Here is a 57,671-nt window from a genome sequence, read left to right as displayed (position 1 = left end):
CAACACCAAAGCCTGTTTTACTTACCCAGATATGGCGGGCCTTTAAATAGCTATCAAGGCTAAAATCTTCAATAATAGGATTATCGGCTTTTACTAAGCAACAAAAGCTATCTTTCCAAATCTGCTTATAATGAAATGATTGTGGTAAGTTTTCAAAGCGATTTATAGCCATATCAACTTTACCGTTTTCAACATCATGAAAGGTCACATCGCTTGGTGTTAAGATATCGAGTGTTGTATCCGGTGCTTCTTCGTGTAATTTACTCAGTAAGCGAGGTGCGAGGGTGCTTGCAGCGTAGTCACTGGCCATGATACGAAAGACTCGCTTACTTTGCGATGCTTCAAATTCGCGGTTAGGGGCAAGCGTTTCTTCTAACGTCATTAAAATGCCGCGGATCACAGGTTGCAGTTCTTTAGCGCGTTCAGTTGGAACCATACCTTCACTGGTGCGAACTAAGATAGGATCGTTAAATAAATTGCGAAGACGCTTGAGACCGTTACTCATTGCTGGCTGAGTTATACTCAGCTGATTGGCTGCTTTTGTTACATTACACTCCCTTAGCAGCGTATCGAGGTAAACAAGTAAGTTTAAATCTATTTTACTTATATTCATTGCATGTCCTTAGTGTTTACCAATAATGGATAAACCGTTGTCCGGCAGGGTACGGGTAAATATGACTCACCTTGCCTTGTTTTATATTCTTTTGCGCTTGTTGCCAATACTCAGGGTCTTCAAGCTCTGGATGAGTACTCAGCAAGTATTGCTTATATACAGGGTTTGCCGTGACAAAGGTGCATAATTGTTCAGGGAAAACATCTTGTGGCGCAACTGAGTAGCTTTGCTCATTTGTTAAATAATCATCATATGATTTTGCTTTTGGCAATGCTCTAAAGTTCATATCAGTTAAATACTGAACTTCATCGTAATCGTAAAAAATAACGCGATTGTGTTTACTCACCCCAAAGTTTTTTAAAAGCATGTCACCTGGAAAAATGTTGACGGCAATCATTTCTTTTAGAGCTTGGCCGTACTCTTCAATGGCTTCAAACGCTTGTTGCTCAGTGGCATTCTCAAGGTACATATTAAGGGGGGTCATTCGCCTTTCAATATATAAATGTTTAATAATCAGCCACTCGCCCTCAATAATCATCGAAGAGCCAATTGTTTTATGTAACTCTTCAAGTAATTTACTATCAAAGCGAGCAAGAGGAAATACGACGTTCGAATACTCTATTGTATCTGCCATTCGACCAACGCGGTCATGGCTTTTAACGAGTTGGTAGCGTTTCAATACGGTATCACGGCCAAATGGTTTGCTTTCGCCAAAGGTGTCTTTAATCACTTTGAATACATAACCAAACGAGGGAAGAGTGAATACCATCATCACCATCCCAGGTGTACCTGGGGCTATAACGAGGTTGTCTTTAGAATGGTTTAAGTGACTTAAAAATTCACGATAGAATTCTGTCTTGCCTTGTTTGTGAAAGCCAATAGCATTGTATAGCTCCGCTAAGGTCTTATTTGGCATAAGTTGGTTTAGAAAGCGAACGAGTGCCGATGGCGCATGGGTTTCAACCATGAAATAAGCACGTGCGAAGCCAAAAATAACTCGCATTTGTGATGACTTGGTCAGTAGCGCATCTAGATACAAGCCTTTGTCTTCATGGTGTAAAACAGCAATAATGAAAGGCTGCACACCACTTTGTGACACCACACGACCAACAATGTAGGCAGCTTTATTACGGTAAAAAGGTGCTTGCAGGATATCAAAACGCATTTGCCACGCTTGATGGTGTGTATCGGGTGCTTGTTTATAAAAAGCCTTTACCAATAGACGGATGTCGCGTTCTAAATCCACAAATGGCGCTTTAAAATCAAATTGGGTGATGATTTTGCGAATAGTCGGTCTTAAGCCATCAACAACAGGAAAATAGCTTCTATACTCAGCCTCAACAGGAAGCGCAGGTGCATCAGCGAGTGTTGCTTCGACGAATATAAAATCATTGTTAAAGTAGCGACGATGAAATAGTCGACAAAAAACGGAATTATAAAATGTTTCGGCAAGCTCTGCTTGTGGGTGGAAACTTAAAAAATGTTGATAGATTTGCTTAGTTTCTAACCAGCATGTTTGATCAAGCTCGATGATTTGCTGCTCGTTTAACGATTTTAGTTTTGTAATTGTTTCGTTTACCCGATCATCGTAATGGCTGATCCTGAGTTTGCTAATTTCATTAATCTTTTGCCAATTTTGCTGAGCAAAGGCATAGGGGGCTTTAGCTGTTATTGCTTGAAAAAGTTTATAGTGATTGCGAAAGCCAGATAAAATTAGCTCTGCAATATGTTGTGGTTGCATATAAACCCCTTCTTAAAAACTCAATACACTTATATTAGAGCTTTAACTCTAGTGTGTTAAGAATATGTTATTTAATCATGAAACCCAATAGTTAAACATAACTAATTATATCGCTTTAACTTTTTTTCTAATCCAGCGAGTTTTTTAGTTAGCACGTCAACATCTTGTTTGTATTGCTTATTAATTGATTTTAGCTGTTGCTTGATGTCTTTTTCGATTCGCTTTTTGTCTTGATCAGATAATATTCTGTTAAGACGTTGCTCTTGCTGAAATTGGGCGCGATCACGCTCACGGTCTAAAATGGCAAGCTTGTGTTTATTACTGCGTATTTCAGCCTCAAGGTTACGAACAATTTGCTGGCGCTCTAATTCGTTTAACTGCTTAACAAAGTCTTTCGGTGCTTCAATATTAGGGTCAGTTACATTGATGGTGTGTTTAGTTGCGCGGCTACCGCAAGGTTGTTGGCTAAAAATAGTGCCTTTATCTGTTGTACACTTATAGTATTGGGCTGCAAACTGTTTTGTAGGGCAGATAAAAAACAGAAAACTAAATAAAAAAAGGATTACGGCTTTCATGACATCCATGTCCTCTAAATTAATAGTGTTGAGTAACTATAATTAAGCCGTCATTTTTAGCAAATTAAGGGGTAAAGCGTTTTAGTTTTTTTATGCTCTGTACTAAAAATGGAATGTCGAGTCCTTGCTCAATAGCAAAACCCTGTGCGGCCGATATATTTTTAAAGTTGCCATCTGAATCTATTAGTGTGATCCGATCCTTTTTAAATGCAATAAAAACATTTTGAGAATAGTTTACACCTGTGTCGTCATGGCGTTTATACAAATTACTACCCAGCATTGTTTGTTTAGCTAAGCTTTGGCAGCCAAGATATTGCCCAATACTTGTTGCGATAATATCACTTGGCTGAATAAGTCCGTCAGTTTGGACAACTTTTTTATCTGAGCTATAAAGTCTTGAGGTTGTTACTATACCGTTGTTTTGCTGTGCTAGGCTAAATGCAAAAATGGTGGTTGCATCTTCACGAACGTTGGTTGTGTTCGACGCATTAATAAGTCTAACGGCGGCATCTGACTGAGTAATATTCACATAATCAAATTGATTAAAGCCTTCTACATGCAATGAACGTTTTTCATTAACCCATAGCGGCAATTGCTGATTAGTAATAATAGGGGCTTTATAAAAAGCAGGTAAGCCGTATAACAAACTAAATAGTGTGTCTTCTGTTTCAATAGGTTGAAGAAATAAGTCCGTTTTGCGTAAAGTCGGCTCACCGGCCACAAAGTGCTCTAATGCTTGATTGTCTGAAAAGACTAAAATATCTACTTTAGCGGCAGTTTCTACACTACATAGTTCAATAGGCGTGGGTGCTAAATAGCCAACGTTATGAGGGTCGAGCCTTACATCGTGCGCTTCTTTATAGCTTTCTATATCGAGTAAGTCGTTTTTAGCTAATAAGCTTTTGGCTGTTGTTGGGTATGACAGCGGGAGTACATTATCTTGTTTGGTAATATCAAACTTTAAGTTAGCATCAGCCCAGATATGAATACTATGGCTGAGTGCAAAACACACTAAAATAGTGCTAGTTGCATAACGTGCGAATTTGTATTGCTTTAAACGGGCAAGATGATGCCAAGTATAATTACTCACAAGTAACTGAAACGCGAGAATAAGCAGCACAATACCGCCTGCAAGTAAGGTTGTAAGTGCAGGAGAGCTGGTTAAACGATGCCATAACAATGAGACAATTTCAGGTAATGCAGACGAGTTTAAGTGATACCCTAAATTAAAATAGACATAGGCATCAAGCGTTAAAAGTGATGCCCCAACGGTGGCTATTAGAGCGGCCATACCGCGTATGTGTCGCGGGTATGGAAAGACTAAACTTAATGGAAATATCGTTAAAACAAAGGCAATAAAAGTAATAAAGCTTGTATGACTTAACCAGGTTACCAACATATACACAACCCCCATAAAGGTGGTCGGTGCGCTGTCTGCAAATAAATAACTCAGACTAATAAATAACACTAAGCCGATATTTGCGAAGGTAAACCAGTGCCCCCAGCTTAAAAGCTGACTTACTTTTGATGAGAATTGACTTTGTTGCGATAAATTCATAAATATTATTTAACCGACTGTGCTAATGCTTTTGCAAAGTTGTCGGCAACAGCTTGTCTTTTCTCTGACGGGACATGCTCTTTTAAAATATGCGTGATAGAATTTCCTAAACACATAAGACTTAAATCAACAGGCGCTTTATGCTCTGTCAGTACATCAATCAGCTGATCAACGATTTGTTCTACTTGGTCATTGGAATATTTTGATATGATAGGCATCAGTTGGTTCGATAAAAAGAGTTATATTCCCGTATTTTAACACCAGAGGCGTGAAAAACAAAGATGACAATAGATGTTAAAAAATTAGTCGTTCATTATGTAGACAAAAAGGACGACGATACAGAAATTCATTTACGCAATGATGAGATGGTTGTTAACGACAAAGTTGCTGTATTTATTGAACAGTTACACCATGCATACAATGGAAAACCGGGTAAAGGTTATTGCGCGTTTAGCGGCGATAAAAACAGTGTGGTTGCATCAGCGATGCAAAGCTACCGCAATGATGAGCTCGGCTTTTGGCATATGACCGAGCAAGCAACTAACGTATTAAAAGAAGAGCTCAATAAGTATGCCTTTAATGAAACAGGTTATTTAGTTTTTTGTCATTATCAGTATGTGGCAAGTGACTTTCTGTTGATTGCTATGATCAACATCAAAGAGCATTACTCAATTACGTCTGAGCTTGATTTAGCATCGTCGCGTCACTTAGATATTTCTCGTATGCAATTGGCTGCACGTGTTGACTTAACCGCATGGGATACGCAACCAGAGGATAATCGTTACATTTCTTTCATTAAAGGTCGTGCGGGTCGCAAAGTCGCAGATTTCTTTTTAGACTTTTTAGGCTGTGAAGAGGGAATTGATCCTAAGCAACAAAGTCAAGTGATGCTAAATGCCGTAGAAGATTATTTATCAGAACAGCAATACGATAAGTCAGAAAAAGACGAGCTACGCAAACAAGTTTTTGATTATTGTAATGACTGCGTAACGACAGGGGAAGATGCCAATGTTAAAGAGCTGTCGGCTACATTATCAAAAAGTGACGATAGTCCATTTGAGAGCTTTTGCCAGGAGCAGAGCTACGACTTAGAAGAGTCGTTCCCTGTAGATAAAAAGACCGTGACCAGCATGGTGAAATTTTCAGGTATGGGTGGTGGCGTCAGTGTCAGCTTTGAACGTAAACATTTAGGTGAACGTGTAACGTACAACGAAGAAACTGATACGCTTGTTATAAAAGGCATTCCGCCTAATCTGAAAGACCAGTTGCAGCGCTTTATGGAGCAAGAAAAGGGATGAGCGAGCTTTAAGTTATTAGCTTAAAAGCGAGCTAAGAATGGCGGGTTTGAGTGCTTTATCGATCTTGCACATTTAAGAAGCTGAAACTACAAGCTTTATTTAATGCACTAGCACAGCTATTCAGTGGTGTGAGCTTATGGTTGGCGTGGACGAATTTACTACCATGCCAACGAACCGTTTGAATAATTATTAAAGGGATACTATGACTTATAAGGCAATAAATTTTAAAGATAAATTTTCTAAATTTAGTGATCATTGGTCGCCACGTGTCATAGCTGAAATGAACGACTATCAGTTTAAACTCGCTAAAGTTGAAGGAGAGTTTGTTTGGCATGATCACCCTGATACTGACGAAGTATTTATTGTCATTGAAGGTGAGTTAGACATTGAGTTCAGAGATGGTTCGGTAAGCCTAACATCGGGAGAACTGTTTGTCATTCCAAAGGGTGTTGAGCATAAACCTAGAGCTATAACGGAATGCAAAATAATGCTTGTTGAGCCGAAAGGCGTTGTAAATACCGGTGATACAGGTGGTGAACTAACGGCTGTTAATGATATTTGGGTGTAGTTAACAAACTTGTTGATGTCAGATTCAAATGAGCAATAATTGGACCTCCCGATAGGTAGTATTGTATTTGATTATTAGACATTTTTTATTTACATACTTTATCAAAAACAGTCACTATGGATACTAAACTACAAGGAGCTAACATCACATTACGTTAGCATGAAGTAAGTACCGTGGCGATACTAACTCATTTTATTAAGAGAACCAGCTAATGGTAGTAACAGCATTTTTAGTTAACTCGTTTACTGCACAGGAGAGCGGTGGGAATCCTGCTGGTGTTGTTCTAAATGCCGATGCGCTTTCTGACAATAAGAAATTAGCAATAGCTCAGGAAATCGGCTTTTCAGAAACGGCGTTTGTTTCACGCGATCCTGAAGCTGATTTTGCGGTATCATTTTTTACCACCACTACTGAAGTCGATTTTTGTGGTCATGCAACACTCGCTGTGTTTTCAACTTTGTTTCGACATGGCCTTGTTAAAGCAGGCAGCTATACACAGAGAACCAAAGCAGGTTTACTTGGCGTTAGCATTGATGAAAGTGGCCTAGTTACCATGGAGCAAGCCTTACCGCAGTTTTTAGGCACGTTCAGATACGATGAAATAGCAAAACTAATCGGGCTTGATGTTAGTGTATTATCATCAACCAAGATGCCTATTGAGGTTATATCAACAGGCCTAGCAGATATAATTGTGCCTGTACCTTATGGAACACTCGATAAGATAAGTTGCGATGATTCTTTAATTGCTGATTTTAGTAAAGTACATAATGTGGTTGGCATTCACGCCTTTGAGCTTGAAAACACGCAAAGCACTATAACCGCAAGTTGCCGCAATTTTGCGCCTTTATTTGGTATTTCGGAGGAGTCTGCAACAGGTAGTGCGAGTGGGGCGCTTGCCTGTTATTTAACAAAGCATGTTTTTAGAAATTCGAATAATCACTTTGTATTTGAGCAAGGGCGAGCAATGGGCTGCTCTTCATTAATTACTGCGTCAGTTGAATCTAATAATAGGCAAATTAAGAAGGTTATTGTCGGTGGTACAGCTAATGAAATAGGCACAAGGCGTATATCTGTGAGCTAATTCTTTCACAAGGCCTTCAATTTAACACAGTATTTGTATTGCCTTTGTGTTTCTTCGTTAATTTACTATTGCTCTGTGGTCAGCGTTATCAACTAACTTAGTTTTTAAATCCCATCTAAAAAGACCATTGTAACTTTTCCCAACATACAGTAGGTTTATGTACCTTATTTAGGTTTTGTGTGTGTTCGACTCGAGGGTTAACTTTACAACTAAAGGTGAAAACAATGATAAAAGTAAGTGTTATGTATCCTAATAGTGACAAGGCATTCTTTGACATAAATTATTATGTAAATACTCATTTTCCACTCGTCTCAGGATTATTGGGGGATGCGCTGATTGGAGTCAGTGTTGATTCTGGTTTATCGGGCGGGACTATTAATGAAAAACCTGCCTTTATCGCGATTGGACATTTGATGTTTGATTCTTTAAAAGCATTTGAGGATTCGTTTAGCCCTCATGCAGAGGAGATCCTTGCAGATTTACCGAATTTTACAAACGTACAACCACAAGTTCAGATCAATAAGGTTGAAATTTAAGTTAGACCGTTACTACGCTTATTAAGTGCGTTGATATTTATGTAACTCAGTAAAAATAAAAAAGCCGCGTTATGTTGATAACGCGGCTTCATTTGTTTGCTGAGCTTAATTAGTCTACTAGCATTGTTTTCGCCATTTCAGCACTCGCTTTTCCTGCAGGCTTGATTGAACCAGCACGCAGGCCGCTGTCTGGAATAGTAACACGTTTATCATGTGCCATTGCCGCTGGAGTAGGCTCTGGCTCACTATCTGCAACTGGTGCAGGTTTAGCCATTACAGCGCTTGCTGAACCTTTCACTAAAATTGTTTTCTCATTTTTAGCAGGCTGTTCAGCTTGTGCTGATTCTTCCGTTTTTACTGGTTCTTCAGCTTTCACTGGTTCTTCAGCTTGTACTGGCTCTTCAGCTTGTACTGGTTCTTCAGCTTGTACTGGTTCTGCAGCTTGAACTGGCTCTTCAGCTTGTACTGGTTCTTCAGCTTGTACTGGTTCTTCAGCTTGTACTGGCTCTTCAGCTTGTACTGGCTCTTCAGCTTTTACTGGTTCTTCAGTTTTCACTGGCTCTTCAGCTTGTACTGGTTCTTCAGCTTTTACTGGCTCTTCAGCTTGTACTGGCTCTTCAGCTTTTACTGGTTCTTCAGCTTTTACTGGCTCTTCAGCTTTCACTGGTTCTTCAGTTTTCACTGGCTTTTCAGCTTTCACTGGTTCTTCAGCTTTCACTGGCTCTTCAGCTTTCACTGGCTTTTCAGCTTTCACTGGCTCTTCAGCTTTTACTGGTTCTTCAGTTTGAGCTTGCTTTGCCTTTAGTTCAGCTTCGTATTCAGCAGCAGCTTGATCTGCAACTGGGATGAATGCTGGTGCATCAGTTTTCTCATCACTCGATTTTTCATCGTGCTCTGGGCGACGACGACGTTGACCAGCGGCACGAAGGTGACGCGGCGAACGACGAGAGCGAGTACGTGGTTGGGCTTGCTCTTCTTCAGTTGATGTTTCAACCACTGATTCAGCTTGCTCAGCTTGTTTAGGCTCAGTGTCAGCTTTTACAGGTTCTGTAGGTGCTTGCTTTTCAGCAACAGGTTGTTCTGCCTGTTCAGTCTCAACAGCTACAGCTTCTTTTACAGGCTTAGCTGGTTTCTCAGCTTTAGCTGCTTGCTCAACTGTTTCAGTCGTAGTGTGTACTGTATTTGCTTCATCTGCGCTTTCGTCTGTTACGCGAACTTTTTTGCGTAAGTTACGACGTTGACGACGAACCTTAGGCTTTGTCTCTTTTGGTTGCTCAGATTGCTTTTCTTGTGCAGTGTCTTTTGTCGTTTGTTCAACATCATCATTGCGTTTTTCATTACGTTTTCTGTTGTTAGAATTACGACGACGCTTGTTGCGATTCTCGTTTCCTTCTTTTTGCTCAGGCTTATTCGAAGTGTTTGTGCTTTCTTCTTTAGCTTGCGCATCATCAGGACGTTTATTACGAGAATTGCGACGACGTTGATTGTTACTACGACGACGGTTGTCGTTGTTGCGACGATTATTGCTACGTCTTTGCGCGGCTTTTTTCTCTTCTTGCTCTTTTTCAGCTTCATCTTCGGCATTGCTGAATAATGACTTGAAGAACTTACCAATCGCAGCAAATAAACCACCTTCAGGTTTCTTAACTACAGGAGCCGGTTGCTCAGCTTTTGGTGCCGCTTGAGGAGCTGGTGTTGTAGGCATAACCACACCTTTCAACACAGGCTCTTCACGAACAGGTGCAGAAGGTGACTTAGCCATCTCGAATGATTCTGGTTCAGGCGCAACGACTTGTTCGTAGCTTACGGTTTCAATCGTTTCATCTTTACGTAAGCGAACCACTTCATAATGAGGTGTTTCTAAATGCTGATTTGGAATAATTACGACATCAACATTATGGCGCTTTTCAATACGGTGCACGCTACGGCGCTTTTCATTTAACAAATAAGCAGCAACAGCAACAGGTACTTGCGCATTCACTTGCGATGTGTTGTCTTTAATCGCTTCTTCTTCAAGTAAACGAAGAATTGAAAGGGCAATAGACTCATTTGAGCGAATAGTACCTTGGCCGCTACAACGAGGACAAGGACCTTGGCTTGCTTCACCTAATGATGGACGTAAGCGTTGACGTGACATTTCAAGTAGACCAAAGCGAGAGATCTTACCAATTTGTACGCGAGCACGGTCTGGACGCGCCGCATCTTTTAAACGGTTTTCAACTTCACGTTGGTGACGAGGTGGAGTCATATCGATGAAATCAATAACAATAAGACCACCTAAATCACGTAAACGTAATTGACGGGCAATCTCGTCAGCCGCTTCTAAGTTTGTATTAAGCGCAGTTTCTTCGATATCGCCGCCTTTTGTGGCTTTTGATGAGTTAATATCGATAGATGTTAATGCTTCTGTTGGGTCAATAACAATTGAGCCACCTGACGGTAAGCGAACTTCGCGTTGGAAGGCTGATTCAATTTGGCTTTCGATTTGGTAATGCGTGAATAAAGGCACATCACCTTGATACAGTTTCACACGGCTCATGAAGTCAGGGCGGAAGCGTTCAATGTGCGCTTTTGCTTCTTCAAATACGCGTGCTTTATCAATTAAAATCTCACCAATATCACGACGTAGATAGTCACGAATAGCGCGGAAAATAACGTTGCTTTCTTGGTGGATTAAAAATGGAGCAGGGCCGCTATCGGCAGCTTGCTGAATTGCTTCCCAATGAACTAACAGTGCTTTTAAATCGTACTCAAGTTCTTCAAATGATTTACCAACACCGGCTGTACGAACAATTAAGCCCATGCCTTTCGGTAATTCTAAACGGCTTAGTGCTTCTTTTAATTCAGTACGCTCATCACCCTCGATACGGCGTGAAATACCACCAGCACGCGGGTTGTTTGGCATCAGTACCAAGTAGCTACCAGCAACGCTGATAAAAGTTGTTAACGCAGCACCTTTTTGGCCACGTTCTTCTTTATCAACTTGGACGATAACTTCCTGACCTTCTTTAATTACGTCACGAATATTCGGACGACCTTGGAAAGTATAACCTTGCGGGAAGTAAGTACGTGCGATCTCTTTTAATGGTAGAAAACCATGTCTTTCAGCGCCATAATCAACGAAGGCTGCTTCAAGAGATGGTTCGATACGGGTGATTTTACCCTTGTAAATGTTGGCTTTTTTTTGTTCGTGACCTGGGCTTTCGATATCTAAATCATATAGGCGCTGGCCATCAACCAGTGCAACACGCATTTCTTCTTGCTGCGTCGCATTGATTAGCATACGTTTCATATTGTTACTCTACTAATTCTGTCGCTGACATGACGATTTATCTCGTCTGTTCAGTAGCTTTTGACGGTTATTTTTGTGCAATCTCACGACTGGTTAAGGTCAAAAACCTTTATTGTATGCATACATTGAGCGTGTCTATGGTGTGGCTGACAATAACATGCTGTCACGTTATTAAATTCTTTTCGGTGCCAAAACTGCCGTTCTTATCTACGGCTCTTTATTACGAGTTCTGTCCAGAAGTCGACCATGTTCAAATTGTAATTCAATGTCTTGCTACAACTGTAAATTCTGAACGACGTTTTTACGTCGTCACTATCAGACAATTTATCTGTTCAATTGCTTTTTTAATCATTAATCAACATTCGTGCTCAAATTATGCAGGCAATATATTACGCGCATCGCCGATAATTGAACGCTCGTGTTGGCTGGGTGGTTATAAAAGCTTTGGAAAACTTAGCGCGGATCTGTATGATCGGCAACCCAGAATATGCATCACGAATGTATTAATGTGATAAAAAGCACCGTTGTTAATTGCAAACTTACGTTGCGTTAGTGATTATCCCACTATTACAACCGCGTTAGCAACTAAATTATTTACTTAAATCAGTGATTAGGCAATGTCAGAAAAAACCGGCTTACAAGTATCATTCGTTACCATCAGTGAAGACCATTTTGGTCAACGCATTGATAACTTTCTTATAACTCACCTAAAAGGTGTGCCTAAAAGTGCAGTGTATAAAATTCTTCGTAAAGGCGAAGTGCGAGTAAATAAAAAACGTATAAAACCAGTTTATAAGTTACAACTTAATGATGTTGTCAGAATCCCGCCAATTAAAGTGGCTGAAAAAGAAGAGTTTGTACCTAAAAAGCTCGACAAAGTTAAACAGCTTGAAGACGCTATTTTATTTGAAGATAAGTATTTGATGGTGATTAATAAGCCTTCAGGTATGGCCGTGCATGGCGGTAGTGGCCTAAGTTATGGCTTAATTGAGGCACTGCGTGTACTTCGCCCTGAAGAGCGTAGCTTAGAACTTGTTCATCGCTTGGACCGTGACACTTCAGGCTGTTTGTTGATTTCTAAAAGGCGTTCAGTGTTGACTGATTTACATAAGCAGTTACGTGAAAAAACCATGGAAAAGAACTATTGGGCATTAGTGGATGGCCAATGGGATGCAAAAACTAAAAATGTCACAGAGGGTCTTCGTAAAAACACGTTGAAGTCTGGTGAGCGCGTTGTGCGTGTTGATAACACGGAAGGTAAACCATCGCATACTCGTTTTCGTGTGCTTGAGCGTTACGCAGAGTGTTCATTAGTGCAAGCGTCTCCAGTTACGGGTCGTACTCACCAAATTCGTGTGCATACACAATGTAAGGGGCATCCTATTGCCTGTGATGATAAATACGGTGTCGCAGAGTTTGATCAATACGTGAATAAGCTGACTGGTTTAAATCGTTTGTTTTTACATGCCCATGATTTACGCTTTATGCATCCTAAAAACGAAACAACCATGCATGTTGAAGCGCCATTAGACAAAGCGTTAAGTAACTGTATTAAAAAACTACGTGCTGATAATGAACAAATTTAAGCTGGTTATTTTTGATTGGGATGGCACAGTAATGGACTCTGTGCCGAAAATTGTTACGTGTTTGCAAAATACTGCCAAACAGCTGGGTATCGATATACCAACAGATCAGCAAGCAAAAGATGTGATTGGCTTATCGCTAGTCAAAGCGACTGAAGCACTTTTTCCTGCCCATTTACACTTAAATGATGAACTAGTCGCAGGCTATAAAGCGCAGTACCGTGAGCTAGATGTCACACCTACACCTTTATTCGCTGATGTAGAAATGGTATTAAATCAGCTAAGCGACGCAGGTATGCAATTGGCAGTGGCTACCGGTAAAGGGCGTGAAGGTATCGATAGGTTACTTAAAGAATCAGGCCTTGGTAAGTACTTTGTTAATGTAAAGTGCTCTGATGATGCTAAGTCGAAGCCATCACCAGATATGCTTGAGCAAATTTTACGGGAGCAAGACATAGCTAAGCACGACGCTGTGATGATTGGTGACAGTCAATTGGATATGGCAATGGCTAATGCTGCGGGTATTGCCTGTATTGGTGTCAGTTTCGGTGCACATAGTAAGGCGCAGTTAGAGCAACATACGCCGTTATGTGTTGTTGATTCATACCAACAATTGCTACACGTTTTAACTACGCCTCTTGAAGCATCAGCACATCAACATCAAATTCAGCCAGTAGTTTAGTTAGAGTGATCAGTGGCAGACCTATCAGTGTATTTGGGTCATCGCCACTGAGCTTTTCAAATAAGCAAATACCTAACCCTTCGCTTTTAAAGCTGCCTGCGCAGTTATAAGGCTGCTCAGCATCGCAATAAGCATTTATTTGCGCAAGTGTCAGTGTTTTGAATGTCACCTCAAAAGGCACCACAGTGGTAATCGCTTTATTGCTTTTGATATCAAAAACACTCAAACCTGTTAAGAATGTCACCGTATGACCACTGAATGAGGATAACTGTGCAACTGCATTGTCTTTAGTGTGGGGCTTTCCTAAAATCGCATTGTCAAATACTGCAACCTGATCAGAGCCTATTACTAAACCTTCATCAAAATGCTGTGTTGCTACACGGGCTTTTTGTTCGCTTAAACGCTTTACCAGTTGCTCAGGTGTTTCACCCGCGATAGGGGATTCATCAATTTCTGGAGAGAAACTTTGAAAAGGTAAGTTGAACTTAGTTAATAATTGCTGTCTAAATGGTGAGCTTGACGCTAATATAAGTGTTGGTTTCATAAAAAATTCTGGATGAAAATTGTATTTTGCCAAGGATAAGTCACAATGAACCCGAAAACAAAGCGGAAGATCGTTAAAAACCGACTAAAAATGGTTTTTTACTTTGACTAACTTACTAACTATCTATATGATGCAGCCCCTATGCAAAAGGTGAAAATTCCCATCACTCTTCATCCCAGCAAAGCAGCACAACATCGTTTATCTTATGACGGTATTGTTCCGCTTGAAAAACTTTCTCGTTTAGAGCAAGTTGTGCAGGAAGAAGCAGGTGAAATAGCGGTAAAGATTCATTGCAAAATTGATGATCAAGGTTTAGTAGTGATAAGTGGTAATTTATCAGTACACGTAACCGTAACTTGTCAACGATGCAATGGTGATTTAGGGTTGGATTTGGATCAAGACTTTGTGTATTCGCCAGTCGGTTTGGATGCAGAGTCAGATCATCTTCCTGCAGGTTACGATGAAGTAGAACTGGACGAAAACGGTGAAATCAACGTGTTTGAGTTAATCGAAGACGAATTGATTTTAGCTATTCCAATAGTGCCTACACACAACGAAGCCTCGTGCAGTTATTCATCAGAGCCTTCAAGCTTTGGTAAATTAGCAGCAGAAGATGACAAACCAAATCCATTTGATATTTTGAAACAACTTAAGAAAGATTCTTAGGAGAAGACTAATGGCTGTACAAAAAAGCAAAAAGTCTCGTGCAAGACGCGGCATGCGCCGTTCACACGATGCGATCAATGGTCCAACTTTAACTGTAGATCAAGTTTCTGGTGAGACTCATCGTCGTCACCACGTAACTGCTGACGGTTACTACAAAGGCGTTAAAGTAATTTCTAACTAAGAGATTGCTATATGCTGACCAATCTAACCATAGCGTTAGATATGATGGGGGGCGATTATGGCCCCCGTTCATCTATCCCCGCTGCCGTCAACGCGGTAAATGCTAATACCAACTTAAGACTCATCTTATGTGGTAATCAGCAAGTTATTCTAAAAGAACTCGAAGCACTCGATTCGTTATCTCATCCTCGTTTAATTATTCGCCATTGTAGCGAAGTTGTCACAAATGCGTGTGAGCCTGCTTCAGCGGTTCGTTCTAAAAAAGATTCATCAATGCGAGTTGCCCTCGATTTAGTTAAATCGGGTGAAGCGCAGGCCTGTGTAAGCTCCGGTAATACGGGCGCGTTGTTTTTTATGGCGCATTATGTATTGAAAATGCTACCTGGCGTAAAGCGTCCTGCCCTTATTTCTGCTGTTCCAACTGAACGGAAAACACCTGTTTACTTACTTGATTTAGGGGCGAATGTGCATTGCGATGCGCAAACGCTTTATCAATTTGGCATTATGGGTTCTGTGGTAGCAGGGCAAGCTCTTGGTTGCGAAAACCCAAGAGTCAGTTTATTGAATATTGGCTCTGAAGACATCAAAGGGCATGAAGGAATAAAACAAGCTGCACAGTTAATGCAGCAGTGTAAATATCTCAACTATACAGGGTATAGTGAAGGTAGTGATATTTTCAGTGGCAAAGCCGATGTAATTGTGTGCGAAGGATTTGTAGGTAATGTGGCACTTAAAACCTGTGAAGGTATTGCCAAGCTTATTATGCATAAACTCACCAAAGCCTTACACAAGCATTTCTTATACAAAAGTTTGGCTTTTTTACTGCGTCCAGTAATAAAAAAGCTCTACAAACGGGTGAACCCCGACCAGTATAACGGCGCAAGTCTGGTAGGATTGCGCGGTATTGTTGTTAAAAGCCATGGTAATGCCTCTGCGAAGGCGTTTCATGCTGCTATTGATGAAGCCGCGCGGGAAGTCGAACGCCAACTCCCTGAAAAAATCGCTGCGATTTTTGAGCAAACACATCCAACAACAAAGTAGTGCAGCATAGTTAAAACTTGTTATGCTGCCTGCTAGAGAATATTTTTTTGTTTAATTATAAGAGCTAAGTATGGCACATAAAATTGCACTCGTATTCCCAGGTCAAGGCTCACAAACTGTGGGTATGTTATCTGAACTATTAGCTGATTCACAAATTGCTAAAGCAACATTTGCTGAAGCATCTGAGGCTCTTGGCTATGATCTCGCTGCGCTTGTACTAAATGGTCCAGAAGAAGAATTAAATCAAACCCATCGTACACAACCGGCACTTTTAACTGCCAGTGTTGCTATTTACCGTCAATGGTTAGATGCAAACCCTGATGCTGAGGTTGTTATGGCTGGTCACAGCTTAGGCGAGTATTCAGCGCTAGTGTGTGCTGGCGTCGTAAGCTTAAGCGAAGCCGTTAAACTCGTTGAAAATCGTGGTTTATACATGCAAGAAGCAGTACCTGCGGGTGTTGGTTCTATGGCTGCAATCATCGGTTTAGGTGATGATGAAATTAAAGCAGCGTGTGAAGCATCAGCAAATGGTGAAGTTGTTTCACCAGTCAACTACAACTCACCCGGTCAGGTTGTTATTGCAGGTCATAAAGCCGCGGTTGAACGTGCATCAGAAGCATGTAAAGAAGCAGGTGCTAAACGCGCTTTACCACTGGCAGTAAGCGTGCCTTCTCACTGTGAACTAATGAAACCAGCCGCTGAAAAATTAGCTGCTGATTTAGCTGCTTTAACATTTAATACACCTAAGTGTGATGTAATCAACAACGTTGATGTGAAAGTAGAGCAGTCAAGTGAAGCAATTAAAGATGCATTAGTACGTCAACTTTACAGCCCAGTACGCTGGACTGAGACAGTACAAGCATTGGTTGCACAAGGTATTACACAAAGTTATGAGTTTGGCCCAGGTAAAGTATTAACGGGCCTTGCGAAACGAATTGATAAAGCAATGGTATGCGCTGCGGTTAATACGCAGGCTACGATTGATGAAGCGAAATAAGTAGGAATAGAATGACAAATTTATTTTCTCTTGAGGGCAAAGTTGTCCTAATCACTGGTGCAAGCCGTGGTATTGGTAAAGCGATTGCAGAGACGTTAGTTGCACAAGGTGCAAAAGTAGCGGGTACTGCAACAAGCGAATCAGGTGCTGCTAAAATCAGCGAATACCTAGGCGACAATGGTAAAGGTTATGCACTTAACGTAACAGATCCTGAGTCAATTGAGGCAACACTTGCTGCTATAAAGGCTGATTTAGGTGATATCGATGTATTAGTTAACAATGCCGGTATCACTCGTGATAACTTATTAATGCGTATGAAAGACGGTGAGTGGGATGACATCATCGATACTAATCTAAGCTCAATTTTCCGTTTATCTAAGGCTGTTTTACGTCCTATGATGAAAAAGAAAAATGGCCGTATCATTAATATCGGTTCTGTTGTGGGCACGATGGGTAATGCGGGTCAAGCTAACTATGCTGCAGCCAAAGCTGGCGTAATTGGTTTTACTAAGTCATTAGCGCGAGAAGTGGCATCACGTGGCATTACAGTAAACGTTGTTGCACCGGGTTTTATTCAAACCGATATGACCGACGAGCTGACTGAAGAGCAAAAAGCAGCTACGCTTGCAAATGTACCTGCAGGTCGCCTTGGTCAACCTGACGAAATCGCAGCAGCTGTGTGTTATTTAGCATCCGATGCAGCGGCATATGTATCAGGTGAAACATTGCATGTAAATGGTGCGATGTATATGGTTTAATGAATGTTAGCTTAAAAAAGCTAACGAAAGTTTATCGAAAAATATTGAATTTTTTGTGATCTTGCTTTAAACATACTTGAATTCGCTGTGAAAATAAGCGATAAATGAACAAATACCAATCAAGAGGTTTGACCAGATAAGTTATTATCAGCAAATCCTTGAATCACAGAATTATGCGGCGTAAACTACGCCGCAATCTGAAAATAACGCATTGGCGTTTTTAATAAAGGAAAGAAGAATGAGCGACATCCAAGAACGCGTAAAGAAAATTATCATTGAGCAACTAGGTGTTAAAGAAGAAGAAGTAAAACATGAAGCTTCTTTCGTAGATGACTTAGGTGCTGATTCACTTGATACTGTAGAACTAGTAATGGCTCTTGAAGAAGAGTTCGACACTGAGATCCCAGACGAAGAAGCTGAAAAGATCACTACAGTTCAAGCTGCAATCGATTACGTTACAGCTCACGCTGAGTAATTTTACGCATTTTGATTTTAAGGGCAGCATTACGCTGCCCTTAGTCTATCTGAAGAATGATACTAATAAATTTGGTATACACCCCACCTAAAATAATTTCCTTATTGGAGGCAACCCGTGGCTAAACGTCGAGTCGTCGTAACTGGCTTAGGAATGTTGACACCGCTAGGTAATGATGTTGAATCTACTTGGCAAGGTTTGTTAAACGGTAAAAGTGGTATTCAAACTATCACGCATTTCGATACCTCAAGTTTCGGCACCAAATTCGCAGGTTTGCTGAATGACTTTGATGCATCAGCTTACATGTCACCGAAAGATGCAAAGAAAATGGATTTGTTTATCCAATATGGCATTGCAGCGGGTGTACAAGCACTACAAGATTCAGGTCTAGAGATCACTGAAGAAAACGCCACGCGTGTTGGTGTAGCAGTGGGGTCTGGCATCGGTGGTTTAACTTTAATTGAAGAAAACCACATTAAACTATTAAACAGCGGTCCGCGTAAGCTTTCTCCGTTTTACGTGCCTTCGACCATTATCAATATGATCTCTGGTCATTTATCGATTATGCACGGTTTACGTGGTCCTAATATTTCAATCGTTACAGCCTGTACCACAGGCCTACATAACATTGGTCATGCTGCACGTATGATTGCATACGGCGATGCAGATGCAATGGTAGCCGGTGGTGCTGAAAAAGCGTCTACACCAATTGGTATGGGTGGCTTTAATGCTGCACGTGCATTATCAACTCGTAACGACGATCCACAAGCAGCATCACGCCCTTGGGACAAAGACCGTGACGGTTTTGTACTTGCTGATGGTGCAGGTGTAATCGTACTGGAAGAGTATGAGCATGCAAAAGCACGTGGCGCGAAAATCTACGCTGAACTGGTCGGTTTTGGTATGAGTGGTGATGCCTATCACATGACGTCTCCACCGGAAGACGGTGCAGGCGCAGCCCTTGCGATGGAAAATGCACTAAATGATGCACAAGTTAATGCAGACCAAGTGGGTTACATTAATGCTCATGGTACATCGACTAATGCAGGCGATAAAGCCGAAACTTCAGCCGTTAAAACTATTTTTGGTGATGCGGCGAAAGATGTGATGGTAAGTTCATCTAAATCAATGATGGGTCACTTGTTAGGTGCGGCAGGCTCGGTAGAGTCGATCATTACTATCTTGTCACTGGTTGATCAAAAAGTAAGCCCTACGATCAACCTTGATAACCCTGATGAAGGCTGTGATTTAGATTATGTACCGCACACTGCACGTGACGCTAAATTGGATTACGCACTATGTAATTCATTTGGTTTTGGCGGTACTAATGGCTCGTTGCTGTTTAAAAAGGTATAATTCTTTTTAACAACGGACTAAAAAGAAGAGCCCAGTTGTTTAACTGGGCTTTTTTGTATGAGCAAATTAAAACAAACAATAAAAATAACCAATTCAGACTCCACAATAAGCACCCAAGATCGTGGCTTAAATTATGGTGATGGCTTTTTTACAACAGCTTCTATTGTTGATGCTTGTATTGAGCATTGGGACTTACATAAAGCGCGTTTAGTTGAATGCGCTGAGCGATTATTTTTCCCTGAATTAGATTTAAACGAAATAGAGCGAGTAGTTAACAAAGCAATTTGCGATACACAAACTGGGATATTAAAAGTTGTCGTGACCCGTGGCGTAGGTGGTCGTGGCTATGGTTTACCAGACGAGCCAACTATCCAAGTGCTGATCAGCGTATTACCTCAGGTTTCACATTATAAAAATTGGCAAAAGCAGGGCGTAAGCCTAGCAATTAGTGACGTCAGGCTTTCACATCAACCTTTACTTGCTGGACTAAAAACCTTGAACCGCTTAGAGCAGGTGCTTGTCAAAAATCACATGCACTCCATCGAGTGTGATGACGTTATAGTGCTTGATTATGATGACAATGTGATAGAGTGCTCTGCAGCAAATCTATTTGCCATTAAAGACGGTCAAATTGTTTCACCCAAGTTAGACTGCTGTGGCATCACAGGGGTTTATCTACGCGATTTATGTGATAAGTTAGCCATTGAGTTTAAAGCAATCCAAGTTGATGAGTTTTTAGCGATGGATGCAGTGTTTATGTGTAACAGTTTAATGGGCGTGGTTCCTGTAGCAAACATTGCTGATACACAGTTTGATATTACGCGCAGTAAAGCATTATTAAAGGCGCAATTTGCCAAGGAGAGTCAGTGATTAAAGTCATTGTTAGCGTGCTATTATTAGCATTGCTATGTTGTGGTATTGGTTATCAACAACTTCAATCAGCATTGAAAATGCCGTTAAAAGTTGAAAACAGTACTTTATTCAAAGTAGAGCGTGGCACAGGCTTTAATCAGCTTTGCCAAGCATGGCAAACAAATCACTGGGTTGATAGCTGCTTTAAGTTTCAGGTACTCGCTAAATTAGATCCTACGCTTACTGATTTAAAAGCGGGTCTTTATGAGCTTAACTCTCGCTCAGTGGTCGATAATATTCGCCTTATAAATCGGGGAGCAGAAGTTAGCTTTTCTTTTACAATTATTGAAGGTCAGCCACTTCGTGACGTCGTTGCCAATATTCAAAAGCAAGCGTATTTAACCCAAGATTTAGATACAGAAAATTTAGCGACGCAGATAAGTAACACGCAAGAAAATTTAGAAGGCTGGTTATTCCCAGATACTTATCACTATCATAGTGAAGATAACGCAAGCAGTATTCTTAAACGTGCATACAGTAAAATGCAGCAAGAATTAGATGCTGCGTGGCAAAATCGAGCGCAAGATTTAGTATTAAATTCGCCCTATGAAGCGTTGATCCTAGCTTCTATTATTGAAAAAGAAACAGGCCTTGCAAGCGAGCGACCCATGATTTCAGCGGTGTTTACTAATCGCTTGAAAAGCAATATGCGACTACAAACTGATCCAACTGTAATTTATGGTATTGGTGCTGATTTCGACGGGGATATTAAACGTAAAGATTTAACCACTTACACGCCGTATAATACATACAAAATTAAAGGACTACCGCCAACACCGATTGCAATGCCATCTCGAGCGGCTTTGCTTGCAGCGGTTAACCCGCCTGAGTCTGAGTATGTATATTTTGTATCGAAAGGGGATGGTAGCCATCAATTTTCGAAGACATTACAAGAGCATAACCTTGCTGTGCAGCAGTACCAGTTGAACAAATAACCAGAATAGAGTCATATGACAGCGAAATTTATAGTGATTGAAGGCCTAGGCCTAGAAGGTGCTGGAAAATCAACGGCAATAGCCGTATGCCAAGCTTATTTAGAGAAAAAACAAGTCGATTTTATGAATGTGCGTGAGCCTGGTGGCACACCAATGGCTGAAGAACTTCGCAATATTGTTAAGCAAGACCACACAGAACAAGTAACGGGTGAAACTGAGTTATTGATTATGTACGCTGCACGTTCTCAGTTAGTTGCAAATGTGATTAATCCAGCCCTTGAGAAAGGCACTTGGGTTTTAGGTGATCGCCATGATCTTTCATCACAAGCCTATCAAGGTGGTGGTCGCGGCATTGAGCAGACTAAGTTATCATTTCTAGCTGATATGGTATTAAAAGGGTTAAAACCAGATTTAACCCTTTATTTAGATATTGACCCTGCTATTGGTCTTGCTCGTGCCAAAGGCCGTGGTGAGCTTGATCGTATCGAGCAAGAGGCGCTAGGCTTTTTTGAGCGTACTCGTGAACGTTACCTTGAAATTGCTAAAACTGACACTAGTATCAAAACAGTGGATGCCAACCAAACAATGCCCGAGGTGCATGCGGCAATAATCACGGTGTTAGACAACTTTTTTGCAGGTTTAAATTGATATGCCTTTGCCATGGCTTGAAGGTCTGTACCAGCAATTAGCTCAAAGCTTTTCGCAGCAGCGTTTTCATCATGCACAGCTGTTTAATGGTGATAAAGGGGTTGGCAAACACCATTTAGTCGATTCACTCGCTAATGGTTTATTATGTGCTTCACCTGTGCAATTAAGAGCGTGTGGTCATTGTAAAAGTTGTCAGCTTAATCAAGCAGGAACGCATCCAGATAAGCGAATTGTGAGAGTTGATGGACAAACAATTGGTGTTGATGAAATTCGCGATATTACTCATTTTATCAATCATTCCGCGGCACAAAATGGCAACAAAGTAGTTGTTCTTGAACAATGTCATAAAATGACCACCGCGGCAGCAAATGCCTTATTAAAAACACTTGAAGAGCCAAGCTTGAACCGTTATTTACTTTTAACCTGTGAGCAAACAGCTTTATTGCCCGCGACTATTCTAAGTCGCTGTGCAGTGCAGGAAGTCAAAGTAGATAGTTCAATTACGACACAATGGTTAGCCTCTTTGAATATTCCTAATTACTCTTGGTTAGTATTATTTGCTAGTCAACCGCTTTTAGTGGAACAGTGGTATAAAGAGCATCAGTTAGAGTCTGTTGACTTACTTTATAAATTTGCAACTGAGATAAAAGACAGCCATAATTTCAGCACGTTAGTCGATATATTAAATAAAGAGCATAGTCTTGTTAATGTATTTGCTCTGTTTTTAACTGAACACCTTAAAACGCAATTAGTATTAGGTATGGACTTTTTTAGCTATCAAAAAGCACAAACTGCACTTTCTGAGTTTCTTTATAATAGTTCTCATGTGCTTGGCTTAAATATGTCACTTGCCATTTCACAATTAGCGTTGACCTTACGTGAGAGCCAAAAATAGGACATAGTGTGCAAGAATTACTAGTAGATATTGAAGACTTAGACGAGCTATATCGCTGTTACATGCCTTACTTAAAAAACGGTGGTTTATTTGTTCGCACGAATATGCGTTTTGAAATGGGGCATTCGTTAGCATTGAAAGTCACATTGCCTGATGCCCTTGAAGATGATGTAATTACAGGTAAGGTTACATGGATTACACCTCAAGGGGCTCAGAGCTCTAATCCTCCCGGAATTGGTGTAAGTTTCATTGATGATAAAACCAATTTGAATGCTAAAATCGAAAAACTACTGGGGACTATGTTAAACTCAGGCAATCCGACCTATACCATGTAATAAAAGTTGTACCATGATTGTAGATTCACATTGTCATTTAGACCGCCTTGATTTCGATAAACTCGACCTAAACTTAGACCAAGTATTAGATAGTGCTCGCGCTAAGAAAGTTGAACACTTTTTATGTGTAAGTGTAACTTTAGACCAGTTTCCAAGTATGCTGGATAAAATTAAGAACTATCCTGATGTTTCTGCATCATGTGGTGTTCATCCCCTTGATCAAAAAGATGCGCTTGATAAGCAAAAACTGATCAATCTTGCCAGTCATGAAAAAGTTGTTGCGATTGGGGAAACAGGGCTTGATTATTATTACTCAAAAGATACTCATCTTGTTCAACAAGAAAGTTTTGTTGGCCACATTGAGGTTGCAAATGAGCTTAATAAACCACTTATTATTCATACCCGAGATGCTCGTGAAGACACCATCAATCTAATGCGAGCACACAACGCAGAAAAATGCAGTGGCGTATTACACTGCTTTACAGAAAATTGGGATATGGCCAAAAAAGCCATTGATATGGGCTTTTATATTTCAATTTCGGGTATTGTAACCTTTAAAAATGTTGTTGAGTTAAAAGACGTTGTTAAGCAAATTCCGCTTGACCGTTTATTAATAGAAACAGATTCTCCTTATTTGGCGCCAGTCCCATATCGTGGTAAAACAAATCAACCTGCTTACGTTGAAGATGTTGCTTATTATATTGCACAGCTGAAAGGTCTTAGTTTTAACGAGTTAGCCGAAGCAACAACCAACAACTTTTATTCGTTGTTTAAGCAAGCTAAGAGGGCTTGATAGTGAGCGGTGTATCGAATTTACCTCAGTTAATAATGGGGCCAATGGTACGCCGAGCAGATGCAGGGCGAGTGTGCTTTCAGTTTGTTACCACCACGCCTTGCCAATACCGAATTGAGTTTACAGCTGTTGAAACTTTTTCTAACTTTGAGTCTATCCAACTTGGGCAAAATATCTATTTAAACTTCATCAATGTAATGCCTGCCAGTGGCGAATTTGCGGTAGACTCACTGATTTATTACTCGTTACATGATAAAGAAAAAAGCCTTGATTTGTCAGCATATTGCTATGAACGTGCGGAATCTCCTGCATTTGTGATCCCTAATAGGCTCGATAGAATTCTTCATGGTTCGTGCCGTAACCCTCATCACCCCGCAAAAGACAGTCTCGTTGCCGCAGATAATTGGCAAAGTGAACAGCGTGATTCACTTAATGCGGGTGCTGACCTATTACTTTTATCTGGCGATCAAATATACGCGGATGATGTTGCAGGGCCCATGCTACTCGCGATTGAGAAAGTGATTAGCTTATTTGGTGTATTTGAAGAGTCAAAGCTTGATTTAGCGCTACCTGAAGGTTTTGAGCAGCAACTTTACAAACGTCATTTATACTTGCCTAAAGTGCCTTGGCAGAAACGCAGTAAATTTGGTGTTGGTTATTGGCTTAAAAAGGATGAACCACATTTTTCAAGTTTAAAAGCCGAAAACCACTTAATTCATTTTCAAGAATTTATAGCACTTTATTTACTGAACTTCAGCGCGGTTACTTGGCAATTAATTAACTTTGAATCAATCGAATGTCCTGCATTGCCCCCTAAATGCGCTAATTTATTTAAACTTGAGAAGCAAGCACTTGTTGGGTTCGCAGAGGGGCTTAGCCAAGTGGAAAGGCTGTTGGCTAATGTGTCTACATTAATGATGTTCGATGATCATGATGTTACGGATGATTGGAACTTAACAGCAGGGTGGGAGCAAGCCATTTATCAGCACCCAGCCAGTAGGCGTATTGTAAATAATGGCTTAATTAGTTACTGGTTAATGCAAGGGATTGGTAATGATGCCGGTGACAAAACATTTGATCTTTTATCTGCATTTAAGCGCAGCTTTTCAACTAATCAATGGAATTTTAAGGGGTTCGATAAGCACATTTTAGATTTTAATCATTGGCACTATGAACTAAATACCATACCCAAAGTGGTGGTACTGGATACCCGAACTCACCGTTGGCGCAATGAGCAAAACTTTAATGAACCTTCAGGATTACTTGATTGGGAGAGGCTTACTGAATTAGAAGAAAGCTTATTATCTCATGATAAAGTGATTATTGTTTCCCCAGCCCCTGTGTTTGGTGTTAAATCAATTGAAGCAATCCAAGCGATTTTTAATTTTTGTGGTCAGCCTTTACTTGTCGATGTAGAAAATTGGATGGCCCATGAGGGCTCTGCCAAAAAGTTGTTGGATACATTCCGTCGTGAAGATACGCCAAAAGAAACCTTGATTCTTTCTGGTGACGTACATTACTCCTTTTGTTTTTCCGTGCAAAAGCGCTTTGGTAAACATAAAAACCGTATTTGGCAGCTAACTGCAAGTGGCATTAAAAATGAATTTCCTCGAAAGCTTATCAATGTGTTAGATAAACTAGATTCAATTCTCTATGCGCCGAAAAGCCCACTTAACTTCTTTACTAAACGCTGGCAAATGGAAGTTGATAAGCACAAAACGAAAGGAGAAGGGCAGAAGTACTTGGTTAGTGATGCGGCGATCAGTTTAATTGAGCTCGACAGTGGTTTATTAAAACGCTACGAGCTCATTCATGCTGATAATCGCATCACAGAGTTTGATTTAGAAGAGCAGTAATTTGAGTGAGCGAGTTCTATCGACTCAGCAAATTTATCGAATTGATATCTATTATAACCTTTCTACTTTTTTCTTTCTCGCTTCGGTGCAGGCAATTGATTAGTTAATATAGCTAAACATAAAATAACTATAAACATGATTGAGTTTGCACCAGCTTGCAGTGAGTAGTCGACTGATGAATGTAGCATCATTGCGACAATAGCTGTAGCACAGCCAAAAGCAACACCTTGATACAATGCTGTTTTGCGAGTTCGCATTGTATTGATGCATAACCACAAGCAATACAAAACAAGACCTCCTAACAATAACGTTGTAGGTATGCCTAGCTCAACTGCAAACTGTACGTAATCGTTATGGGCGTTGTCGTAGTATCCAGAGTAAGGCTGAGATTGGTATGCAGGGAATGCCGTATAGAATGTACCACCACCAGAGCCAAGCAATGGTTTATCTAAAATAAGTGGCACTGAATCGCGAACTACTTCATCACGTGTTTCAGATTGTAAGCTGGTTTCACTTATGCGTTGCTTGACTTTTTCGACATCAAAGATTGCCCCAACTACAATTAAATCAATTATAAAAAAACTGATGATAAGTGGCTTAAATGCTTTGGGCTTTTGCTTATAAGTAAATAATGCTAATAAGCTAACTATGATAAGCGCAATAAAAAATGCCGAATTACCCATACGGCTTCGAGTCAAAATCAGCGCGACAATAATGATAATTAAAGATATACGCAAGATTATTTTAGAGCTTAGTAGTATTTCAGCCAGCGCACGTAATCTTTGCTTAAAAGAGAGCTTATAGCTGTTTTTTGTACGGTTTAATTCACTAATCAATAGACCAATTCCTAGGCATAAACACAGAGCTAAATAATTAGCTAAAAAATTAGAATAAGTAAACGTGCCGATGGCGCGATCTGTGTGTTTATAACCAAAGAAGGGGCTTGCTATGTTTGGTGATAAATTTAAGTAGGTAGCATACAAAGCCTGAAAAACACCTGCGAAAATGACAATGTAAATTAACTTTTTAATTCTTTCTGCGCTATTGCAATAAATAAATATTAACCAGCCTAACATAAGCAAAAATGTGCTTTTTAATAACATTTGTTTAGTTTGAAATGGATCAATACTAATGCTTAACAGCTGAAGCAAGCATACTAAAATGACCACACTTAAGCTTAAAAGTATAGGCCAACCATAACGGGGAGGTAATAGCATTTGGTCACTATTTAAAGCACTGTTAGCAAGGTGTGTAACAAAATTAAAGCAGATTAAAATGCCAATAGCTAAAACTGCCCATGGCCGGTAACTACCTAAGGGTAGAGGAAGTAAAAATAGGATTAGACAAATAAAGAAGAAAATAAAACGATTCAAAATATACTCGAACAAAGTAAAAACGCAGCCGATTGGCTGCGTTTGCATATACTAATAGTACAGATTAATTAGCGACTTCAGAAATACCGGCGTCCCCACCTGTACCACCTGCACCAGGAGGTGTAGGCAGAGTCGGTAAGCTAACTACCGGTGCAGCAGTCGTGCCAGCACCAGGGCCTGCTGCTGTTGCTTCTGAAGCCACAGTTGGATCAATACCTGCTGTGATTGCAGAGAGTGTGATTGCATCACTATCAAAACCTGCATCTGAAAGTGCCGCTAAGAAGTCAGGAACCAACGGGCTGTCAGCCCCAAAGTTTGCAACAACGGCCGCAACCATTGCATCCATATCTGCAGAACCACACGCACCATTGAGTAGCTCTTCGTCTAATTTAACTTCTTCTTTGTTCTTACAAATCTGTCTAACCGCTTCAACTAAATCTTCACGTAATTGCTCTGCAGACGTATCTGTTGTTGCGTTATTAAGAATGTCAATAATGTTATTTACGCTCACTTCTTGAACTACAGCATCATTGTCCGTTTGTGCGTAGGTTGGAAGAGCTGTAATAGCAGTTGCGCTAGCGACTAAGCCAGCTAGAATTAATTTTTTCATTTCTCGTCCCTTGGTTGAGTACTAATTGCAAAATTTTAGCGCATCGGCGCAAAAAGTAAACTCTTTATTCACGCCATTAGTATTAGATTTAATAATTTTTGATGGAGGCAGTATCAAATTACCTTGTACACCATCGCATCCTAAGTTCTCAAGTATTTCTAAAGTATCAGCTTTTTCAACTAAACAGGCTAAAACTTTAATACCAAAACCGTGGCAAATATTATTAACGGTTTGGATATAAAACTGGCTTTGTGGGTTAGTAATTAAATCTTGAATATAGCTACCATCGATTTTAACATACTCTATATCAAGACCTTGTAAATACTTGAATGAGGTCAAACTTGTGCCAAAGTGCTCAATACATACCCCAATACCCAGCTCTTTAATAGCATCTATATGTAAAGATGCTACATGTACATTATAAAGTAAGCTTATTTCGTGAAGCTCAAATAGCAAGTTAGTTTTAATAACCGGCTTAGTTTCGGAGAATAAAGTTAACCACTCTATAAAGCTTGTTGAATACAACGAAGCCTTACTGATATTTAATGCAAAGACTTCATCTGGGTATCGTTCTTTAATATTGACAAAGTTCAGTATAATTTTTTTATCGAGTTCTTCAGTTAGATTTAACTTTTCAGCCATAGCAAATAAGTGCGCATTATTTACCTTGTCGCCTTCGTGAATGAAATGTGCAAAAACTTCAAAATAACATAGTGAATTAGTCTTGTTGGCTTGTTTTACTGGTTGAATAGAAAAGCTAACGTCACCTGTAGTTATGATAGTCTTGATCAGTGTTCGCCACTGATTAACGCTAAATAATGACTTTTTATCACTGCAAGTTAAATTATTATCTTCGCCTGTTGTACAACCAGTATCAAGTAAAGAAAGTACTTCACGAATGCTTGCGCCTTTATTAATTGCAACGAGAGACAAGTTAGCATAACCGTTGATATGCAGGCTGTTTTCTTTTTGGCTTAAGTTATCATTAAGGTCTAAACGCACCTTATTAAGAAATACAGAATCGTATGGCGCTAATAGTATGAAAGTACTGCCGTTCAGTCTAAATATTGATGAATTTGGTAGTTCGCTGGCAGACTGCTTGAGCAATTCAGCAGCGTCAATGACGTGTTGGTCGCCGTCATGATAGCTTACTACTTGGTTTATGTTATTCAATGAAGGAAGGGTGAGCATCATTGCCGTTATGGGCGAATCATCCGAGATATTATTTACTACAGAATGAAAGTAATTCTCAAATGACTTGCGGTTACCGAGTCCTGTTATTGAGTCGATGTATACTTCTTCTGTGAGTGTTTGAGTTTGTTTCGTCAATGAATCAAAGGTACTCTGTAAATTTTTAACCATATTGTTAATGGCTTGAGTGACGGTGCGTAACTCACGTGCGACGGGTATCTCTTCATTAAGAGTAAAACGTTTTCGAGTGACTAACTTAGCTTGATTTTCAACTGCTTTTAAAGGCTTGAATACAGCCCGTAAAATTAAAAATGCAACAGCTAAGGATGCAGCAAGTAGTAGGAATGAGCTATATAGGCTACGCAGCATGTGTTGCCATAACGTCAAGTATGATTGGCCAGTATGGCTAGAAACCTCGAGTGTACCTGCAATTACCCAACCACTATTTATTTCAGATTGCATTGTTGGCACATTTAATTCAAAGAGATTAATGAACCAGTTAGGTACCGACTCAACGCGTTTCGGGTTTTGTAACTGAAATACAACATTATTCTGCACATCAGTAAATTTTATTTCGCTGTAATAGCCAGAATCAAAAATAGCAGTCGCCATAGTTTCTGCAATCATTAGGTTATCATCTTCTAAATAAGGTGATATGGAAAGCCCCAAACTGGTCGCTGTATCTTGCGCATGGCTGGCCATTTGTGTTTGCAGATAATGACGGGTCGTATCTACGTCAGTAAAAACACGTACAAAAAAAGAAATAACTGAAATTAAAATGATCAAGCTATATACTTGGGTTTTTAAGCTCAATCCATCTTTAAAGATTCGAGACATAACTACTAGTTCCTTTATTGTTACTATTGGAAGGTGCAAGCTCACCTTGTTCAATTCTTTCTAGCATGGTATTCCAAGCTGAAACGCCAGTACTATTCTTAACCTTGTTTCCTAAGCCCTTGGATTTGGCCAACCATAGGCCTTGACCGTTAAAACTGTATATCGGTTTTAAGTCGTTACGTTTGTTTGCCGGTACTAATTTTGTATCAAAGTTGTCGAGTACGAGTGGAATTTGGTTAAGTTCTTCGAAGTATATAAGCACCATGTGTGGTTGATTAACTGTACGCTGGCGCACGTACATCAGTCTTATTTTTTCTTCTGGGACGCCGAGTGCTATTAATGTGAAGTATTTAGCAATAACATAGTCTTCGCAATCGCCCATGCCTACACCTAGGCTTTCGAGAGGTGTCGCCCAATAATCTTTTTTCTGCCAAAGCTCTTCATCTGTTTTGTAATTTATATGTTTGTTAAAAAAGTCATTTACTAAATGAATTTTTTGCCATTCGCTTTTATTCGTAGAGTCATCGATAAAATTTAGCCATGTTTTTATTCTGTGATGGCCAGTATCTCCATATAACTGTTTGGCACGGGCAACTATATCGCTGTTACGCAAATGCAATAGCATGTCTTGTGCACAAATAAAAAAAGACACGAATATAATTATGCAAAATCCTATACGCACAATGCCATCTCGAATAAATAAACAGAGGGATTATATTCTTATTAAAAATAAAATGATAGGTTATAAAAAAAGCAAAAGTACGAGCGTTAACCTTTTGGTAACAAAAAACAATCTAAAAGGCTTCTTTTTTATATTGAGCCGTTGCACCTGTTGTGTATAATAACGGTCCATATGGATAGTAGCGCTTCAAAGCTCAGCTGAGCCTCATAAGTTCATCAGCGGCTGGCTATGTGGTAAGAAGTAATTAAAAGGATTTCAAGTGAAAGTTTTAAAAGCCGTCTTGCCTCTCGCTGGATTGCGAGCACTAGTTGACAGACCTCTCATCCAACATATTGTAAACGAAGCTGTTCAAGCCGATATTAAAGAAATTGTACTCCTCTCACACGCTTCAAAAAATAGCATAGAAAATATTTCTGGTATTGAATTTGAAGCCAAGCTAGAGGCGCGCTTAAAGCGTACTGTGCTTGAGAAGGTCCGTTTAATTACCTCTAAAGGGGTGAGTATTATTTCCATACGTCAACCGGCACGATTAGGACTTTGGCATGCAATACTTGAAACTCATGCGATTATTGGCCATAACCCATTCGCAATTTTATTACCTGATGTGATTGTTGGTGAGTATAAGCTAAACCTTGAGGTCAATAATTATGGTGAAGTGGACTTTGACGATAAAATAATCAAAGCAGCTGAAAATGCAACTATCACTCACGTGCTGGAAAAGCCAATCTACGGCGATATCCCTAGTGAAAAAGGTCGATACGCTGTATCACCCGCCAATTGGAATCTATTAGAAACTACTCCTATAGATCTGGGAGATGAAATTCAATCAACAGAAGTGTTGTTGCAATTACGTCATATTGAAAGAATTGAAGCATATTATTTAACAGGTAAGTCACATCACTGTGATTCACAATTTTGGTTACATGCTTGCTAACGTAAAGTAAGCAATGCGGCCTTATTAGGCGAAGAGTTTATAGAATGTGTATAAGAGCTCATCACATCACAAGAGGGATAAAATGAAAGTAACTTTTTACGGAGTTGGGTATGTGGGCTTGGTTCAAGCCGCTGTTTTTGCTGACGCTGGTCATGATGTGTGTTGTGTGGATATTGATGAAACACGCATAGAAAATCTCAAGAACGGCATAATTCCAATATACGAACCTGGGTTGACGCCTTTAGTCCAAAAGAACTTCGAAGAAGGCCGTTTAACTTTCACTACCGATCCTAAATTTGGGGTTGAGTTTGGTGACTTACAGTTTATTGCTGTTGGAACTCCTCCTGACGAAGATGGTTCTGCAGATTTAAAGTACGTACTAAAAGTAGCGGAGACAATCGCTACTTATATGGAACAGCCCAAAATCATTATTGATAAATCGACGGTCCCTGTCGGCACAGCTGATAAAGTAAAAGAGACTGTACAGTCGATACTTGATCATCGTGAAAGCAATTTAACTTTTTCAGTAGTATCAAATCCTGAATTCTTAAAAGAAGGTGCTGCTGTCAATGACTGTAAGCGCCCAGACCGTATTATTATTGGTACAGACTGCACTGATACAGAAGAACAGATGCGTGAACTTTATGCACCATTTAATCGAAATCACGAAAAAATTATCGTCATGGATATTAAAAGTGCTGAGCTTACTAAATATGCAGCTAACTGTATGCTTGCTACCAAAATTAGCTTTATGAATGAAATGGCAAATATCGCTGAGCGTGTAGGTGCTGATATTGAACACGTGCGCCATGGTATCGGCTCAGACCCTCGTATTGGTTATCAGTTTATTTATCCTGGCTGTGGTTATGGAGGTTCTTGCTTCCCTAAAGATGTTCAGGCATTGGTGCGAACAACTGACAGCTTAGGCTATGACTCACAAATTTTGAAAGCTGTTGAAGCCGTTAATTACGCGCAAAAGCATAAATTATTCGAATACATTACGAAGCATTTCGGTTTATTAAATAATCCTGATGCTATAAAAGGTAAGGTGTTTGCTTTGTGGGGCTTGAGCTTTAAACCAAACACGGATGACATGCGAGAAGCACCAAGTCGAGTACTTATGGAGCAATTATGGGCTGCCGGTGCAAAAGTGCAAGCATATGACCCTGAAGCGATGGAAGAAACGCAGCGCATATATGGCGCACGAAATGATTTAAGCTTTATGGGAACAAAAGAATCAGCATTAAATAATGCAGATGCTCTCGTTATTTGTACTGAGTGGCAAAATTTTAAAGCACCTGATTTTTCGTTGATAAAGTCATTACTAACAACTCCGGTTATCTTCGACGGACGTAATTTGTTCGAACCTAAGAGGCTAAAAAATAAAGGCTTTAGTTATTATTCTATTGGTCGAAATATTTTATAGTATAAGGGTCTTAAAATGCTGACAGTTATAATACCTGCATATAATGAAGAAAAATGTATTGAAAGGACGTTATCCGAATTAACGAATTTTTCGAGTTTGGAGGTTGAGGTAATTGTCTTGCCAAATGGCTGTATTGATAATACAGCCGAATTCGTTAGAGCAAAATTTCCTTCATTTAAAGTGGTCGAGCTTGATACTGGCTCAAAAATCTTAGCTATAAATAAGGGGCTTGAAATTGCTCAGTTTGAACATGTGCTTGTTCAAGATGCTGACGTGATTATAAGCACAGAAAGTATCAGAAGTATTTTAAAATTTATTGAGAGTGAACAGTATTTGTTTGCCTCACCGACCACTAAAATAGTTCAAGATGGCAGTTTCTTAACTAATATGTACTACAGTTTTTTGAAACTTACTCCTGCTTACCGAGTTGGAATGGTTAATTCCGGTGCATACCTTATTTCTCCACAGGCACGCGACATTTTAGGAAAGTTTCCACAAGTTATTGCTGATGATGGCTATGTTAAAGGAACCTTAGGTTCAGCTAATTTAACTACGATTCCTTCTTGTTATTCAGTCGTAATGAGTCCAAGAACAATTTGGTCTCTTATTAAAATAAAAACGAGAAGTAAGTTAGGCAATATGGAACTAAAGAAGAAGTTTACTTCGCCTACTACAGGCGGTAATAGCTTTTCTTCTTTGTTTAAAATAGCTATCAAAGAGAAAGCGTTATTTCAGTTTTTGATTTATGCTACGGTCATTTCAATAGCGACATTTCGTGCTAAGTTGCAAATTAAAAAATTAAAGACAATTAAATGGGAAAGGGACGAGAGCACAAGAATATGAAAAGATTCATACACGTCTATGTACGACATTTTATACTATCTATTATTACGCTCTGGTATATCCATTTTTATAAAATGAATATACATAAAAGCGTTAGAATTTCATTGAAAGCAAAGCTAGATAAGACAAACCCGAAAGGTGTTCATATAGGAGCGGGAACTTATATTGCATTTGGGTCGGTAATTCTAACTCATGATATGTGCCGAGACATACATAAAGACGTGAGAATAGGTGAAAATTGTTTCATTGGTGGTAACTCAATCATCATGCCAGGCGTTACTTTGGGCGATTCATGTATTGTTGCGGCAGGTGCTGTTGTGACAAAGGATGTAAGTTCAGGGACAATTGTCGCAGGAAATCCTGCTGTTGCCATTCGTACAAATATTAAAACAAAAGCTTTAGGGATATTAATTAATGAGTAAGAAGCTCATAGCAATTGCATCAACGGGTGGTCATTATGTGCAATTGAGTAGAATAATGAAACAAGCTAACTTTAACTCTAATGACATTTTATTTGTGCGCACGAAAGTTAACGCGCACGATACACCTTCTTTTGAGAATGAAAGCTTAATTGAGGATGTATCAAGAGACACATTAATCCGATCTCCCATAATTGCGTTTCAAATGTTAAAACTCGTCTTAAAGCATAAACCTAAGTGGATAATAACCACAGGCGCGATGCCTGGGTTAATTTCTATTGTAATTGGCCGACTATTACTAAGAAAAACCATGTGGGTTGATAGTATTGCTAATACAAAACAATTATCCGCCTCGGGAAGAATAGCAAAGAAATTTGCTCATAAAACATTAACCCAATGGCCAGATTTAGCTGGTGATAATGTTGAATATAAAGGTCGAGTTATATAATGAAAGTGCTTGTAACTGTGGGTGCGCAATTACCATTTAAACGATTGGTAGAGGCCATTAACGATATAAATAAATCACTAAACTTGGATGTTTTTGCTCAAGTTGGTGAAGACTCAAATGCTTATGATGGTATTCAAGTGGTTGATTTTTTGAGCTCTAATGAGTACAAAGCGAAACTTGACTGGTGTGATATTGTTATTGCTCACGCTGGTATGGGAACCATCATTCAATGTTTAGAATTGAATAAAAAGCTTATAGTTGTACCGAGGTTGGCTAAATTTGGTGAGCACAGAAATGATCATCAGCTCGATACTATCGCAAGATTTGAACCGTTAACCTCATCAATAAGCTTAATGAGGGTGTGCCGTGATGTAAAAGACTTGCAACAGACCCTAGAGGAAATCGAGAAGCTAAGCGAGAAAAATGATTTCTTCACGACTGAAAAAGAGAAAGATACTGAGAACCTAGGTGTATATATTAAAAAAATGATAGATGATGAAGTATAAATTATCTTTGTTAATTGACTCGCTGTTATCGTCGGGTGCTAATTTTTTAATCACGTTTCTTTTACTTAAGTATGAGGGAAATGAGTCAGTAGTCATGTTTGGTGTTGCTATGACTTTGTCATTAATTTTCTTATCTTTTCAAAGAACAATCGTGCTCATTCCTTTTAATTTAAAAGAAGATAAGTGCAGTAAAGTAAGGATAATAGAGTTTCTAAGTTGTTCATTTTTCCTCTTAGTGCTATTTTTAGTGTTAATTTTCATTAGTACCTATTTTGTTTTTCCATATCAAGAGCAGTGGTTGTTAGCACCTGTTTTATTCGCCTTTTTGTTTATACATGAATCATTTAGATATCTACTTATGGTGAGTAAGCTGTACTTTTTGCCTGCGTTGGTATCTGTTGTTTTAGTATCTACTTTTGCAGCTTCTTTATTATTTGATGGTTTATCTATAAAGCTCTTGATAAACACTTATTTATGTTTATTTGCGCTAGAGTTAATAGTAATCGCTCTTTTTATTACTTTTAAAAAAGCTAATACCGATGAGCATGAGTTAGACATTTTTTTTTGGTTTCGTGATACAAGAAATTTACTAAATCGAAATGTTCAATCCATTTCTCAATTACTACTCGTACATTCTCCATTTCTATTAGTATCGGCTTTGTATCCAGCAACAGTTTCTTCTGTTCTATTTATAGCTCGATCAGTATTTCAGCCAGTACAAATATTGATCAAATCAGTTGAGGCAATTGATCAAAGAAAACTCGCTAGTATAAAAGATAATGCACACACATTTGTAAAGAGTTTGTTCAAAAAGTATATGCTTATTTCTTTAGCCGCCTCTTTAATTTGTTTATTAATAGCTGTTTATCTATTTCCTGTGGTGTATGGTGAGCAAGCTGTTCCTAAGCTAGGTGATTTATTGTTCTGGGCAGGTATTTTAGTTTGTTTATCATGCTCAAGAAGTGTTGAAATGCTGCTCGTGAAGAAAAATATGTACAAAAAAATGAACTCACTATACCTGTTATCAGGTTTGGGTGTCTTATCTCTTTTACTATTGAATTTGTTTCTTCATTTACAAGTTTCACCATCACTTCATATTTTTATGGGGTGGTTGTTTTTGGCGATTACTTATTATTTGATTGTTATGAAAGGAGTCGATAATGAATAGGGTAAGACTCTTTAACTTATTTCTTTTTTCAATGTTTATTATCTTTTCTTTATTTGTTTTTAGAATACGCGAATACGGAAGTGATAGTGTCGATTTTCAAATCGTTTTAAGACTAATGGCATGGGGAGGAGGTATTTTAATCGCATTTATATATTTTTATAAATTCGGTTTTAGGGTGTCTAACAATCATGAGTTGTTATTTGTTGCTTTTATTCTCTTAGCTATTTTGATGCTCCCTTTTTCAATGCTTCCTTTTCGTAGCTTTGTTGTAGTACTTTCATATGCAGCTTTTTATTTTTATTTTAAGTATGTAAAAAGTAGGTTTGGAGATGACTTTTTACTTTATTCAATTTCCCTGTCATTTTTTATAGTTGTTTGTTTTTCTTACTTTTATTATTTGGCTTTGCCCGATTTGGGGAGACACATCTATTGGTTGAATGATGTTTTATTTGTAAGCCCTCGAATGAGTGGCGTTTTCTCTACCTCGAATGCAATGGGGGGATTCTGTGCCGTATATTGCCTGTTCTTGTTACATGCGTTTAATAAGAAAATTATCTCAAAATCTTTCTTTATTATTGCATTTGGGTTGTCTTTGATAGCGTTACTATTGAGTGATAGTAAGACTGCTTTTATATCATTTGTTTTTTCTTCTTTATTTTTATACAGAAGAAATAAGTTTATTCTGTTTGCAATTCTATCAGGTGTAATTTTAACCTCATTATTAATAATATACGCTACATTTGACTTTTATGGCTTCCTTGAACATGTATCTCGCCACGGTGATCCTGAAGAAGTTCTCACTTTCACGGGCAGAACATATATCTGGCCTGCTGTCTTTGATATGGCGCTTGAGCGGCCTTTTACCGGCTATGGTATAGGTGTGACGTCTTTGGCTTTGCCAACGTTAGAAGATATTATAGGTTATACACCCGCTCACGCTCATAACTTAATCTTACAAGCTTTTTTCAGTCTTGGGCTTGGTGGCATGTTATGTATAACTGCAATTCTTGGCTATAATTTGGTTGTAAAATGCAAAAATAGATTGGGTAACTCGATGGCGGTTTATATTGTTATTACCTCTTTATTTGAGGCCTCGTTTTTATCCGGTGTAGCTGGCTATTCTATTATTCCTGTAATCTATATGGTTTTAAGTAAAGAAAAATGAGACGTTATTTAATTTTATTTTTACTTCTTTTTAGCTCATCTAATAGCCTGAGCGCTATTGATGATTATAATTTAGTCTTAGCATCAGGTCAGTCATTAAGTATAGGGCACACTGATCAAGACTTGAATCCGATAATTTTTCCTAATGAAGTTAATCCTAACAACGTCTTTCTGTTTAATGGTGTCAGGACCACTGCACCTCGATATTATCAAAGGTTAGTAGAAAATGACGTAAGATTTTTGGAACCTTTGAAAGATGTGACTAGACAAACACATGCATACTCAATGTTCAAAATGTTGGAATATTTATATGCTCTTGAGAACAAACCTTTCCCTAAGTTTGTTTATGCTCCACATGGTCGTGGAGGGCAAAAGATAAGTAAACTTGAATATGGCACAGAACCATTTGAAAATGGACTTACGATGCTAAGGGCTGCAGAGCGGTTGGCTGCGCAAAGTGGCGAAAGTTTTAATGTCCCTTTTATTACTTGGATACATGGTGAATCTAACGCAAATTCTAATTTACAGGACTATAAGCAAAAGCTTAGTAAGCTCTATAACGCTTATAAAAATAAAATACAAACTACCACTTCTAAAACCCGTAATCCAATATTATTCATGGACCAAACCGGCGTTAGTTATGGGCATGATATTGCTATCTCATTATGGGAGTTTGCGAATGACCATGAAGCTGCCTCTTTAGTCATGCCAAAGTACTTTCTAAATAGAAATTACTTTAATAGGCCTGATGAAAGAACTCACTTAAATACGAAGGGGTATATTTTACAAGGCGAGTATTTTGCGAAAGCTATCTTTTCTACATTTGAATCTAATAAGAAATGGAAACCACTGCAACCAGAGTCTTTAGAAATAGCAAATAATAAAGCTTTTGTGAAATTACATGTTCCAGAAGGAAGTTTGACTATTGATACTCAAACTTTACCTGAAGCACCTGGTTACGGTCTAAAGTATATATCGCCAAATAACATAGAATACATTCCGCAAGTTTCCATACAAGGTGATACGTTAATACTCGAGTTTAATACTACACTCGAGGTGGGGGGGGAAATAGACAGTGGCTTTACCCTAGATGACAGGTATAACACTGCAAATCAGAAAACCCCTGTGACTAATATCAGAGATACGTCGACGTTAATTTCTTCTGTTGATCAGCAACCACTGCATAATTGGCTAGTGCAATTTTCGATAGAGATTACCCCTCAAACTCCCGGCATGTCTTCTTCTGTAAATCCAAGTGGCAACAGTATATGGCATGATGGCGATATCGTCGCTGATATGTCAGAACCCTACTCTATTATCGGCGGAAGCTATAATAACAGGGATTTGAACTATGCTTTATATCGTGTCAGTTTTGATGCTGAAATTGAATCGGGTACGCCAATTTTTTATATCGGAGATTCAAGCATTCCAATTACAAAAGAGGGGGAAAACTCTTTTGTAGCAATCGTTTGTGAACCTACAGAAGATATGGTTTCTGTGGTAAGCACACAAACTATGTTTACCGGAGCGATGCAATCCATTTCTTTAAAACCGATATTATCCGAAACTAACTTTGACCAATATGACGTTGAAGAGCTCGGTGATAATATTTGGCCTAATAATGTGACCGTTGAGAATTATGAAGCAGATGATTTTGTAGTCACTGGAGACTATTTTATCAAAACGAAGTTACAGTACCCGATATATTTACTTGAATATGAAGTCCAAGTGAATGAGGGGTCAGCATATATCAATATTGGCGATTTTCATAAGAGCATCAATGATACGGGAGTATTTTATAGTAGGGTACCTATTTGTAAGCCTGAGTTTGGCCGTTTAAGATTTTCTTCAGGTAAATCAGGCTTTTCAGGGAAAATTAGTAATATTGAAATTGAACCAATTTAAAAGGTCATAGTTTGTTTTATAACTCAATTAATAATTTCCGTGCGATAGCCATTATGTTTATCGTTTTCGGTCATTCTTTCGATGTTTCTGGTGTCGCTTTAGATAGTCTTTGGGAAGTTTTTTTAAGAAACCTGCTATCTGGTGGTACCATTCTTTTTGTTTTCATTTCAGGCTTTCTTTTTGAAGTTGTATTTTTGAGAAAGTTTACTTTTTCTAAGTTTTATTTCTCCAGAGCTTCAAAGCTGATATGGCCATATTTATTATTGTCAATCATACCAATCTGTTTATATATCTATGTAGCTAACCCAATTTCAGATGGCTATTTTCTGCCTAAATCTGAAGGTGCAATATCACAGTTTATGGTACCTTTTCTAAAATATGAAGTAACAGGTCGCTTTATGACCGCTTATTGGTATATTCCTTTTGCGTTACTGTTATTTTTACTCTCGCCATTAGTCGTTCATATACTAAAAAAAGGTTTTAAGTTTAAGCTGTCACTGATTCTGATTCTTTCATGCGTGTCAATTTTGATTCATAGACCTGTCGATAATATGAATCACTTGCATTCTGTTGTGTTTTTTTTCCCTGTTTACCTCACCGGTGCTGTGGTATCTCAATGTAGAGAATCCTTGTTAAAGGCATTTCAGGGTAATCGGTTTTGGCTATTATTTTTATTATCGATCAGTTTCACGCTGATCCAGACCTATTTAGGTGATGTGGGAAGCTACCATAAGCCATTTTTTGAGTTCAGAGGCATCGACTTGATGTTTCTACAAAAGCTACTCCTTGCTTTCTTTTTCTTCTTGCTATTAGAAAAGTATTCAAAAAGTAATTTGTTTTTTGACACTCTCGCGAGTACAAGTTTTGCAGTGTTTTTTATACATCCCTATCTAATCTTTATATTTAGAAACTTAAAATTACCGACCCCAGATACGGCGTTATTCCAGTGGCTCTACTTCATTGCTTTATCTATTATGTTTGTGTTACTTAGTATGCTTCTTGCCTTGTGCGCGAAAAAATTACTCAATGATAAGAGTAAATACCTCATTGGTTATTGAAAATACAGTTTCATTAGCTTGAAACTGATTCTAAAAAACTACCTGGTAAGTATTATCTGAAATAACAATAAAAGCTTGAAAACCTGTTGGTGATTGAATTGCTAACAGGTTTTTTAGATGAAAATATATCTTGTGATTGTTACCTAACAGATAGTTTTACTAAGTTCTGCTAAAAATTTGGACTATCTCCTCCTTTACATCGTTAACATTAAATTAACTTTTATATAGTGTTTTAGGGTTGGTTTTAAAGGTCTTTTATCCTGCTTTATTACTTAAGTTACTGATTTTTGCGTTTTGTACTTTTTTATGGAACATTAAAATGATACTTTTGTAGTGTCTTTTGTTTATTTGCATTTAATTTGTATATATAATGTGCTGCAATTAATTCAAGGACATGACTATAAGCTGAACACACAGTTTTTGCTGCTATTGACGCACTTTCATTACGAGGGAAATAATGACTAACTCATTACTAAAATTAACAAAGCTAAGCGCAGTGATTGCTATTAGTTTAGCTAGCTCAACAACTTTGGCCGCAGACTTAGGCGTTGCCAATAATTTTTCTGCGTTTGTTTTTGAAGATTTTAAATCTAATTCAGGTCGTGCTGAGGGCGCAATTGCAGCCGGTGAGATAAGTCTGAAAGGATACAGTGTTGGTTATACAAGACCCTACAATGCTGGCGAATATTATTTAATTAGTGAATCTAGTATCGCTTTCAAGTCAGGTCGTCAATATGTGGGCAGTATGATTGCCAGCGGTGCTACTGATGTCAACTGGAGTGTTCGGTGGGGCATGCAATGGGGCTCTAAAATCCTATCGAATCAAAGTGAATCTGCTATGCCTTTCAACTTTGATGAGCAAGAACAGTACTATAAAGATTTAAGTGCTGGATTAAGTGAGCTTTCAACAACGGGTACTGTAAAGAGTATGTGGGGCGGCCTTTACTTAGAAGGTGATGGGGGCTCTGATAGACAAGTATTCAACTTAGACGCACGGGAGTTTGCTAAGGCACATACCTTCGCTGTGTCAGGGATCCCGCATGGCGCAACAGTCGTTTTTAATATAACCGGCGATGATAATATTGTTGTAAAAGGTAAAAGCTTTGCGAGTTTACATAACCATGCAACTAAAACAGTATTCAACTTTGCGAATGCCAAAAAACTTGATATCAAAGGGAATCGTTGGCAAGGCGTTGTTTTAGCTCCGTTTGCTGATATTAGAGGTGTTCATGGTGTTGCTAAGATGCCAATTATTGGCCAGAGTTTTTATGGTTCAATGACATTGTTAGGCGGTGAATTCAGCGGTAACTTACCTGAAATCGGTGAGCCAGTTTGTAATGATATTGATGTTACTGATAAATGGAGTTGGACTGGCAGTGAGTTTATGCCGGAGTTTAACCAAGTTATTTCAACTCCGATAGCTGTAAATCTAAATGATGATAATGGCGATGGTATAATTGACGAAAAAGATGTGACAGATATCTTGGCTGTAACTTTTAATATTGCTAATTATCGTGCGCAGGGTATTGTTCGAGCGTTTAGCGGTATCGATGGTCAAGAGTTGTGGAAAACTGAAAACTTTGATGGATCTTTTAATTATAAAACAATTAAAGCAACATCTACTTACTCTATCGCTGCCGCAGATGTTAATAACGATGGTTTGGTTGAAGTTATAGTAAGAGATTCTACTGATCATAGCTATAAGATTTATAGTAATACTGGCGACTTGATTAAGGCTATTCCAAAAGGGTTTGCATATGGGAACTCGACTATATCTGATCTTAATGGTGATGGTTCCGCTGAATTCATTATTGGCAATAACATTGTGAATCTTGATGATGATTCAATCGTTAAGCTTAAAAAGCCTGTGGATTATAATAAGGGCGACTTCGTAATGATTGATTCAATTGCTTTTGATGCAGATCTTGATGGCCAGCAGGAAGTCTTAGTAAATGGTGTTTTATATACTATGGACGGACAAATTCTTTGGAACAAAAATACACAACAAGGCTTTGCTGCAATTGGTAATTTTGATAATGATGCATACCCTGAGATTGTGCTAACTGACTTAGATGGAAGTATTAAGCTTCTAGAACAGGATGGCTCAGTAATTTGGGAGTATCAATCAGATGATTCAGGCGGTGGGGTTCCTTCAATTGGTGATGTTGATGGCGATGGTGAACCAGATATTGTTGTCTCAGGCGGTAAATTAATTAAAGTACTGAATAAAGAGGGCGTTTTAATTAACTCCTTTGCAATTAATGATCCCTCTAGTAAACGCGCTGGTGTCATAACATATGACTTTAATGGCGATGGAAAAGATGAAATCATTAATATAGATGAAACGGGGTTAAATATATTTAGCGCATCAGAAAATAGATTAGTTTATACGTCTAAGCAGTCCTCAGGGACAATTTGGGAGTACCCAATTGTTGTTGATTTAGATGGTGATGGCTCTGGAGAAATTATCTCTGTTTCCAATACATTGCTTTTGCCAAGCGGTGCCACGGGTACTAATGGTATTTCTGTCAAAACGTCAAAAAGCTGTAAATGGTCGCCAGCTACACGTATTTGGAATCAGCATTCCTTTTCTGGTTCGAATATAAACCAAAATGGCTCGTTGCCTTTACAACAAGAAAACAGCTGGGAACAAACAAATACCTTCCGTTCTGGTAATTTGAATTAATTCATTCTAAATGAGCCAATTAACTTTTTTAATTGGCTCATTTTGTTAGAATTGCGCTCGTTTTAAAACGGATTTAAAAAGGTTTATTTTGGCTGATTTACACGATGACCCTGCAATTAGAAGTTTGTTGGAAAGAATGCCAGAGGGTATTCAAAATACATTTACCGATGAACAGTTAGTACATTTGAAAATTGCAATCGGTGCAAGACAATGGGGGAATCACGCAGTTGACCTTAGAGGGGTTGTTAAATTATTTAAATACCGTTATTACTACGTGCTTTTGGCTGGACGAAATAGGCGACAATTAACTCCTCAAGAACAAAAAGTTGCTAAGTTTGGGCAAGCGGTAATTTTAAGCATGGCAGTCTCATTTGTCCTATTAACTATATTGCTAATTTTATATTTGGCGAAATCTGCATTGGGAATTGATATATTTTCTAGCTTTTCCTTTGGCCTGTGGGACTGGTTTAACTCCCTGTTAAATTAGAATAGCTAAAGTGGCTGAGAGGGTTAGGTTTTACCGGTCCTTTTTAATTGGTAATTTGATATGGTTTCGCTCATATTAAGTAATGCAATCTCACTACTGTCACATTAACTTAATATGAGTAATATTCATGTTTACTGCTTAAATATGTTTATTTTTTGTAAATGGTCTAGCTTCTTGCAATTTATTTTTTTTAAATTAACCCCAATTTTTCAATTTTATTTTGATTATAATTTACACAGTCTTGTGTTTTTTTACCTTTTTGGGAAATCGATTGTCAATAAACTGCTCCTATCCCTTTGTTTATTCAAATAATAAATAAATATGAATCTGCCCTGAATAGTTTAATTTAATAATGTTGTGTTTATTTTTGTTTATCTTGCGTTCATTTTTATAAATGTTTCTTTTTTATACTTCAATTTAATGCAATTTTTGTTTGGCACTTTATACTTATTTTTTGGTTGATCTGTTCCTGTTGTCACTATATTATTGCAGCTGATTTTTTAGTTACTTGCCGTTCAAGGAAGATATAGTGAACAGAAGCAGAACATTTAAACCATCTAGTTCTTCAGATGCAAATTTTTATCGCTTATTTGACTTGTTAACACTTTTTATTGCATTTCAAATAGCAAATAGTATTTATACTATTCACTTTACCTCAGCTTATCTTGCAGCTGCATTATCTATCACAATTACCTATATGTATTGTGCAGAAATATTATCTACATACCGATCGTGGCGTGCAGGTAAATTCAGAAGCATGGTTTTATGCTCTTGGGTTTCTTTAGTCGTTGCGTTTTCAACGATGTTTTGTATTTCATTTGTTTTTAAATTCACAGAAGTATTGTCTCGTTTAGGGTTAACCATTTGGTTTTTTGTGAGCTTGCTGCTTTTATTTAGCTGGCGTTTGGCTGTTCATTTATACAAACGTAATCGACGTCGATTAGGCTTGAATCTTCGTAATGTTGCAATTGTTGGTGCAACTGAAGGGGCAGCGTATTTACATAAAGAAATTGAAAATAATAGTGAGTTAGGCTTCAAGTTTATGGGTTTCTTTGATGACCGTAAACCTGAACGTTTGTTTGAAAAAGCCGCCAATTATGACGTGGAAGGCAACATTCAAACCGCAATTGATCGGGCTCGAGATGGTGAAATAGACATATTATACATTGCATTACCACTAAAAGCTGAAAAGCGTATTGCTGATATTTTATTACAGCTTGGCAATACGACGGTTGATGTGCATGTTATTCCTGATTTTCTACTTTCTAACTTGATTCACGCTAGGATAGAACATGTTGGTAATTTAGATACATTAAGCGTGTTTGAATCACCTTTAATAGGTGCGCAGGAGTTTATTAAGCGTACTGAAGATATTATTGTTTCTTCATTAATTCTGTTATTAATTTCCCCTTTACTGTTAGTGATCGCTGCTGCAGTTAAGCTTACTTCCCCTGGAAATATAATCTTCAAACAAGATCGATATGGTTTAGATGGTCGAAAAATTAAAGTGTGGAAGTTTAGGTCTATGACAGTCACCGAAAATAGTGACGTAGTTACACAAGCGACAAAAAATGATGCGCGTATTACTAAGCTTGGTGGCTTCTTGAGAAGAACTAGCCTTGATGAGTTACCTCAATTCATCAATGTATTAAGAGGTGAAATGTCAATAGTCGGCCCAAGACCTCATGCTGTAGCTCATAACGAAGAATACAGATCTAAGGTCGATTTCTACATGATTAGACACAAAGCAAAACCTGGTATCACCGGTTGGGCTCAAATTAATGGCTGGCGCGGTGAAACAGATACACTTGATAAGATGGCTAAACGAGTTGAATACGACTTACATTACATTAAGCACTGGTCCTTGTGGCTTGATGTGAAAATAATTTTTATGACAATTTTTAAGGGATTTAAAAGTGAAAATGCGTACTAATACAATTTTATTTTTACCTATTGCACTGGGTTTATCTGCACCTGCGATCGCAGTTGAATTAAAGCCAGGCAGTTTTATGACTGAGGATGGAGCAGAGCTCACGCCTACGCTCCAATTAGGTGTTAGTAGCAACGACAACTTTTTTATGACACCATCAGATACCCAGTCTCGTCTAATATGGGAAATAGCACCTAGTTTAAATGCATTGATTGAAGACGGTCCAGACAATTATGAATTTGATATTGCTACACGTTCTGCACTTCATAATAAAGATTCTACTGATAACTTTACGCAAATAAATCTAGGCGCTGGTTTGCATAAAGAATTTACCAGTAAACACCGTGTAGATATTAAAGGTGATGCTGATTGGCTGTCAGAAGCACGTGGTGCAGGTTTGACAGAAGGTCAGGGTAATACTATTGATGACTTAATTACATACCAACAACAGAATTTCTCTGCTAGGTATGAATATGGTGCCCTAAGCTCTAAGGCGCAGGTCGCTTTTATGGCTGGCTACTATAATAAAAATTATCAAAATTTTTCTGAGATATCTCGTTTCCGTGATTACGACAAACCTATGCTAGGTATTACTGGTTATTATAATACACATGCCGGTAGCCGTGCCTTTGTAGAGATAAAGCAGGAAAACTATCGCTACGATGTTATTGATTCTAATGGTATTTCTCGTGATTCAGATGATGTTAAAGTATTGTTGGGTATGGAATGGGAAGCGACAGCCATTACAACGGGATCGTTTAAAGTCGGTTATCAGAATAAAGATTTCGAGTCGAATCTTCGGGATAATTTCAGCGGTTTAAGCTGGGAAGCTGCGGTTGTTTGGAAACCACTTTCTTATACGTCATTACAATTGGTAACTAGCCGTGCAGCAAAGGATCCTTTGGTTCAAGGCGATTATATTCGTGAGAGTGTATATGGTGCTACATGGCAACATGATTGGAGTGAATCTTTAAGCTCAGTAGTCAGCGCAAATTATGTGGATCAAGAGTACGTGGGCAATTTTAATCGCAAAGATAAAGTTAAAAACGCACGTCTTGGGTTGAACTATCTAGCAAACAACTTTGGTATGGTATCGGGTTATGTTGATTTCATAGACCGTAACTCAAACCAAGCTAACATCGAATTTGATCGTGTAATCGTGGGCCTTAATTTTACTTTTGCGTTAAAGGGTAATGAATGAAGGTCAAAATTTTAATAGCTTTAACCTTGCTCCTAAGTGTTTATAGTTTTGCTGATGATTCAAAAAACTATATCTTAGGGGCTGGTGATAAAATAGAAATTAAAGTATTTGGCCAGCCAGATTTAGATGTAACCTCACTGCTAGGTAATAGCGGTGAGATTAATTACCCTTTTTTAGGTAAGGTCAAGCTTGTCGGATTAAATATTTCGCAAGTTGAGCAAACGATTAGCGAGGGTTTACAGCCTGATTATTTGGTTAACCCTAACGTATATGCTCAAGTCGTGGAATACCGTCCTTTTTATATCCACGGTGAAGTTAAGGAGCCTGGTGCGTATCCGTATCAACCTGCAATGACAGTAAACCAAGCAATTGCATTAGCTGGCGGATTAACTGAGCGAGCCTCTGTTGACAAAATTTTTATTTTTAAAGAGAAAACCAAAGCGCAGCAACAAAAAGGTAACTTAAATAGCCAAATTGCTGCTGGTGACACTATAAAAATAGAACAGCGCTTGTTTTAGGCAGTTAAAGGCAGTAATTAAAAATGAATTCACTATCAGAAAAGCCTAATAGCAATGAAGAACTCATTGATTTAGGCGCTTACCTTAATGTTATCAAACAGAATAAATGGAAAATCTTAGGTTTTTCGGTTGTTGTAACTTTATTTACCATGATGGTTACTCTAACCTTGGTACCTAAGTATATAGCTTCTGCAACCTTACTGATTGAGTCAGAACAAACAAAAGCTGTTAGCTTTGATGAAGTTTATGGCTTAGATTCAACGAAAAAAGAATATTATCAAACTCAGTTTGAAGTAATAAAGTCGGATAGTATAGCCCGAGAGGTCATCACAAAGCTAAATTTGGCAGAGCATCCGGACTTTATTAATAAACCTTCATTCAGTGATGAGTTAAAAAGTATGGCGAAGCAACTTTTGCCATTTCTTAACAAGTCTGAACGTTCAGTGCTCACCGAGCAGGAGATTGCTGAGTTAAAAATGCTGGATTTACTTGCTACGTTTAGAGCTAACCTGAGCGTATCACCTATTCGCAAGACCCAACTTGTAAAAGTTAGTTTTGAATCGAGCGATCCTAAACTTGCTGCCTTAGTCGCTAATACCGTAGGTGAGGTTTATATTGAAAGCCAAATGCGCGCTAAAATGGGCATCACCCAACAGGCTTCAAGTTGGTTGAATACCCGCTTATCAGAGCTACGAGTTCAACTTGACAGCTCTGAAGTTCGCTTACAAAACTACCGAGAAGAGCAAAAACTTGTCGACATTGAAGGTATTGCGGGGCTTATAACTCAAGAGTTAGAGCAAACGTCTAAGCAGCTTGTTGACGCTCGCGCTACAAAAAACAATTTGGAAAGTATAAACCGTGTTATCAATGAATATGGCAATGATAACATTGAGTTACTGGGAAGTATGCCTGAAATTACTTCGCACCGTGTAGTACAAGATGTTAAACGTGAAGTGGTGTTAGCTGAGCGAAAGGTGAGCGAATTAGCTGAGGTATATGGCCCTAAACATCCTAAAATGATTTCAGCTAAAGCTGAGTTAGCGACAGTAAAAACGAACCTTAATAAGCAAATTAAAGGTTTGATTACTGGTATTGAGAAAGAGTTGAATAGGATTGCGCGTACTGTCAGTGCTCTTGAAGGAGATTTAGCAAAAATCCGTGCTGAGTATCAAGATGTAACGCGTAAAGAGACGCAATATAACCAGTTAAAGCGTGAAGTTGAAACAAACCGTAATATTTTTAATACCTTTTTATCTCGCTCTAAAGAGACTGAAGTAACCAGCGACTTTAGTTCAGCAGCAGCTCGTTTTACAGACCGTGCATATGCACCAAGAAATCCAAGTAAACCAAATAAAAAGTTAATTATTATTTTAGCCTTTGTTGCAAGCTTAGGTTTTGCAATGGTGATGACATTCGTTTTTGACGCGCTAAACGATACTGTTAAAAATAAAAATGATGTTGAAAATAAACTAGCGCAGCGAATGTTAGGTTTGCTACCTCATGTTGCAATTCCTAAAAAGAGTTTCTTTCCGATCCATGCTTACTTAGATGATACGTATCGTCGCTTTGCTGAATCGGTACGAACTTTCCGTACTAGTCTATTATTAACTCATCTAGACCGCGCACATCAGGTTATTGCTGTTACATCGACTTCGCCAGGAGAAGGTAAAACCACTACTTCTGCTAATTTAGCCATGTCGTTAGCGCAAATGGGGAAGGTGTTGTTAATTGATGCTGATTTACGTAAGCCAACTCTAGCAAAACGATTTGATATACCAGTGTTTCACCCTGGTTTGAGTAATTTAATTATTGGCACAGATCAATTAACTGATTGTGTACATGAGGATTCGCAATCTGGTGTAACTATAATGCCCAGTGGTCAGATACCCTCTAACCCACTTGAGCTCCTCTCGAGCAGCCGCTTTTCTGATTTGCTTAGTGAATTAAAAGGTAAGTATGATCATATTATTGTTGATACGCCACCGACTCAAGCGGTTAGTGATGCACTAGTAATAGCACAAAGTGTTGACTCGGTTGTATATGTTGTTAAATCAGATATAACACGTATTAAACCTATCACCGCAGGGCTTGAGCGTCTATTTGAAGTAAAAGCTCATGTTGCGGGTGTTTTACTAAACCAAGTGGATATGAGTAAGTCTAAAGATGAACACAGTCAAGGGTATTATGATTATTACGATTACTCACAGCAACCTGAAAAACCTCAAGCGTAACTAAGTTAGTTTATGTTTGATATTCATAGTCATATTTTGCCAAGTATTGATGACGGCGCTAAAGATCTAGATGAATCTTTAGCGCTTCTTAAAATGGCTGAAGATGATGGTATAACCCATATGGTTGCTACACCACATATACATATAGGTAGATTTAATAACCGAAGCTCTCATATTTACGAGAGCTTGGTTAACTTGCGTCTACATGCAAAAAATGCCGGTATTGGTGTAAAGTTAGCTGCCGCAGCAGAAGTGCGTCTCGATGTAGAACTTATGGCATTGGTTATGTCTAATCAGTTACCTTTTATTGGGGAAATAGCTAATAAAAATGTACTGTTATTAGAGTTACCACATTCGCATATGCCACAAGGTTACGATAAATTTATCCAATGGCTTGATAAACAAAATATTCGGGTAATTATTCCGCATCCGGAGCGTAACCGAGATATTCAGTCTAATCTATATTATATTCAGCACTTAAAACAATTAGGCTGTGATTTTCAGTTAACAGCATCAAGTATCCAAGGTGAGTGGGGGGAAAACGCAAAAGCTATATCATTGCAAATGCTTAACGATGGCCTAGTTAGTTATATTGCCTCTGATACTCATTCCGTTAAACGTCGTCCTCCCGTTCTTAGCCAGGCTAAAAAAACTGTCTCGCAATTAATCGGTGTAGAACAAGCTAACTCAATCTTCATTACTAATCCGCAACGATTAACAGAATGCTTATTTAATGACTAAATTTAACATAGGTAAAACTGTAACTAGCTCTATTTTAGCCGTCTTAGTGCTTTTTATTACTTATTCAAGCCTACAAAGTATGCGTGCGAATGCGTGGTATTTTAATGCGCTAAATATTGTGCAGGCCACTGCTCTTGATTCTTCCAACACATCGTTGCTCGGCGCAGAAAATGCAATGACGCTGGCAACTGATTTGGACCCTGAACATCCGCATTACTGGCATTTTTTGGCTCATATTAAAATGTTAGGTTTATCAAAAATGAATATATCATCGAATGAGCAAATTAAGCAGGTTGAAGATACATACCAACAAGTTGAACAAGCACTATTAAAATCGGTTGAGCTAAGGAGCACTTGGGCGCAAACTTGGGTTGCCTTAGCTCAGGTTGTCAGCTTTCAAGAAGGGCCTTCTGAGCGAGTATATGGCTATCTCCAAGAAGCGAAAAAAATGGGGCCTTATGAATTTAATACTCATCTAGGTATCATTCAAATCGCTTTAATGCACTGGACTAATCTACCGCCTACCTATAAAGCACTATATGTAAATGAGCTTAAGCTAGCTTCTAAACATGGTTATAAATTTAATAGTATTTTTAATATGGCAGAGCGAATGGAGCGCTTAGGTATAGTGTGTTTATCACTTCAATTTGGTAATGAATTTAGCCGTGTTAGACAAACACCGGCTTATAAACGCAGCTGCAAAAATTTTAATACTAATACGATGTTAAAGAACTAAAAAGCTACTCACTTTGTTTTAAAGCACGTTAGATTCACTGTAGGTCTTTTCTATGTTGCTTGATATAGTTCGACACTTCACTAACAGTTGCTAACCAGTAGCCAGTTTCTGGTTTTTGTAAGTAATTAATCAGCTCTTCTAATGCGTTTATATCGGTAGAGTATTGGCCACGTTCGCCTATTTCATGCCCTGCTAGAATGATCCAGCTATTATTGGTTCGATGTTGTTCTATCATGGCCTTAATCTCTGCAAATGTGAGTCCATCGATCCGTAGACTTGTTAACTGTGAAAAGTCAGTAAAGTTGGGGTTGTTTGCTGTTTCGTCTAACCAAGTTCGGCCTGTGTCAAAATGTTTGGCTATTAATGGAACATAGCTTTTAGTGTTAGCCCCTCGGCCTACAAAAGTGTTGCCGCACGGGTATGCGAATGCCTTTGCATCAACACCTAACGTTTGCTTAATTGTCTATGATATCTTTTTCAATATCCTTAAGTGAAGCTTGTTCTAAGGATAAACCTTGTTGACGCAACCATTCAAAATTCCCAGTACATAAATGCTTATTAGTGTGGTTGGCTATTTCGTGACCGTCTTTTACAACTTTTTGCCACTTACTTACTCGTTCCTCAACATTAAAGGGGGAAACATAAAAGGTGGCTTTAACTTTGTATTTATTTAATAACGACAACCCATTATCGACTTGGCTATGTCTTGCATCGTCAAAGGTAATACTTATTGCGTTACTGGCGTTATCTGGGTAGGAAAAGCCTTGGTATGAGGTATTCTGAGCGCTTGTGTTTAAACTAATAAATGCCGTAATTAAAAAGCGTGATGATTTTAACATGTTCAATCCCTTTTCATCTATTTTCTGTAATAGAATCAAAAAGCAATGAATAGTGCAATGCGACTTTTGCATAAAAAACGCCCAGAACGAATCCGCATTGTTCTGGGCTTAGGGGGTGGCTCTTGCGAGCCTGCGCTAACTATAAAAAAACACCTTCTAAATTCAGTAGGGAGAAGTAGAAAGTACTTTTAAGTGTAGTTAAATAGTGGGAAATTGCACGATAAATGTACAATTTTTATATTGGTTTTAAATCAACTTGTTACACCATTTTACCTATTAAAGGTATGTGTTTGTTCAGGGTTTATACGCAACTTATACCCAAGTTATTAACTGGGTATTTTGTACTAAATCACGTGGTAGTGAGTTCTTGATTTTATTCTTTTGCCACTTACCGAGGCCTACCGGACAGCCACATAACATTAACACTACTTCACCATTATCTTGAGTTGGTTTTTCGAGCCGAATATCTTTACCGTTAAAGTAATCGTTTGCTTGGCAAGCAGACATCTCAAAGGTATTTTTTTCGCAATCTTGACCAAAGACGGTGGCGAATTCATGTGCTAAGCGAACTCCGCCTTTATGGATCACACCAAGTTGAATGCCTAAACGTGAGTATTTAATTTTATCTTGCAGTTCATCAAAGCCATCAGGAAACAACCAAAGCTCTTTATCACGTTGCATTAAGGTGCCTTTGAGTGATTTTAGACCGAACTGTTTTTTAATTGTTTGCATAAACGCTTGGCTTTGCTTTTTATCAAACTCAGCAAACGGAAATGCGCCTTTTTTAACTTTTTGATGTGGGTTGTCAATTGAGGCTATTTTTTTAAATTTAGCGATGAAGAAACCTTCACTGTCGTAAGTTTGTGGCCAAACATGCAAATAACCTTCGCTGGTTGTCGCTTTATCAGCGCCATCAAACAGGTTATCGAGCGATTGAACTTCGACGCAAGCAGGGAACTCTGCTAATAGATACTCGCACACTTGTTGGTTTTCAAGCGGTGTCAAAGTACAGGTCGAATAAACTAATGTGCCGCCAGGTTTTAGGGCATAAAAGGCACTTTTGATAAGGGCTTTTTGTACAGCAGCAATATCTATATTAGACTCAATTGACCAATTCTTTAGGGCGTCTGCATCTTTACGAACCGTGCCTTCACCTGAACACGGGGCGTCTAGCAAAATACTGTCGAAGCACTCATACATGTAATCCCCAAAGATCACACCGTCAAAATGTGATAATGCACAATTACCTACACCCATGCGCTTGAGTGTTGCTGCCAAGACTTTTAAGCGAGATGATGACAACTCATTGGCAACTAACACGCCAGTATTATACATCATGGCGGCGATTTGTGATGTTTTTGAACCCGGTGCCGATGCCATATCAAGTACCGCATCGCTTTGCTTAACTTCGGCTCGAAGAGCAACCGGCGGTAGCATTGAACTGGCTTCTTGCACATACATAGCACCACTTAAGTGTAAATCGGTATTACCGATTGCAAGGGCTTCTTCTTCCTCACTTGGACGTGTTAACCAGAACCCTTCCTTGCACCATGGGATTGCTGTTAACTCCCATCCTTTGTTGGCGCATTGACGCTGAAATTCTGAGACTGACATTTTTAATGTATTTACGCGAACAGATCGTCTAAGTGGGCGGCGACAGGCTGCAATAAAGTCGTCTAATGATAAATGTTCAGGAAGGTAGCTTTTTACATCATCAATAAATGAGTCTGGAATATATGTATTAGCGTCCACTAAATGGCTCTCACGTCACGTAATAATAGGCTGATCATACCATTTATAGCGCTGTCAGGGGATATTTTTAGCTTTTTCAGAGTGAGATTAAAGTGTCGACATATTAACGATATAAATATCTTTTATAGTCATTATTTTTGATAAATATCATTTTATGTCGACATCTTGCTGATTTTTTAGTCTATTTTTCCGATCTCAAGGTTGACAGATTCAATGATAGGGCGCATAGTGAACTTACAAATTGTCGACAATCTTAATTTAGTACTTAAATAGACCTATTTATGACAGAGCAAAAAGCCAACGATAACTACAACGATATCACGATAACAACGGCATCAGATCAAGTGTTTGTCGACATGCGTCGTGAAATTGTACAAGGCACCATTGAGCAGGGCAGCAAAATTTCTGAGCCAGAACTTGCTAAACGCTATGGTGTAAGCCGTGCCACCTTACGTGAGGCGCTAAATCGTTTAGAGAGCTGTTATTTGGTAGAGCGTAAAGCGAATGTCGGTTGTCGTGTCGTTGCACTAACAGCTGAGCGTTTAATCGAAGTTTATCAGGTACGTAGTGCCTTAGAGGGACTTGCTTGTCGGTTAGCTGCTGACAATATGGAACCTGAAGAAGTGCAAGGTTTAAAACAGTTATTGAATCAGCACTTACAAACACAGCGTGTAAAAGAAGGTGAATCATACTACCAAGAAGCGGGCGACCTTGATTTTCATTATCGCATTATTAAAGGGTCTAAAAACGCGCATCTAATTCATCTTTTATGTAATGAGTTGTACCAGTTAATTCGTATGTACCGTGTACAAATGGGGATGGTTGGGCCGCGTGTATCAAAAGCATTTGACGAACACTTGGCAATTATCAATGCCATTGAAAACCATGATGGTGAATTGGCCGAAATGCTTATGAAACGCCATATTAGTGCGTCTCAGGCAAATATTCAGACTAAGTTTGACTTACTCGCAGCAAAAAATCAGTAGCGCCTTAGTTAAACAGTCACAATTTAGCTTTAAAAAATAGAGTCAGCCAAAGAGCTGAAACCGTTCAAAGATAGGAGTTATCCAATGTCAGCAGGATTAAAGTTCAAACAGGCAATCGCCAACAATAAGCCACTGCAAGTGGTTGGCACCGTCAATGCGTACTGCGCAATGATGGCAGAAAAAACAGGTCACCAAGCACTTTATCTCTCAGGTGCGGGTGTTGCTAACGCATCATACGGTATGCCAGATTTAGGTATGACAAGCTTAGATAACGTACTTGAAGATATTCGTCGGATTACCAGCGCTACCGACTTACCGCTTCTTGTTGATGCTGACACAGGTTGGGGCGGTGCATTTAATATTGCTCGTACTGTTAAAGAAATGACTAAAGCGGGCGCTGCGGGCTTCCATATTGAAGACCAAGTTGCACAAAAACGTTGTGGTCACCGTCCTAATAAAGAAATCGTGTCTAAAGATGAAATGGTTGACCGTATTAAAGCCGCAGTTGATGCGAAAACAGATAGCGATTTTTACATTATGGCGCGTACTGATGCATTCCAAAAAGAAGGCTTAAATGCAGCCATTGACCGCGCTGCCGCATGTGTTGAAGCAGGTGCCGACGCTATCTTTGCAGAAGCTGTGCATGATTTAGCAGATTATCAAGCATTTGCTAAAGCGTTAAATGTGCCAATTCTTGCGAACATCACTGAGTTTGGCCAGACACCGCTATATACAGCTGAGCAATTAAGCGAAGTGGGTGTTGAAATTGTACTTTACCCACTTAGTGCATTTAGAGCGATGAACAAAGCAGCACTTAATGTGTATTCGTCTATTCTTAGCGAGGGCTCGCAACAAAGCCAATTAGACAACATGCAAACACGTGCTGAACTCTATGAGTTTTTAGACTATCACTCATATGAAAACACACTCGATAACCTTTTCTCAGCTAAAAAATCATAACGACAACATATAAGGAGAACACTCATGGTAGATAAAGCATTAGGCGGCGCAGGTTTACGTGGTCAAGTAGCAGGTGAAACAGCACTGTGTACAGTAGGTAAATCAGGTTCAGGTTTAACTTATTGTGGTTATGATATTAGTGAATTAGCAGATAAAGCGCAGTTTGAAGAAGTATCTTTTTTACTGTCGCGTGGTGAATTACCCACAGAGTCTGAGCTTACTGAATATAAAGCAAAGCTAAAATCACTACGTGGTTTACCAGATGCACTAAAAACAGTGCTTGAGAACATTCCCAAAGACGCGCACCCAATGGATGTAATGCGTACCGGTTGTTCTATGCTAGGTAACCTTGAAATGGAGCAAGATTTCTCAGAGGCGAATGATGCGATTGACCGCCTAGTTGCCGTATTCCCAAGTATTATTTGTTATTGGTATCGTTTTAGCCATGACGGCGTTCGCATCGACACTGAAACAGATGATGATTCGGTAGGCGCACATTTCTTAAATTTATTACACGATAAAGCACCATCAGCATTATTTGAGCAAGTAATGAATGTGTCTTTAATTCTCTATGCAGAGCATGAGTTTAATGCATCAACATTCACTGCGCGTGTATGTGCGTCAACATTGTCTGATATTCACTCTTGTGTAACGGGGGCTATCGGTAGTTTACGTGGTCCATTACATGGTGGTGCTAACGAAGCGGCAATGGATATGATTGAAGGCTTCACAAGTGCAGACCAAGCTGAAGAGGCGCTAATGGGTATGCTTGAACGTAAAGACAAGATTATGGGCTTTGGTCACGCTATTTACCGTGAATCAGATCCACGTAACGTGATCATCAAAAAATGGTCAGAAAAACTGGCTGATGAAGTGGGTGACGATGTTCTATATCCTGTATCTGTTCGCTGTGAAGAGGTCATGTGGCGTGAAAAGAAATTATTCTGTAATGCTGATTTCTTCCATGCATCTGCGTATCACTTCATGGGTATCCCAACTAAGTTATTCACGCCAATTTTCGTGATGAGCCGTGTTACAGGTTGGACAGCACACGTGAAAGAGCAACGTGCCAATAACCGTATTATACGCCCAAGTGCAGATTATACGGGCCCAGAAGCGCGTAGCTATACGCCAATTTCTGAGCGTTAATCGTTAATTAAATAGTGATAGGGGTGGCTTAGCTGCCCCTTTATGAAGGGGCGAAATAAATACAAAAACAATCAGCCCACCTTTGTTCACCGTCACCAAGTACAAGTAGAATCATCATGAATACAAATTTTAGAAAACCATTAGCAGGCACCGGAGTCGATTATTTTGATACTCGTGCTGCTGTTGATGCAATTAAACCGGGCAGCTATGCCACACTTCCTTACACATCACGTGTCCTTGCTGAAAACTTAGTTCGTCGCTGTGAACCTGAAATGCTCAATGATGCACTGTCGCAATTGATTGACCGCAAGCGTGATTTAGATTTCCCTTGGTTTCCTGCTCGCGTTGTATGTCACGATATCTTAGGTCAAACAGCGTTAGTTGATTTAGCAGGCCTTCGAGATGCCATTGCTGCAAAAGGCGGCGATCCTGCAAAAGTAAACCCTGTGGTACCAACACAGTTAATTGTTGACCATTCATTAGCGGTTGAACACGCAGGTTTTGAACCAGACGCATTTGAAAAAAACCGTGCGATTGAAGACCGTCGTAACGATGACCGTTTTCACTTTATCAATTGGACGAAAACAGCATTTAAAAATATTGATGTGATCCCGCCGGGTAATGGCATTATGCATCAAATCAATTTAGAGAAAATGTCGCCAGTGATCCAAAAACGTGATGGCGTGGCATTCCCAGATACATTAGTGGGTACAGATAGCCACACACCTATGGTCGATGCGTTAGGTGTTATTGCTGTCGGTGTGGGTGGCCTTGAAGCTGAAAGCGTGATGCTGGGGCGTGCTTCTTACATGCGTTTACCTGATATTGTCGGTGTTGAGCTGACTGGTAAACCACAGCCGGGTATTACTGCAACGGATATCGTATTAGCGATCACCGAATTTTTACGCAATGAAAAAGTCGTTTCGACCTACCTTGAATTTTATGGTGAAGGTGCCGATGCACTGACTCTCGG

56 protein-coding genes (2 of these 56 cut by a window edge) are annotated in these 57,671 nt (G+C 39.0%); 42 read left to right on the top strand and 14 right to left on the bottom strand.

Annotation, left to right across the window (positions count from 1 at the left end):
* The 5 genes from PAARA_RS11945 to PAARA_RS11925 form a co-directional block, all read right to left on the bottom strand.
* Positions 1-613, bottom strand: the 5' portion of a protein-coding gene (locus tag PAARA_RS11945) for a LysR family transcriptional regulator (RefSeq protein WP_062569248.1). The gene continues 326 nt to the left of window position 1, outside the view; the window shows 613 of its 939 coding nt (coding positions 1-613); its start codon is at positions 611-613; its stop codon lies off the left edge, out of view.
* Positions 614-629: 16 nt separating this feature from the next.
* Positions 630-2,354, bottom strand: coding sequence for a bifunctional isocitrate dehydrogenase kinase/phosphatase (gene aceK, locus PAARA_RS11940; RefSeq protein ID WP_062569247.1), 1,725 nt, complete (start codon positions 2,352-2,354; stop codon positions 630-632).
* A gap of 101 nt (positions 2,355-2,455) precedes the next feature.
* Positions 2,456-2,929, bottom strand: a complete 474-nt coding sequence (locus PAARA_RS11935; protein ID WP_062569246.1) for a DUF4124 domain-containing protein — start codon at positions 2,927-2,929, stop codon at positions 2,456-2,458.
* A gap of 64 nt (positions 2,930-2,993) precedes the next feature.
* The gene (locus PAARA_RS11930) at positions 2,994-4,487 is read right to left on the bottom strand and encodes a DUF3413 domain-containing protein (RefSeq protein ID WP_062569245.1); all 1,494 of its coding nucleotides are present in this window, start codon (positions 4,485-4,487) and stop codon (positions 2,994-2,996) included.
* Between the two features lie 5 nt (positions 4,488-4,492).
* Positions 4,493-4,705, bottom strand: a complete 213-nt coding sequence (locus PAARA_RS11925; protein WP_054554702.1) for a YejL family protein — start codon at positions 4,703-4,705, stop codon at positions 4,493-4,495.
* A gap of 63 nt (positions 4,706-4,768) precedes the next feature.
* On the opposite strand from PAARA_RS11925, the gene yejK reads away from it, so the two are divergent.
* The 4 genes from yejK to PAARA_RS11905 all read left to right on the top strand — a co-directional run bounded on the left by yejK (position 4,769) and on the right by PAARA_RS11905 (position 7,970).
* Positions 4,769-5,785, top strand: coding sequence for a nucleoid-associated protein YejK (yejK, locus tag PAARA_RS11920; protein WP_062569244.1), 1,017 nt, complete (start codon positions 4,769-4,771; stop codon positions 5,783-5,785).
* A gap of 202 nt (positions 5,786-5,987) precedes the next feature.
* The gene (locus PAARA_RS11915; protein ID WP_062569243.1) at positions 5,988-6,353 is read left to right on the top strand and encodes a cupin domain-containing protein; all 366 of its coding nucleotides are present in this window, start codon (positions 5,988-5,990) and stop codon (positions 6,351-6,353) included.
* A gap of 211 nt (positions 6,354-6,564) precedes the next feature.
* Positions 6,565-7,434: a PhzF family phenazine biosynthesis protein gene (locus PAARA_RS11910; RefSeq protein WP_062569242.1), complete on the top strand. Its 870-nt coding sequence runs from the start codon at positions 6,565-6,567 to the stop codon at positions 7,432-7,434.
* A 224-nt stretch (positions 7,435-7,658) separates the two neighbouring features.
* A complete protein-coding gene (locus PAARA_RS11905) occupies positions 7,659-7,970 on the top strand; it encodes an EthD family reductase (protein WP_062569241.1) in 312 nt (103 codons plus the stop codon).
* 109 nt (positions 7,971-8,079) lie between these two features.
* Here PAARA_RS11905 and rne read toward each other — a convergent pair whose 3' ends face one another.
* The gene (rne, locus tag PAARA_RS11900) at positions 8,080-11,262 is read right to left on the bottom strand and encodes a ribonuclease E (RefSeq protein ID WP_062569240.1); all 3,183 of its coding nucleotides are present in this window, start codon (positions 11,260-11,262) and stop codon (positions 8,080-8,082) included.
* 617 nt (positions 11,263-11,879) lie between these two features.
* On the opposite strand from rne, the gene rluC reads away from it, so the two are divergent.
* Both rluC and PAARA_RS11890 read left to right on the top strand, forming a co-directional pair.
* A complete protein-coding gene (gene rluC / locus PAARA_RS11895; protein WP_062569239.1) occupies positions 11,880-12,848 on the top strand; it encodes a 23S rRNA pseudouridine(955/2504/2580) synthase RluC in 969 nt (322 codons plus the stop codon).
* Entirely contained in the window at positions 12,835-13,527 is a 693-nt protein-coding gene (locus PAARA_RS11890; protein ID WP_062569238.1) for an HAD family hydrolase, read from the top strand. Before rluC ends, PAARA_RS11890 begins: the two co-directional genes overlap by 14 nt.
* Here PAARA_RS11890 and PAARA_RS11885 read toward each other — a convergent pair.
* Positions 13,475-14,071 carry a Maf family protein gene (locus tag PAARA_RS11885; protein ID WP_062569237.1) on the bottom strand — a complete coding sequence of 199 codons (597 nt, stop codon included), beginning with the start codon at positions 14,069-14,071 and terminating at the stop codon, positions 13,475-13,477. The two genes, PAARA_RS11890 and PAARA_RS11885, sit on opposite strands and share 53 nt — an antisense overlap.
* A 141-nt stretch (positions 14,072-14,212) precedes the next feature.
* Between PAARA_RS11885 and yceD the strand changes: the two genes are divergently transcribed.
* The 14 genes from yceD (at position 14,213) to PAARA_RS11815 (ending at position 25,918) form a co-directional block, all read left to right on the top strand.
* Positions 14,213-14,737: a 23S rRNA accumulation protein YceD gene (yceD, locus tag PAARA_RS11880; protein ID WP_062569236.1), complete on the top strand. Its 525-nt coding sequence runs from the start codon at positions 14,213-14,215 to the stop codon at positions 14,735-14,737.
* Positions 14,738-14,747: 10 nt separating this feature from the next.
* Positions 14,748-14,918 carry a 50S ribosomal protein L32 gene (gene rpmF / locus PAARA_RS11875; protein ID WP_062569235.1) on the top strand — a complete coding sequence of 57 codons (171 nt, stop codon included), beginning with the start codon at positions 14,748-14,750 and terminating at the stop codon, positions 14,916-14,918.
* An 11-nt stretch (positions 14,919-14,929) separates the two neighbouring features.
* A complete protein-coding gene (gene plsX / locus PAARA_RS11870; RefSeq protein WP_062569234.1) occupies positions 14,930-15,958 on the top strand; it encodes a phosphate acyltransferase PlsX in 1,029 nt (342 codons plus the stop codon).
* 70 nt (positions 15,959-16,028) lie between these two features.
* Positions 16,029-16,955, top strand: coding sequence for an ACP S-malonyltransferase (fabD, locus tag PAARA_RS11865; protein ID WP_062569233.1), 927 nt, complete (start codon positions 16,029-16,031; stop codon positions 16,953-16,955).
* A gap of 11 nt (positions 16,956-16,966) precedes the next feature.
* Entirely contained in the window at positions 16,967-17,713 is a 747-nt protein-coding gene (gene fabG / locus PAARA_RS11860) for a 3-oxoacyl-ACP reductase FabG (protein WP_062569232.1), read from the top strand.
* Positions 17,714-17,951: 238 nt separating this feature from the next.
* Positions 17,952-18,188, top strand: coding sequence for an acyl carrier protein (gene acpP / locus PAARA_RS11855; RefSeq protein ID WP_016707440.1), 237 nt, complete (start codon positions 17,952-17,954; stop codon positions 18,186-18,188).
* Between the two features lie 117 nt (positions 18,189-18,305).
* Complete coding sequence (gene fabF, locus PAARA_RS11850) at positions 18,306-19,544, top strand: beta-ketoacyl-ACP synthase II (protein WP_054554715.1); 1,239 nt, start codon at positions 18,306-18,308, stop codon at positions 19,542-19,544.
* Positions 19,545-19,601: 57 nt separating this feature from the next.
* Complete coding sequence (pabC, locus tag PAARA_RS11845; protein ID WP_062569231.1) at positions 19,602-20,414, top strand: aminodeoxychorismate lyase; 813 nt, start codon at positions 19,602-19,604, stop codon at positions 20,412-20,414.
* On the top strand, positions 20,411-21,391 hold the full coding sequence (mltG, locus tag PAARA_RS11840) for an endolytic transglycosylase MltG (protein WP_062569230.1): 981 nt from the start codon (positions 20,411-20,413) through the stop codon (positions 21,389-21,391). Before pabC ends, mltG begins: the two co-directional genes overlap by 4 nt.
* 15 nt (positions 21,392-21,406) lie before the next feature.
* On the top strand, positions 21,407-22,039 hold the full coding sequence (gene tmk / locus PAARA_RS11835) for a dTMP kinase (RefSeq protein ID WP_062569229.1): 633 nt from the start codon (positions 21,407-21,409) through the stop codon (positions 22,037-22,039).
* Between the two features lies 1 nt (position 22,040).
* Positions 22,041-22,934: a DNA polymerase III subunit gene (locus PAARA_RS11830; RefSeq protein WP_062569228.1), complete on the top strand. Its 894-nt coding sequence runs from the start codon at positions 22,041-22,043 to the stop codon at positions 22,932-22,934.
* Positions 22,935-22,942: 8 nt separating this feature from the next.
* A complete protein-coding gene (locus PAARA_RS11825) occupies positions 22,943-23,269 on the top strand; it encodes a PilZ domain-containing protein (protein ID WP_062569227.1) in 327 nt (108 codons plus the stop codon).
* A 13-nt stretch (positions 23,270-23,282) separates the two neighbouring features.
* On the top strand, positions 23,283-24,062 hold the full coding sequence (locus tag PAARA_RS11820) for a TatD family hydrolase (RefSeq protein ID WP_062569226.1): 780 nt from the start codon (positions 23,283-23,285) through the stop codon (positions 24,060-24,062).
* On the top strand, positions 24,062-25,918 hold the full coding sequence (locus PAARA_RS11815) for an alkaline phosphatase D family protein (RefSeq protein ID WP_062569410.1): 1,857 nt from the start codon (positions 24,062-24,064) through the stop codon (positions 25,916-25,918). Before PAARA_RS11820 ends, PAARA_RS11815 begins: the two co-directional genes overlap by 1 nt.
* 62 nt (positions 25,919-25,980) lie before the next feature.
* Here PAARA_RS11815 and PAARA_RS11810 read toward each other — a convergent pair whose 3' ends face one another.
* From PAARA_RS11810 to PAARA_RS11795, 4 genes are all read right to left on the bottom strand, one after another.
* Positions 25,981-27,291 (bottom strand): O-antigen ligase family protein, encoded by a 1,311-nt coding sequence (locus tag PAARA_RS11810; RefSeq protein ID WP_209438185.1) that lies wholly within the window; start codon positions 27,289-27,291, stop codon positions 25,981-25,983.
* Positions 27,292-27,355: 64 nt separating this feature from the next.
* Positions 27,356-27,901, bottom strand: a complete 546-nt coding sequence (locus PAARA_RS11805; RefSeq protein WP_062569225.1) for a hypothetical protein — start codon at positions 27,899-27,901, stop codon at positions 27,356-27,358.
* A 21-nt stretch (positions 27,902-27,922) separates the two neighbouring features.
* On the bottom strand, positions 27,923-29,929 hold the full coding sequence (locus tag PAARA_RS11800; protein ID WP_062569224.1) for a bifunctional diguanylate cyclase/phosphodiesterase: 2,007 nt from the start codon (positions 29,927-29,929) through the stop codon (positions 27,923-27,925).
* Entirely contained in the window at positions 29,913-30,611 is a 699-nt protein-coding gene (locus PAARA_RS11795; protein WP_062569223.1) for a transglutaminase-like cysteine peptidase, read from the bottom strand. The genes PAARA_RS11800 and PAARA_RS11795 overlap by 17 nt, the downstream gene beginning before the upstream one ends.
* A gap of 259 nt (positions 30,612-30,870) precedes the next feature.
* On the opposite strand from PAARA_RS11795, the gene PAARA_RS11790 reads away from it, so the two are divergent.
* The 18 genes from PAARA_RS11790 to PAARA_RS11705 all read left to right on the top strand — a co-directional run bounded on the left by PAARA_RS11790 (position 30,871) and on the right by PAARA_RS11705 (position 51,012).
* A complete protein-coding gene (locus PAARA_RS11790; RefSeq protein ID WP_062569222.1) occupies positions 30,871-31,545 on the top strand; it encodes a glycosyltransferase family protein in 675 nt (224 codons plus the stop codon).
* A gap of 82 nt (positions 31,546-31,627) precedes the next feature.
* Positions 31,628-32,971, top strand: coding sequence for a UDP-glucose dehydrogenase family protein (locus tag PAARA_RS11785; protein WP_062569221.1), 1,344 nt, complete (start codon positions 31,628-31,630; stop codon positions 32,969-32,971).
* Positions 32,972-32,986: 15 nt separating this feature from the next.
* A complete protein-coding gene (locus tag PAARA_RS11780) occupies positions 32,987-33,814 on the top strand; it encodes a glycosyltransferase family 2 protein (RefSeq protein ID WP_062569220.1) in 828 nt (275 codons plus the stop codon).
* A gap of 104 nt (positions 33,815-33,918) precedes the next feature.
* Positions 33,919-34,236 (top strand): acyltransferase, encoded by a 318-nt coding sequence (locus PAARA_RS11775; RefSeq protein WP_228074465.1) that lies wholly within the window; start codon positions 33,919-33,921, stop codon positions 34,234-34,236.
* On the top strand, positions 34,229-34,681 hold the full coding sequence (locus PAARA_RS11770) for a glycosyltransferase family protein (protein ID WP_062569218.1): 453 nt from the start codon (positions 34,229-34,231) through the stop codon (positions 34,679-34,681). The genes PAARA_RS11775 and PAARA_RS11770 overlap by 8 nt, the downstream gene beginning before the upstream one ends.
* A complete protein-coding gene (locus tag PAARA_RS11765; RefSeq protein ID WP_062569217.1) occupies positions 34,681-35,187 on the top strand; it encodes a glycosyltransferase in 507 nt (168 codons plus the stop codon). Before PAARA_RS11770 ends, PAARA_RS11765 begins: the two co-directional genes overlap by 1 nt.
* Positions 35,188-35,281: 94 nt before the next feature.
* Entirely contained in the window at positions 35,282-36,355 is a 1,074-nt protein-coding gene (locus PAARA_RS11760) for a hypothetical protein (protein ID WP_157066197.1), read from the top strand.
* Positions 36,348-37,520 carry an O-antigen ligase family protein gene (locus PAARA_RS11755; protein WP_062569215.1) on the top strand — a complete coding sequence of 391 codons (1,173 nt, stop codon included), beginning with the start codon at positions 36,348-36,350 and terminating at the stop codon, positions 37,518-37,520. The genes PAARA_RS11760 and PAARA_RS11755 overlap by 8 nt, the downstream gene beginning before the upstream one ends.
* Complete coding sequence (locus tag PAARA_RS11750; protein ID WP_062569214.1) at positions 37,517-39,424, top strand: sialate O-acetylesterase; 1,908 nt, start codon at positions 37,517-37,519, stop codon at positions 39,422-39,424. The genes PAARA_RS11755 and PAARA_RS11750 overlap by 4 nt, the downstream gene beginning before the upstream one ends.
* 11 nt (positions 39,425-39,435) lie before the next feature.
* On the top strand, positions 39,436-40,482 hold the full coding sequence (locus PAARA_RS11745) for an acyltransferase family protein (RefSeq protein WP_062569213.1): 1,047 nt from the start codon (positions 39,436-39,438) through the stop codon (positions 40,480-40,482).
* 457 nt (positions 40,483-40,939) lie between these two features.
* Positions 40,940-43,168, top strand: coding sequence for a choice-of-anchor A family protein (locus PAARA_RS11740; protein WP_062569212.1), 2,229 nt, complete (start codon positions 40,940-40,942; stop codon positions 43,166-43,168).
* Between the two features lie 88 nt (positions 43,169-43,256).
* A complete protein-coding gene (locus PAARA_RS11735; RefSeq protein WP_062569211.1) occupies positions 43,257-43,655 on the top strand; it encodes a hypothetical protein in 399 nt (132 codons plus the stop codon).
* Between the two features lie 529 nt (positions 43,656-44,184).
* A complete protein-coding gene (locus PAARA_RS11730; protein WP_062569210.1) occupies positions 44,185-45,588 on the top strand; it encodes an undecaprenyl-phosphate glucose phosphotransferase in 1,404 nt (467 codons plus the stop codon).
* Positions 45,572-46,786: an outer membrane beta-barrel protein gene (locus PAARA_RS11725; RefSeq protein ID WP_062569209.1), complete on the top strand. Its 1,215-nt coding sequence runs from the start codon at positions 45,572-45,574 to the stop codon at positions 46,784-46,786. Before PAARA_RS11730 ends, PAARA_RS11725 begins: the two co-directional genes overlap by 17 nt.
* The gene (locus PAARA_RS11720) at positions 46,783-47,304 is read left to right on the top strand and encodes a polysaccharide biosynthesis/export family protein (RefSeq protein ID WP_062569208.1); all 522 of its coding nucleotides are present in this window, start codon (positions 46,783-46,785) and stop codon (positions 47,302-47,304) included. Before PAARA_RS11725 ends, PAARA_RS11720 begins: the two co-directional genes overlap by 4 nt.
* Positions 47,305-47,327: 23 nt before the next feature.
* Complete coding sequence (locus PAARA_RS11715; protein WP_062569207.1) at positions 47,328-49,535, top strand: GumC family protein; 2,208 nt, start codon at positions 47,328-47,330, stop codon at positions 49,533-49,535.
* Positions 49,536-49,547: 12 nt separating this feature from the next.
* Positions 49,548-50,276 carry a tyrosine-protein phosphatase gene (locus PAARA_RS11710; protein WP_062569206.1) on the top strand — a complete coding sequence of 243 codons (729 nt, stop codon included), beginning with the start codon at positions 49,548-49,550 and terminating at the stop codon, positions 50,274-50,276.
* Entirely contained in the window at positions 50,269-51,012 is a 744-nt protein-coding gene (locus PAARA_RS11705; protein ID WP_062569205.1) for a VpsP family polysaccharide biosynthesis protein, read from the top strand. Before PAARA_RS11710 ends, PAARA_RS11705 begins: the two co-directional genes overlap by 8 nt.
* A 34-nt stretch (positions 51,013-51,046) precedes the next feature.
* On the opposite strand, the gene PAARA_RS20785 is transcribed toward PAARA_RS11705, so the two are convergent.
* From PAARA_RS20785 to rsmF, 3 genes are all read right to left on the bottom strand, one after another.
* Entirely contained in the window at positions 51,047-51,247 is a 201-nt protein-coding gene (locus tag PAARA_RS20785; protein ID WP_245219944.1) for a hypothetical protein, read from the bottom strand.
* 220 nt (positions 51,248-51,467) lie between these two features.
* On the bottom strand, positions 51,468-51,851 hold the full coding sequence (locus tag PAARA_RS20780) for a polysaccharide deacetylase family protein (RefSeq protein WP_245219942.1): 384 nt from the start codon (positions 51,849-51,851) through the stop codon (positions 51,468-51,470).
* A 312-nt stretch (positions 51,852-52,163) separates the two neighbouring features.
* Positions 52,164-53,603, bottom strand: a complete 1,440-nt coding sequence (rsmF, locus tag PAARA_RS11695) for a 16S rRNA (cytosine(1407)-C(5))-methyltransferase RsmF (protein ID WP_062569204.1) — start codon at positions 53,601-53,603, stop codon at positions 52,164-52,166.
* 281 nt (positions 53,604-53,884) lie between these two features.
* Here rsmF and PAARA_RS11690 point away from each other — a divergent pair, with 281 nt between their 5' ends.
* The 4 genes from PAARA_RS11690 to acnD all read left to right on the top strand — a co-directional run.
* Positions 53,885-54,589 carry a GntR family transcriptional regulator gene (locus PAARA_RS11690; protein WP_054554723.1) on the top strand — a complete coding sequence of 235 codons (705 nt, stop codon included), beginning with the start codon at positions 53,885-53,887 and terminating at the stop codon, positions 54,587-54,589.
* Between the two features lie 84 nt (positions 54,590-54,673).
* A complete protein-coding gene (prpB, locus tag PAARA_RS11685) occupies positions 54,674-55,549 on the top strand; it encodes a methylisocitrate lyase (protein ID WP_062569203.1) in 876 nt (291 codons plus the stop codon).
* A gap of 24 nt (positions 55,550-55,573) precedes the next feature.
* Positions 55,574-56,698 carry a bifunctional 2-methylcitrate synthase/citrate synthase gene (prpC, locus tag PAARA_RS11680; RefSeq protein ID WP_062569202.1) on the top strand — a complete coding sequence of 375 codons (1,125 nt, stop codon included), beginning with the start codon at positions 55,574-55,576 and terminating at the stop codon, positions 56,696-56,698.
* A gap of 116 nt (positions 56,699-56,814) precedes the next feature.
* On the top strand, positions 56,815-57,671 hold the 5' portion of the coding sequence (gene acnD / locus PAARA_RS11675; RefSeq protein ID WP_062569201.1) for a Fe/S-dependent 2-methylisocitrate dehydratase AcnD. It continues 1,735 nt past the right edge of the window; only the first 857 of its 2,592 coding nucleotides appear in the window; the start codon lies at positions 56,815-56,817; the stop codon falls past the right edge of the window.

It is taken from the genome of Pseudoalteromonas arabiensis (assembly GCF_001550155.1).
Classification (GTDB): domain Bacteria; phylum Pseudomonadota; class Gammaproteobacteria; order Enterobacterales; family Alteromonadaceae; genus Pseudoalteromonas; species Pseudoalteromonas arabiensis.
The sequence above is the reverse complement of the archived record's forward strand: the minus strand, read 5'-3'. Positions and strand labels throughout refer to the sequence as shown.

Bases quoted from the DNA above. Each gene is read 5' to 3' on its own strand.
- aceK (WP_062569247.1), bottom strand. From the start codon at position 2,354: ATGCAACCACAACATATTGCAGAGCTAATTTTATCTGGCTTTCGCAAT.
- PAARA_RS20780 (WP_245219942.1), bottom strand. From the start codon at position 51,851: ATGTTAAAATCATCACGCTTTTTAATTACGGCATTTATTAGTTTAAAC.
- fabD (WP_062569233.1), top strand. From the start codon at position 16,029: ATGGCACATAAAATTGCACTCGTATTCCCAGGTCAAGGCTCACAAACT.
- fabG (WP_062569232.1), top strand. From the start codon at position 16,967: ATGACAAATTTATTTTCTCTTGAGGGCAAAGTTGTCCTAATCACTGGT.
- plsX (WP_062569234.1), top strand. From the start codon at position 14,930: ATGCTGACCAATCTAACCATAGCGTTAGATATGATGGGGGGCGATTAT.
- PAARA_RS11715 (WP_062569207.1), top strand. From the start codon at position 47,328: ATGAATTCACTATCAGAAAAGCCTAATAGCAATGAAGAACTCATTGAT.
- PAARA_RS11760 (WP_157066197.1), top strand. From the start codon at position 35,282: ATGTTTGGTGTTGCTATGACTTTGTCATTAATTTTCTTATCTTTTCAA.
- PAARA_RS11800 (WP_062569224.1), bottom strand. From the start codon at position 29,929: ATGTCTCGAATCTTTAAAGATGGATTGAGCTTAAAAACCCAAGTATAT.
- PAARA_RS11830 (WP_062569228.1), top strand. From the start codon at position 22,041: ATGCCTTTGCCATGGCTTGAAGGTCTGTACCAGCAATTAGCTCAAAGC.
- PAARA_RS11740 (WP_062569212.1), top strand. From the start codon at position 40,940: ATGACTAACTCATTACTAAAATTAACAAAGCTAAGCGCAGTGATTGCT.
- tmk (WP_062569229.1), top strand. From the start codon at position 21,407: ATGACAGCGAAATTTATAGTGATTGAAGGCCTAGGCCTAGAAGGTGCT.
- pabC (WP_062569231.1), top strand. From the start codon at position 19,602: ATGAGCAAATTAAAACAAACAATAAAAATAACCAATTCAGACTCCACA.
- PAARA_RS11780 (WP_062569220.1), top strand. From the start codon at position 32,987: ATGCTGACAGTTATAATACCTGCATATAATGAAGAAAAATGTATTGAA.
- yejK (WP_062569244.1), top strand. From the start codon at position 4,769: ATGACAATAGATGTTAAAAAATTAGTCGTTCATTATGTAGACAAAAAG.
- acpP (WP_016707440.1), top strand. From the start codon at position 17,952: ATGAGCGACATCCAAGAACGCGTAAAGAAAATTATCATTGAGCAACTA.
- PAARA_RS20785 (WP_245219944.1), bottom strand. From the start codon at position 51,247: ATGATAGAACAACATCGAACCAATAATAGCTGGATCATTCTAGCAGGG.
- rne (WP_062569240.1), bottom strand. From the start codon at position 11,262: ATGAAACGTATGCTAATCAATGCGACGCAGCAAGAAGAAATGCGTGTT.
- PAARA_RS11910 (WP_062569242.1), top strand. From the start codon at position 6,565: ATGGTAGTAACAGCATTTTTAGTTAACTCGTTTACTGCACAGGAGAGC.
- PAARA_RS11710 (WP_062569206.1), top strand. From the start codon at position 49,548: ATGTTTGATATTCATAGTCATATTTTGCCAAGTATTGATGACGGCGCT.
- PAARA_RS11905 (WP_062569241.1), top strand. From the start codon at position 7,659: ATGATAAAAGTAAGTGTTATGTATCCTAATAGTGACAAGGCATTCTTT.
- PAARA_RS11930 (WP_062569245.1), bottom strand. From the start codon at position 4,487: ATGAATTTATCGCAACAAAGTCAATTCTCATCAAAAGTAAGTCAGCTT.
- PAARA_RS11755 (WP_062569215.1), top strand. From the start codon at position 36,348: ATGAATAGGGTAAGACTCTTTAACTTATTTCTTTTTTCAATGTTTATT.
- PAARA_RS11820 (WP_062569226.1), top strand. From the start codon at position 23,283: ATGATTGTAGATTCACATTGTCATTTAGACCGCCTTGATTTCGATAAA.
- PAARA_RS11890 (WP_062569238.1), top strand. From the start codon at position 12,835: ATGAACAAATTTAAGCTGGTTATTTTTGATTGGGATGGCACAGTAATG.
- PAARA_RS11750 (WP_062569214.1), top strand. From the start codon at position 37,517: ATGAGACGTTATTTAATTTTATTTTTACTTCTTTTTAGCTCATCTAAT.
- yceD (WP_062569236.1), top strand. From the start codon at position 14,213: ATGCAAAAGGTGAAAATTCCCATCACTCTTCATCCCAGCAAAGCAGCA.
- PAARA_RS11690 (WP_054554723.1), top strand. From the start codon at position 53,885: ATGACAGAGCAAAAAGCCAACGATAACTACAACGATATCACGATAACA.
- rluC (WP_062569239.1), top strand. From the start codon at position 11,880: ATGTCAGAAAAAACCGGCTTACAAGTATCATTCGTTACCATCAGTGAA.
- PAARA_RS11785 (WP_062569221.1), top strand. From the start codon at position 31,628: ATGAAAGTAACTTTTTACGGAGTTGGGTATGTGGGCTTGGTTCAAGCC.
- PAARA_RS11705 (WP_062569205.1), top strand. From the start codon at position 50,269: ATGACTAAATTTAACATAGGTAAAACTGTAACTAGCTCTATTTTAGCC.
- PAARA_RS11915 (WP_062569243.1), top strand. From the start codon at position 5,988: ATGACTTATAAGGCAATAAATTTTAAAGATAAATTTTCTAAATTTAGT.
- PAARA_RS11720 (WP_062569208.1), top strand. From the start codon at position 46,783: ATGAAGGTCAAAATTTTAATAGCTTTAACCTTGCTCCTAAGTGTTTAT.
- prpC (WP_062569202.1), top strand. From the start codon at position 55,574: ATGGTAGATAAAGCATTAGGCGGCGCAGGTTTACGTGGTCAAGTAGCA.
- PAARA_RS11765 (WP_062569217.1), top strand. From the start codon at position 34,681: ATGAAAGTGCTTGTAACTGTGGGTGCGCAATTACCATTTAAACGATTG.
- PAARA_RS11805 (WP_062569225.1), bottom strand. From the start codon at position 27,901: ATGAAAAAATTAATTCTAGCTGGCTTAGTCGCTAGCGCAACTGCTATT.
- prpB (WP_062569203.1), top strand. From the start codon at position 54,674: ATGTCAGCAGGATTAAAGTTCAAACAGGCAATCGCCAACAATAAGCCA.
- PAARA_RS11885 (WP_062569237.1), bottom strand. From the start codon at position 14,071: ATGAAACCAACACTTATATTAGCGTCAAGCTCACCATTTAGACAGCAA.
- PAARA_RS11770 (WP_062569218.1), top strand. From the start codon at position 34,229: ATGAGTAAGAAGCTCATAGCAATTGCATCAACGGGTGGTCATTATGTG.
- rpmF (WP_062569235.1), top strand. From the start codon at position 14,748: ATGGCTGTACAAAAAAGCAAAAAGTCTCGTGCAAGACGCGGCATGCGC.
- PAARA_RS11925 (WP_054554702.1), bottom strand. From the start codon at position 4,705: ATGCCTATCATATCAAAATATTCCAATGACCAAGTAGAACAAATCGTT.
- PAARA_RS11935 (WP_062569246.1), bottom strand. From the start codon at position 2,929: ATGAAAGCCGTAATCCTTTTTTTATTTAGTTTTCTGTTTTTTATCTGC.